The following is a 57,671-nucleotide window of genomic DNA, read 5'->3' on the forward strand; positions in this document are numbered from 1 at the left end:
TAACACGCCAGCCAGCAAACACAGACATAAAATCGTAGCATGGAAATACCCGCCTCCTAAAGAAAGTTGCCAATTTCTAAAATGAACAGCATTTATGCAACTTTCATGATATTCAGGGATTGTTAAATCGACATGCAGAGTATGGGTTTCCTAGGGAGGTAGTCCTATGCGTATCATTCTCTTGATGGCCGCCATAACGACGGTACTAGCAGCTTGTCAAAGCACTCAGGAATCCATGTATAGCGCCGAGCGCGTTTGTACAAGCGCCGGCCTGAGACCTGGAACGCGGGCGTTCGATAATTGCGCGAATGCAGCTTATGCAGAGAATCGCCGCCAGTCTGATCAGGCAGCGACTGCCGTCGCAGTGGGTACTGCCGTTGGCGTTGTAGGAGGCGCCGTCGTTGGGGCAAGCGCTGCACGTTCCAATGACAATTACTATTATTATGGTCGCCGTGGCGGCTACTATTACCATCCTCGTTGCAACCGTTGGGGATGCTGGTAAGCTATAGCCTTCTTGCTTCCAGGCCGCATAAAAGGGGCATAAGCCTCATTAAAGCCTGTCGCCCCAATCAGCGCGACGGGCTTTTTTATAGGCCTCACCATCTCGTCGACTGAACGTGCGCTCAACTGCGCTGCCATCACTCTGGCAGATCTTGAGCTGTACGCGTCCCCCGCTACCCCGTGGCAGAGCCAAAATACGTGAGCTTTCAGCTTCGCCTTCACAGCTGCCAGAATCCGCATCCCACTCTGCGATAACTGAGGTGCGCGCAGCGGCAATGAAAATATACTTTTCATCCTCCCACGGCACTTCCCCACCCTTTGCAAGGCGGTGAATCCTTGATCGCGACACACGCCGGGAGAAATGGCACCAGTCTGGCGCAGTGATGGGGCATGTAGCAGCGTGCATACATGGAGCGAGAATATGAGCTCCAGCCTTTATCAGTTGCTCTCGAACTGCAAGAATACGTGCATGACCAGCAGGCGTTCCCGGTTCGATAATAAAAAGCACACCAGAAGTCAGCGCCCATAGACGCTCAATCAATGCAGGGCGTTTGTCAGGCGATATCTCATCAAGCACATAGCCCATTGTAACCAGATCACGCTGGGACAGGGGGCTGTCTTTCTGTGGCAAGTCAATGAGGATATCACCTGATTTCCAGCTCACCTCTCGCGCCAGCGGCGCAGAGAGCCGCTCTCCCCATTGGCGAATAGCGGCGCTTCCCTCAATCATTAAGGCTTCATTGCATGATGGCCATTGATCGACCGCAGCCCAGAGTGCCGTACCTGGTCCTGCACCAACATCAAGCATCGTGGTGGGGGAAAAGCCTGGTATCTCATGCGCCGTCATTGATAGTGCTGAACGGATTGCTGCATAGGTTGCCGGGAGGCGCGTTGCGAGATAGGCAAGCGCCGCCTGATCATCAGCAAGATGATAGCGCCCATCGCGCACCTCAGCTCTATAACGCGCAGACAGAGCAGCTGCCGCACGGGCAATATCCTGCACAGGTTTACCGTTGAGTGCGGCATCAACTGCTTGTTTCAAAAGATTAGGGAGTTCCATACAAAGCCCATTGCTGCAAGATTGCGGCCGGAGAATGATCCCTAACTCATATTGTGCTGGAATTCACGATATATCAACTGCTCTCAAATAATGAGGAATGGGGTTAGCTTATAATAATTATGGCCATTGTCAGAAAATTATTCAGCTGCCTCTCGCATCGACGAGAGTAAAGTAGGTGCCATACGCATTAGCTGCGCTGCTATCGCGACAAGATCTTGTGCCAGCCGCACAAAATTTGCTGTAGGTTCGAGTGAAAATTCATTCATATAAAGTGCGCGACTGATTTCAATCTGAATCGCATGGCGTCCGTTTGCGGGCTGGCCATAATGTTCAGTGATGTAGCCGCCCGCATAAGGACGATTACGGGCAACACGGTAGTCTCGCGCCTGAAAAGCCTGCTCCAGAAAACCTGTAATAGCAGGAGAGCAACTCCTGCCAAAGCGATCTCCTAATACAATATCGGGAGGTAGCGATTGCCCGGGTTTGGCGCTGGGTGTGGGCATTGAGTGGCAATCAATCAGCAATACAGCGCCAAACTTTGCAGCAGCAAGATCCAGCCTGTTCTGTAATGCACAATGGTAAGGCTTATGAAGCGCTTCAATGCGCCCAAGGCCTTCCTCTAACGTAATACGGCCTGGATAGATATCCTGCCCCTCTCCCACTACACGCGGAATAGTGCCAAGCCCCCCCGCCACTCGCACTGATCGAGCATTGGCATAGGATGGTAGCTTGCTATTGAAAAGCCTCGGATCGAGCTCGTAAGGTTCGCGATTGAGATCCAGATATGCCCGCGGGAAATGCGCTACCATCAATGGCGCGCCAAGTTGCACAACGCCCGCATATAATTTGTCGACATGCGCATCTTCTGAACGTCTGAGTGCGAGAGAACCAAGCCGGGAGCTATTGAGAAAATCTTGAGAGTACAGATTCCCCGCATGAGGAGCGTTAAATATCACTGGAGCCTTGTGCTCAGCAGGCTCATGAATGCTAAAGGAAGGTGTAATGTTCTGTGCAGGGTGCTGTATATCCATTCAGATTTCTTGCCACTGCTTGCTAATAGCGCCTCGGTTAAGGAGAATCGCTTGCCACCCATCATGGTTCATAATCATAAGGCAGGCCCTCATGGGCCCAATTCTCCGATGCTCATTTGTCACATACTGACGTTTTCGGGCATTTATGTCCACGAGAAAGGCTATAAAGAAGCGTTTTGCCATGTTTGCGCCCTCGCCTTCACGTCATATTTACGATCACAGCCGCTTGATAGGTAAAGAGCGAGCGGGCTATTTGCCTGATCGGATAGTTTGCCACAACGATTGCATGACACGCCATGAACAAGATTCTCCTCGCTGAAGATGATAACGATATGCGCCGTTTCCTCGTTAAAGCTCTGCAAAATGCAGGCTACGATGTAGCGTCGTACGACAACGGACTTTCCGCATATAACCGCTTGCGGGAAGAGCCTTTTGAGCTCCTGCTCACTGATATAGTAATGCCCGAAATGGATGGCATCGAACTCGCGCGACGCGCCACCGAGCTCGATCCGGATATTAAGGTGATGTTTATTACCGGATTTGCAGCTGTAGCTTTGAATCCTGATTCCCAGGCCCCACGAGATGCAAAAGTGCTATCCAAGCCCTTCCATCTGCGTGAGCTCGTCGGTGAGGTTGAAAAATTGCTTGTTGCGTAATTATCATTATAAATCTGATAGTTATGAAAACGATTTATGCTTATCATGCGAGATGTCCACATGTTAGTGGGATTTTGCGTGCCTGGTCGCTTGCAAGAACGGCATAGCCGGGCTATAGCGCATGTCAATGGACGTGGCGTTGATTTCCGCCGCCACTACTGGTAACCGGCCTAACTATCCGGAAGCCCATACAGGTTGTTAATAAGTAAGGTTTTTCACTTGCTTAATGATGACAAACCAGTATGAAGCCATACAGCTTTCGTTCGTCGCATTAATTTGCACGGACATCGGGCGCGTAGCTCAGCGGGAGAGCACTACGTTGACATCGTAGGGGTCACAGGTTCGATCCCTGTCGCGCCCACCATTTTCGGAAGTAATTAAAGGCACTTAGGGAAACCTGAGTGCCTTTTTACGTAGTGCTCCTTGGTTCAATGAACCAGTTAGATGGCGCATAGCAAGCCGCATGATTTAAACGGCCCATCCTAGACGTCATGATCGGAAGCGTCCTTATTGATGATGGCTAAAGGACGCGTGGATTGCCACTAATATCCTAGTGATACCTGCCCCACTGTAACGAGCAAAGATTATTGTCGACATCTTGTCATCTGCACACAACTGCGCAGCGAAATAATGAGAATGAATCGTTATAAATCAAATATTTATTAGAATATATTACATTTTTTGTCAGGTTTATATAAAATACAATTTTATTACGTATATAAAACAAACAGCTAAGAACAAGTTATATTATTATATTTTTTTGGAACGATCTTCTGATGAGGTGATTATTAGAATAACGCGCCACATACAACGGATGCTGGCGCGGAATGGGTTGTTTTTACTCCACTCATCTCCGACTTTTCGAGACTCTCGAATCTGGAGGCACTCCATGCCGAAGCAGACAACAGAAAGTGAAGACCCTGGTAAGAATAGTTCAACAGGGCAGGAAACAGAGCGCAATAAAGATGCTTCAGAGACAAATGATGCATTTTCAATCTTACACTCTGAGCACAACAAAATAAAATCTCTTCTTGATAGCGCAAAAAATAAATCAAATAAGACCCCTAACGATCAAGTCAAAGAAGCTGTATTATGCTGGATTAAACATTCTAGATTAGAAGAAGATATTTTAATCTCGGCATTAACAGAAAACTCAGCTTTAGAAAATGATCTGCAAGATACTGAGATCAAAAGAGATCTAGCCAAAATTCTAGCTTCAAACTTAATGATTGAGCTAGAGCAGGGAAATCTTGATCCAGCAAAATTTCGAGTTTTTGACAGTCTCATTCGCCAGCTGTTTGAAGCTGAAGCGGAGCCTGTAACCGGACTTTTCGCACGAGTAAAGGCGCTTGCGGTTAAAGAATTGCCGGCGCAACTATCGGAGCGAAAACAAGAACTGGCTAATTTCGAGGAAATAGAGCCGGTTCTGAAATGTTTGTCACTCGACGAACTTTCTAATCCTTACAATCAAGAGGAAACAAAGATGTCTCAACAACCTTATCAACGTGAGCGCGATTCCCAAGGACGATTTGTAAGTGAAAATGATCGGCGTTCTGATTATCGCTCGCATCGCAGGGATGATGACGAACGTCGTTCATATCGGGACGATTACAATGATGATCGTCGGTCTGAACAACGTCATAGTCGCGGTCATGATGATGATAGACGCCACGATCGCGGCCAAGGTGGCTGGTTTGGCGACCCTGAAGGCCACTCCGAAGCATCACGTCGCGGATGGGACGAGCGGCGTAGCTCTAATCGCGATTATGACGATAACATGCGTGGTAGTCGCTCCTATAGCCGCTCACGTGACGATGATGATCGTCGTTATAGCAGCCGCGACGATGACTACAGGCGCAGTGATCGTGGTCAAAGCGGCTGGTATGGTGACCCTCAGGGCCACTCAGAAGCGGCACGACGCGGATGGGATGAACGGCGCGCTTCGGATCGTGATTATGATGATAACATGCGCGGGGAACGCTCCTATGGGCGCTCGCGCGATGATGACGAACGCCGTTATAGCAGCCGCGATGACGACGACAGGCGAAATGATCGTGGCCAAGGCGGATGGTTTGGTGATCCTCAAGGGCATGCAGCAGCAGCTCGCCGGGGATGGCAGCACCGCGATGACCACTAATCACATTTGATCAATATGCATGACGGCATCAGATTGATGTCGTCATGCATAATTATATTTTATCATTAGGGCTTAATTAGAAATATAAATACTCTCATAAAATGAGATTTTATAGAATATTTAAGGCTTCTTCAATATGGATTAGATTTCCTAAGTGAGGGGGAATGTATAATTTCAATATTATATATTAGGGCTTATAAGAATGCATAAAATTAATCTCAGCGTCATATATCGCAACATGGGAAATATGATTGCGCCTGCGCGCTTCGTTGCTTTTGCGACGATTCTCATCTCATTATGTTCAATAATGATTCCAATCTGGGGTTGGGGAATTGGTTTTATGGTCGGCTTTGACTGTGCAGCCGTTGTCTTTCTGATGACATGCTGGTCCTTGCTCGACAATAAGCCAGCCGAGATGCGATATGCCGCCAAGCTCAACGATGCCAATCGATTAGGTTTATTAGCGATAACGGGCATGGTCATGCTTGTGCTTCTTGCCACTGTCGCGAGTGAATTAAGGCAAAAAGAGGCACCTCATAATCCAACTATTATTCTTATTATTGTGACTCTTACCCTCTCCTGGATATTCAGTAATATCATTTATGCCTTGCATTACGCACACCTCTTTTACACTTCTGGTGAGCAAAAAGAAGATCGAGGGGGCTTGAGATTTCCAGGCACAGAAGAGCCTGATTATCGTGATTTCATTTATTTTGCATTCTGCTTGGGGATGACCTTTCAGACCTCTGACGTAGAGATCACTGATCGACATTTTCGCATTGTTGTTACTATGCAATGTTTGGCTGCGTTCGTTTTCAATTTAGGTATAATAGCCTTTACAATTAATGTCTTAGGAGAATAACTTTGAAAAGCCCTACCTCTGAAAAGTAGGTAATTTCTACTTCACAAAATGAGCAAGTAAATAATTAACACGTTCTAAAATATGCATTACATTAAATAAATAGAAATATTACACTATTAACACTCAAGCTATCTCACGGAAACCTGTTTCCAGGGTAGCATCCGATGAATAAGACTGAAATGGAATACGTTGAGCGTACACCATAAAATCCTGGGTCGACATTGGTTGAGCAAATAAGAAGCCTTGCACTTCATCGCAGCTCTCCTCACGCAGGATAGCAAGCTGTTCTGCTGTTTCAACACCCTCAGCTACCACTCCAAAACCCAATTGATGCCCTAGGTCGATTATCGTACGTAGTATCGCTCTATCACTTTGATTGCTCGCGAGATTGCGAATGAAACCACGATCTATCTTCAAGCGATCAGCTCGCAACTGCTTAAGAAAATGCAGTGAGGAGTAGCCGACACCAAAATCATCAATCGAAACCGTAACCCCAAGCTCCCGAATCCGCGCCAAATCGAGCCGAACACGTTCCATATCCTGCATAATCGAACTCTCTGTTAATTCGATATCCAGGTAAATCGGATCAAGACCTGTTTCCTGCAATACGCGCGAAATTAGGTCAGGAATTTTACGCATAGCAAACTGCTTGGAAGACAGGTTAACGCTAATTCGCACATTCAATCCGGCATTATGCCAATGACGAGCCGCTCGGCAGGCTTCTGAAAGAACCCATTCGTCAATAGCGACGATCAGTCCGCTCATTTCCGCATACGGCAAAAACTCGCCCGGTGAGACAATGGAACCATCAGTACGCCGCCACCGTACCAACGCCTCTACGCCTGACAATTGCCCAGAGATAAGATCGACCTGCGGCTGAAACTGCAGGAAGAACTGCTGGGTAGTAAGTGCATTACGCAAATCGATATCCAGGGATGCTATACGGCGTGCATCTGCAAGAATATCTTCATGGAAGAATGCCACAGCTCCTTCATTACTGTTACGGACATGATTAACCCCTAACCCCGCATGATGTGAGAGCACGTCATACTCCAGGCCATGCTGCGGATAGCAAGCAATGCCAATTGTTACCTCAAGGCTAATGTGATGTCCGGCGATCAGGCAAGGTGCGCATAGCTGCGCCTGTATTTGTCGTGCCAGCACTTCAATATCAGGTGAAACACCAATGCAGCATTGAAGAACGGCAAAACTATCGGCCCCAAACCGCCCCACTATATGATCACTGCCTAGTATATTTCGTAACCGATTAGCGCATACTTCGAGCAGTTTCTGGCTAACACCTGGATTGAATGCATTATTAACAACATCAAAGCTGTCTATCCGCACAATATGCAGCGCCATCGTATCATGCAGACCGCTGGCCAATCGCCGTTTTACATCCTCCGCAAAATAAGCTTGGCTAGGGAAATTGGTTAATTTGTCGACTTCATATAAGCTAGGTTCACGGTCCTGATGGATCTTCTTGCTGCTGCGGCGGCGACATAAGGCTAGCAACTTGCGCAAGCGGAATAGCCATTCATCATGTCCGCGCTCCCGCGCGAAAACTTCCATAGCACCTGCTTCAAGCGCTCTTAGCGACGAAGAATGATCGCGTTTTTCACTAATCACGATCACAGGCATATTGGCAGAAGGCGCAAGACGTTTCAAATCATGCAATGTTTCAATCGTTGTATCATCGATAACGCCGCTATTGATGATAACGATTATCGGTTCATCATTCAGGCGTGGAAGTTTGGAAGATTCTTCCTCATCAAACGCTTCATCCCCAAATGCAAATCGCGCCCACTGCATTAAACAGTCGCGCGATCCAAAACTCTCTACAACAACATCACCGCCCCGTACGGCTACAGGTATAGCTACTGGTGAATGGCCTGTCTCCTGTCGCTCAAGGACTGCAATCGTTGCCATGGTTGCTTCTCGACTAATTACGCAATAATCTAAGCACTAGGCAAGAATAACTCACTTTTGCCTTAAAATAAACATCAAATTAACAGGCGATTAACATTGTTACAGCACGGTAACATTCGATAATAAATCGTTACAAAGAAGTTAGAGAGTGATTATTATTCAAAAATTACGGAAGATAATTAAAATCGATAAGATTAGAGCAAGAAAAAGACTTTTAGATCACTCATATTAAAAATATATTTTTTTCCGCGACATCATCAGAATTGAATTTCTCATTTTACACGTGCCATCGCATAGGCTCTGTGGTGTTCTTTTACTGCACCAGATTCGAATTCTTGGAATAAATATCCCTGCTACATCAATCAGATAACAAGAACCTGAGGATATAGTGCTCGTATTGGCACAAATGATGGGAGCTTATGCAGACTATGATGCCACGCTCCATGATGACAAGCGCTTATGGAAATATGCAAGGTCGATATGGAATGCCGACCTTGCCATAAATTTGAAGGTGTCCAGGCATTAAATCAGGGCACCATCATTTGATTTTACCCCGATGCCACCCCTTATCAAATGCGGTTAGGCAAGGCGTCCATGGCAATGCTTGAATTTGCGCCCCGATCCACAAGGGCACAGATCATTGCGCCCCACCCTTCCCCATGTCGCGGGATCGGCGGGATCTATAGCTGCATCGCGTAATGCATATCCACCATCAGCATAATCAGCACCAGCTTCTGCCATCGCGAGTTGTGGCGCATCACGCTGCTCTTCCTGCGGGGGCTTGAGCATGATCTCAACCCTTGTCACCTGGCGCGTTACCTGCTCGCGTAATTGGTCAATCAACCCATTGAAAAGCTGGAAAGCCTCAGCCTTATACTCATTCAAGGGATCGCGTTGCGCGAGGCCACGCCAGCCCACCACTTGCCGGAGGTGATCAAGCGTAACAAGATGCTCACGCCATAGATGGTCAAGTGATTGTAGCAACACCTGCTTTTCAACATATGTCGATAGCTCAGGCGTGTTGCGCTCTACGCGTTCTGCATAAGCCGCATCCGCAGCTGTACGGATGCGCTCGCGGACTTCATCATCCGCAATGCCTTCTTCCTTAAGCCACTCAACGATTGGTAGATCGAGGTTAAGCAACTGGCGCGCATCTTCAGCCAGCCCTTCGCCATTCCATTGTTCTGGATAGGCATCAGCAGGAATATTGCGTGCTACGATATCGTCGATAACGCCGTGGCGCATGTCGTCGATTTCTTCCCTCACTGACTCGCGAGCCATGAAATCGCGCCGCTGTTCGAAGACCACCTTGCGTTGGTCATTCATTACGTTGTCGTACTTGAGAATGTTTTTGCGAATGTCGAAGTTGCGAGCCTCAACCTTGCCTTGCGCTTTCTCAATCGCTTTATTAATCCAGGAATGAACGATAGCCTCATCTTCTTTGAGGCCCAAGCGCGTCAGCATGCTATCCATTCGGCCCGAGCCAAAGATGCGCATGAGGTCGTCTTGTAGCGACAAATAGAACTTTGAGCGCCCTGGATCGCCTTGACGGCCAGAACGGCCACGTAGCTGGTTGTCGATGCGGCGGCTTTCGTGCCGCTCTGTACCAATGACGTACAGCCCACCCGCTTCTATAGCGCGCTGCTTGAATGCGGCCACTTCATTGCGGATTTCCTGCTCGCGCTGGGCGCGCTCTGCATCGATAACGCCATCTTCGGGCAATGGGGAGAGATCATGCGCGATGCGCATTTCAGCATTACCGCCCAGCTGAATATCGGTACCACGACCAGCCATATTCGTTGCAATAGTAATCGCACCCGGCACACCTGCCTGGGCAACAATAAATGCTTCTTGCTCATGGAAGCGCGCATTCAGAACGGCGAAATGCTTACTGGCCTTGCCCGCACGGGCAGCCTCGAATACGGGCCGCAATGCATCAGGAGCTGCGAAATCAACTTGTTTGAAGCCATTCTGTGCCAGATAGGCGCCAAGCTCTTCAGACTTTTCGATTGATGTCGTACCAACCAGAATCGGCTGCCCATTGGCTGAGGCCTCTTCAATTTCACGCGCAATCGCCTTGAGTTTCTCTTTTTCCGTCCTATAGACCTCGTCATCTTCATCCAGACGACGCACTGGCAGATTTGTCGGTACTTCTACAACATCAAGACGATAGATATCTGCAAACTCGTCTGCTTCCGTTGCAGCCGTTCCGGTCATTCCGGCGAGCTTGTCATAAAGGCGGAAATAGTTCTGAAACGTAATTGAAGCCAATGTCTGGTTTTCAGGCTGAACCTGAACATGCTCCTTGGCTTCCAACGCCTGATGTAGGCCTTCCGAATAACGGCGGCCCTGCATCATGCGGCCCGTGAATTCATCAATGATAACGACTTCGTTGTTACGAACGATGTAATCTTTATCGCGCTGAAACAGCGTATGCGCCCGCAATGCCTGATTGACATGATGCACCAGCGATGCATTGGCAGCATCGTAAAGTGCTGCCCCCTCTTTCAGCAGTCCCGCCTCCGTAAGGATTTCCTCAATTCGCTCATTGCCTTCTTCGGTCAGCGAAACGGCGCGTTGCTTCTCGTCGAGATCGTAATGCTCGCGCCCAAGCTTGGGAATAAGCACGTTGATGGTGTTGTAAAGATCAGAGCGATCATCCAACGGACCGGAGATAATCAGCGGCGTACGTGCTTCATCGATCAGAATCGAATCAACTTCATCGACGATGCCGAAATTATGGCCGCGCTGCACCATCTGCGAGAGATCGTACTTCATGTTATCGCGGAGATAATCAAAGCCATATTCGTTATTGGTGCCGTAGGTGACATCTGCAGCATAGGCTTCGCGACGCTGGTCATCGTCAAGACCGTTCGTGATCACACCTACTGTCAGGCCCAGGAAGCGATAGATTCGGCCCATAGTGCCCGCATCGCGGCTGGCGAGATAATCATTAACGGTAACGACGTGCACACCTTTGGATGAGAGTGCATTGAGGTACACCGGCAGCGTACCGACGAGGGTTTTGCCTTCACCCGTCCGCATTTCGGCGATGGAGCCTTCATTCAGCACCATGCCGCCGATCAGCTGCACATCAAAATGCCGCTGGCCAAGAACGCGTTTGGCCGCTTCCCTTACCGTAGCAAATGCTGGCACGAGAAGATCATCCAAAGAAGCGCCATTCGCAATTTGCTGGCGAAACTCCACTGTACGCATCCGCAAGGCTTCATCGGACAGAGCAGAAACTTCCGGTTCAAGCGCATTGATAGCCGCCACTCGCGCTCGATAAGATTTCAAGCGTCGCTCGTTGGCCGAACCAAAAAGTTTTTTCGCAATGCCGCCTAACATGGAAAGCCTTCCAGAAAAGAGAATAGTGCGTACCGAAGCACACAGCCCCACACAATTTAACCGGCAACGTTTAACCGGGATGAACGTGATGGTCTAGGGCACTTCAAGTATCCTTACAGCCTTAACCATCAAAACGAAAATCAGGGCGCACGGATGATACAAGTGCGAAATGGGCGTATACGACGCCGCTGTCAACCATTAGTGCCCTACATTCCTGGCAAAAGTCCCATCCCGCCCACCTTCGCAGTGGAACAAACCGTTAGCGTCGGTGGTGCATGCATCATGAGAGACTTAACCATATGCATGAGGATGTGAGTTCAGTTTTTGGGTGTGCATGAATTTATACATACGATTCTCCTTGCCATTAGGCGCGGGTTGCGCCACTCATTCAATACTTTCGCGTCTTTAGATGGGCTGCGAATCCTATCTGCTGCCTGGCAGCATCAGGCCTCGTCACTTTCTGGAATGCATTATGACTGCGCGCCGTTATCCTTTTTCTGCCCTTCTGGCCCTCTCAGCCGTCTCGCTCATTGCGCTATCGCACGGCGTTGGCGCTCAGCAACCTGCAACGCCCGCAACCCCAATTGCAGCCCCGGAGGCTGCAGCTGAAGATAAAGTGCTAGCGCGCGTTAATGGCGTAGCAATCACTGAGCGTGATCTGGCTCTTGCATCTGAAGAGCTGAATGATCGCTTGCCTGCCATGTCTGATGCGCAGCGGCGTGATTATCTCGTCGGCTACCTGATTGATATTCGCCTTGGCGCTGGTGCAGCCGAAGCAGCCAAGCTGAACGATTCGCCTGCCTTCGCCCAACGTCTCGCATATGCCCGTGACAAGGTGCTGGTAGATGAGTATCTCGCCAAGGTTGCACTGGATGCTGCCACTGAAGAGGCTGGCCGCAAGCTTTACGATGAAACTGTCAAGAACCTGCCGCCAGAAGAAGAGGTTCGCGCGCGCCATATTCTGGTGCCCGATGAGGCTGCAGCAAAGGCCATCGTCGCCCGTCTGAAGCGCGGGGAAGATTTTGCAGCTTTGGCAGGAGAGCTCTCCAAGGACCCAGGCTCTGCTAAAGAAGGTGGTGATCTCGGTTTCTTCACCCGTGACCGCATGGTGCCGGAATTTGCTGAGGTTGCCTTCAAGCTTGAACCAGGAAATGTATCTGATCCTGTGAAAAGCCAGTTTGGTTGGCATATCATCAAGGTGGAAGACAAGCGCAAGAAGCCTGTTCCAACCTATGATGAAGTCAAGGATCAGATTAAAACCTTCATCGTTCAGAAGGCCCAGCAAGATGCTGTTCTAGCGCTGCGCGAGAAAGCCAAGATCGAGCGCCTCGACAAGCCTGCTGCTGATAAAGCCGATGACGACAAGGCAGCTAACGACGAGACCAAGAAGTAACAGTTCATCAATCAATGCCATGCAACGGCGCGCAATATGCAGCACGCCGTTGCATATTGCTTTAATGCCAAGGCTTTCAGGCCTTTTTGCTCTATATCTTGATTTAACGCGTATTAAGAAAAAGAAGCAGCTGCTTTTTCCTAAAACGCTATATGTCAAAATGGCTGAACGAACATCATGTCCAAAACCATTTCGCCACTTGCTCCCAAGATCTACCCTGAACTGCCAGCCATTGCCGGCGCACGTTTTGCGACCGCAGCAGCGGGCATACGATACAAGGGGCGGACAGATGTGCTACTCGCTTTGTTTGATCCTGCTACAACGGTTGCTGGCGTGTTTACCCGCTCCCGTTGCCCTTCCGCACCCGTAGATTGGTGCCGAGCCAATCTCGCTCAAGGGACGGCGCGCGCACTTGTAGTCAATTCTGGCAACGCCAATGCCTTTACCGGTAAAAAGGGGCGCGCAGCTACAGAACTTACTGCCAAACTTGCAGCGGAAGTCGTGGGCTGCACAGAATCGGAAGTATTTCTTGCCTCCACCGGCGTTATCGGTGAACCACTTGATGCAACCAAATTTGGCAATGTGCTGGCAGATTGCGCCCGCAACGCATCAGACACGGCCTGGATTGATGCCGCTAATGCCATCATGACAACAGATACCTTTCCTAAGGTCGCCACCCGCACGGCAACCATCGGGGGTATTACAGTAACGATCAATGGCTTTGCCAAAGGCGCGGGCATGATCGCCCCTGATATGGCAACGATGCTTTCGTTTGTGGTAACAGATGCGCCTCTTTCAGCAGCAGCTCTTCAAGGATTGCTGTCACGGGGTGTGCAGGGATCATTCAATGCCGTTACGGTTGATAGCGACACTTCAACCTCCGACACCCTTCTCGCCTTCGCAACCGGCACGGCCTCAACGCGTGGTGCGCCGCTCATTGAAACGGCAGGTGATCGGCGTCTTGCTGGTTTTCGTGCCTGCCTGAACAGTCTTCTCATTGATCTCGCTCAACAGGTAGCGCGCGATGGTGAAGGCGCTCGCAAATTCATCACCGTAAAAGTTGAAGGCGCCGTGAGTGCAGCCTCCGCCAAACGGGTGGCTCTTTCCATAGCCAATTCACCGTTGGTGAAAACAGCTGTAGCAGGCGAAGACGCCAATTGGGGGCGTGTTGTCATGGCCGTGGGTAAAGCGGGAGAGCCCGCAGATCGCGATCGGCTCTCTATTTCGTTTGGTGGCATTCGCGTGGCATATAATGGGGAGCGCGACCCAAGCTACGATGAACAAGCTGTTTCCGCATATATGCGCAACGACGAAATAACCGTTACAGCTGATCTGGGTTTGGGACGTGGTAGCGCAACTGTGTGGACGTGCGATTTGACCAAGGAATATGTTGCTATCAACGGCGATTATCGCTCATGACTGACGCTTCTTTCAGTACTCAGCCCAAGAAACTATTATTCGTCGTAGCCTGCGCGCTAATTGATGGAGATGGGCGCATTCTGCTGGCTCAACGCCCAGAAGGCAAAACGCTGGCCGGACTATGGGAATTCCCTGGTGGTAAGCTGGAACCAGGTGAAAGTCCTGAAGCATCGCTTATTCGTGAACTGCATGAAGAGCTTGGCATCACGGTAAAGCCAGATTGCCTTGCGCCTTTAACCTTCGCAAGCCACGCATATGAAACGTTTCATCTCCTGATGCCGCTTTATGTTTGCCGGCGCTGGGAGGGCATCGTGACATCGTGTGAAGGGCAGATGCTGAAATGGGTTGCCCCCAATCGCCTCCGCGATTATCCAATGCCAGCTGCTGACGAACCGCTTATTCCATTCCTGATCGATCTGTAAGTTTAGATCGTCGCATTCTATTGCATGATGATTAAGCTGGATTGACTAATCTGACTTGTCACTTTGCGCCAGCGCGCATCTGCAGCAGTCCAGTTCAAGCGGCTTTTTTTACCAACGCGACCAGCAATCTGTGTTCCACCAACAGGTATGCCAAAAGTTGCTTTTGGCACCTCACCCGTCACAGGAAAACCGCGCGTAGTCAGACCGCGCCGCACCTTGATGCAATAATCAACCGAGCGATGTGAGAACCTGCTTTCACCGTGGCCTGCGCGATACTTCATCACAGTGGTACATATATCCTGATCGGCAAGCCGCCAAGCCTGAGCTAAATAGGTAACACCATAATGAATGTTTGTTTCCGGATCAGATAACTCTTTTAGGGTACCGGAAAATCCAAGCATCCGTGCTGTCGATGGCAACACCTGCATCAATCCGATCTCGCCGACGCTTCCGATAGCGCTACTTTTATAAGCGCTTTCCACCTCAGTAACAGCATCTGCCAGGGCAAATGGCACTCCTGCAATTTCCGCTTTCTTTCGTAAGAGGTGGCGATAAGTTTCTGCAGAGTTTACAGATGCTGGAGGAAGTAGCTGCAGCGAATTGGCAGGCGCAACTTCATTCACCTTTGAGCTAGCCTCGCTTGCAGGGGCGGGTAAAGCCTCCTGCGCTATCCCGAAAGATGGCATCATCATCGAAATGATAACAAGCAAGCGACGCATCAAACCAGCCCCCAGAGATCAGCAATTACTCCCACTTCATCTTAATAAGCTTACCGCTCAAGGAAGCGTCTGGCACCTTTGATATTACCCAAATCATGAGCAATCGTCTCTTCATGCATGTAAACATCCGAAAAGACGATTCAATCACCACAATTATGAAAGCTTACGTGCTTCTTCAGGAAGCATGATCGGTATACCGTCACGAATAGGATAAGCGAGCTTTGCCTGACGGCTTATTAATTCCTGTTTCTGCTGATCGTACTCAAGCGGCGCCTTGGTTAGAGGGCAAACAAGCAGCTCCAGCAACTTGGGATCAATCCGATTGGCAGGTTCTGCGTCTGTAGAGGAACCAATTCCCGCATTCTCATTAGTCATTATTATTACTTCTCCTGCAAAATCTGAACCAAGACATCAATCTCTGGAAGGCGTTGATGTGCTACTGTAGCGTGGGATCTGGCTCGACACCTTTGCGTGCCAGCTCGATCTCAGTGATTGTTACAAGCATTTCTGCTCGCGATTTTAAATCAATAGCCTCCAAAAGAGCCTGCTTTTCGCGTGCACCAAACGGCGACATCATGGAAAGAGCGTTGATAAGCGCCTCATTCGATGCTTGCTCGATTGCCTTCCAATCCACCCGTAGGTTTCTGGCAACTGCAAATCTGCGTAATACATCCAGAACTGATTGCCGATCCACCTCTTCCTCGCCAGAGCGAGCGGTGAAATCAACCAAAAAGGGCTCATACTCAACACGTGCCTGTCGATAAGGCGTTAAAACCGGCAATTCTTCAATAATCCGGAAACGCGAAATACCCGTAAGAGAAATTAGATATCGCCCATCTTCCAGTTCTACGAATTGCGTGATGCGCCCAACACTCCCAACCTTGTAAAGAGAAGCTGAAGCCTCAGATTCCGCTGTCTCTCCATCTATATCTGGCTGGATAATGCCTATGACACGCCATGATCCTAACGCATCGTCCACCAATGATAGATAACGCGGTTCAAAAATATTCAGCGGCAAATGGCCACGCGGCAAAAGCATTGATCCAGTGAGTGGGAACAACGGTACGATGCCGGGACAATCAGCAATCGATCGATGAACGCGCGTCATAGCCTTCCCTTTCTCTGAAGCCGCAATGCGGCGGTTTTTTTCCGCCTTGCATCAAAAAAGCGGCTTACTAGGCAAACAGCACTGATGACAGCCGCCGACGTCCAAGAATAGAAGCCGGATCATTTGGCCCCCATACCTCAAAAAACTGCACCAGTTGCTTACGTGCGCCATCATCGTTCCAGTTTCGGTCACGGCGCACAATCTCGATTAAATTCTTCACAGCATCTTCACGTCTGTTGCGGCTATTAAGTGCTAATGCCAGATCAAAACGCGACTGATGATCCTCGGAATCAGCGGCCACCCGTTGTTCTAACTCGCGAACATCCCCCAAAGTTTCAGCCTGCTCTGCAAGTTCTAATGCGGCGCGCGCGGCTGTAATGTGCGCATCGTTCATCTTATCGGATGGCGCAGCCTCAAGAAAACGGCGGGCGCCTTCAAGATCAGCAAGCGTAATATGCAAGCGTACCAAGGCCCCGATCGCACGGGTGTTGTTGGGTTCCTGCGCCAGCACCGCAGCATAAACCTCTGCAGCACCAGCAACATCCCCCGCATCTGCCTTGTTATCGGCCTCATCAAGTAGTGTATCGATACCACCGGTTAGAGGACCAACCAGCCGTTCGATAAAGCTCTTGATCTGGCTTTCAGGTAAAGCCCCCATAAAACCATCAACTGGCTGACCATTCTGAAACGCAATTACAGCTGGGATTGATTGAATGCCTAGTTGACCAGGAATATCGGGGTAATCATCGATATTGAGTTTGACGAGTTTTACCCGCCCCTCAGCAGCACTAACAGCGCGCTCAATAATTGGTGCAAGCTGCTTGCATGGCCCACACCATGGCGCCCAAAAATCAACCAATACTGGCTGTTTGGCTGATTCAGCAATGACATCCTGACGAAATGCCTGTGTGGTCGTATCCTTGACCAGAGCGCTAGCTCCGGATTGTGTATCAGCAACCATAGACAAACCCCTGTGACGATTCTCGACAGCGAAATCCCTGCCTTTTTACAATTATTCCGATAATGGCGAAGCTACCTTAAGCTTACCCGTTCGCTTTTTTGACGCTTCCCTCAACGCTTGTCACCTTATAAACGCAACCCCATTTATAAAAGATGGGTTGATGAGGGAGTAATCGCAATCTTTTCATATGGTTTAAGCTATCTGGTATATCCACATGGAATGCAGAGGGCCAAATACACAGATACGAAAAGGTAGCGGCTTGGCTCATTCTCATATAGGAACGGGTAGGCTTGAAGGTACTGGGCGCTAAGGAGAATGTCATGACACAGACCAGCGGTCGAATTTTCGATGATGTCGCACGCCTGATTACAGATGCGGCTGGCTTAGCCGAAGGCGCAAAGCGTGAGATCGAAATGGCAACTCGCGTCCAGGTAGAACGTTTAATGCGTTCACTTGATATTGTTTCGCGTGAAGAATTCGAAGCCGTGCGAGAAATCGCCATTGCTGCACGCGATGAAAATGAAAAGCTTATGGCCAGGATTGAAGCGCTTGAAACGCAGCTTATGCGTCATTCCGACGCAGAAGCTACACATGCCACCGCTTCTCCATAATTCAGAGTCAGAAGAAGCTCACGGACACGATTAAAATGGCGCATATGCAAAATTTGACATAATAATTTTGCCAAATACGCCGAACGTTACCATATAATTGAAGAAAGCCTCTGATTTGAATTGTGACTGTGCACCTTTGCCGACTTACGGTAAACTATCGCGTCGGAGACAGGTGTGGAAAGCGACACAATGAGCATTGTGAGTGTGGCGCGAATCCTGGACCATGATATGGCATTGCGTGCAATGCGCTTCGTTGGCGTTTCACTTATGTTTACAGGTGGCTCGTCGTGGATGTACTGCTGCGGCAGGTCCTGCAACCAGGATCGGATGCATATGAGCAGATTGAAGTACAGCCGTGAAGCGTCCTGGAATGGCAGGACAGCAGGCTTTGTTTTTCCACGTTACCGCAACACGAATAGCGCGCGCACAACTTTAGCGCGCTCGTCGTTGTATTCTGGCTCAGGTCGAGCCAAAAGAGCAGCGGAGGGATCGATATGACGCATCTCGACTTTGAAGTCGCCCCCGATCGGGACGAGCATCCGCTGGATGTCGTTGAACGTTATGCATCCATGAATGATTGGACGTTTGATCGTGTCGATGACAACGAAATGTCGGTCTCCATCACCAGTGGTTGGGCAGATTATCATATTGCCTTCACCTGGATTGAGGACATGGAGGCGTTACACCTCGCATGTGCGTTCGATTTAAAGGTGCAGGAACGTCAGCGCCCTGAAATGCTAAAGCTCATTTCAATGATCAATGAGCAGCTGTGGATTGGGCATTTCGATTTATGGACGCGCGAAAGCGTCGTGATGTTCCGCCATTCGTTATTGTTATCTGGCGGTGTGGAGCCATCCCGTACCCAATGTGAGGCCATGCTACAAGTCGCATCAGAAACTTGCGAGCGCTATTATCAGGCGTTCCAGTTTGTGCTCTGGGCTGGTAAAAATGCCCAAGAAGCACTTGAAAGCGTTCTGTTTGAGACAGAAGGCGAGGCCTGACACCAGGAGAAATAAAATGCCAATGGAAGCGCAGACCGTGCAACGGTTCTCTGATGTTCTGGAGAGCCCCCAGCCTAATCCCGCGCTTCCACACTCCCTTGTTCTGGTGGGGGCAGGCAAGATGGGGGTAGCTCTCCTTGAGGGGTGGCTAAAGTCAGGTCTTGATCCCGTTAATGTAGCGATCATTGATCCGCATCCATCAAGCGAGATTAAGCAACTGGCAGCAGAGCTTGGCATGGCGCTTAACCCTGCTGCCGGGGATATTCGTACGCCTGAAGTGTTGGTGCTGGCGATAAAACCGCAGTTCCTCGATGAAGCCGCACCTCAACTGGCGGCGCTCACTTCTCCCTCTACGCTTGTGATTTCAATCCTGGCAGGAAAAACGCTGGCAAACTTGGCACAACGCTGGCCGCAAGTGAAAGCAATCATCCGGGCGATGCCCAATCTGCCGGCCTCTATAGGCCGTGGCATTACAGGTGTTGTAGCCTCTTCTGCTACAAGCGAAGCGCAGCGTGCTACAGCAACAGCGCTAATTGCAAGCTCAGGCGCTGTAGAATGGTTGGATGATGAGCATCTGATTGATGCATTAACAGGCGTTTCGGGATCTGGCCCGGCTTATGTATTCTATCTGGTTGAAGCCCTCACTGAAGCAGGCGTTGCAGCAGGATTACCGATGGATGTCGCCCAGCGACTGGCACGCGCAACAGTGACCGGCGCCAGTGCGCTCCTTGATGAATCCCCTTTATCCGCAAGCGCTCTGCGTGAAGCTGTCACCTCAAAAGGCGGAACGACAGCCGCCGCGCTGGACGTACTACAAGGTGAAAACGGCATAGCTCCTATAATCACCCGTGCTGTAGCAGCCGCTCAAAAGCGCGCGGCAGAGCTTTCCGGCTGATAAATGCCAAAGAATGCTTGATAGCCGAAGCGGGATATATTGGGGGCCGCATAAAGCGTAGCCTCCCCTTAGACGGGCAAGCGAATTGTCGCCCGTAACCCTCCCAGGGGACTGTTGGAGAGCGAAACATCACCGCCATGAGAGCGAGCAATATCACGCGCGATAGCTAGCCCCAATCCTGTGCCACCATCATCGACATTACGTGCAATATCAAGACGAACAAACGCCTTGAAAGCCTCTTCGCGCTGATCGGCAGAAATACCAGGACCATCATCATCTACAGATATTGTCAACCAGCGTGGCATCCGGGTGGCAGCCACACTGACATGTGTGCCATATCGTACTGCATTGGCCACAAGATTACCAAGTAGACGCTGGAAAGCAAAAGGCCGCACAGTTACCAGCATATCCCCAGGCGCACTAATCTCAATCTCACGGCCTTGTCGGGCATAATCCGTACGTAGCGTTTCCATGATTATACGAATATCAGTTGGCTCAGCCTGCTCACCCGCATCCCCCCGAGCGAACGCAAGATATGCCTCAAGCATTCGCTCCATTTCCTCAACATCACTGCGAAGATCCTCAATCTCCGGATCATCGTGCATCAACGCCAGAGAGAGCTTGAAACGGGTCAGAATGGTACGCAGATCATGACTTACACCATTGAGCATGGTTGTGCGTTGTTCCATGGCGCGTTCAATACGGCGCTTCATTTCCACAAAGGCACGGCCAGCACGGCGAACCTCTCGGGCACCGCGTGGCCTGAAATCGATCTCTCGTCCTTTACCAAAATCCTCAGCCGCATCAGCTAAACGTAAGATCGGGCGGATTTGATTGAGCTGGAATAATATTGCAATTGTCACCAAGACCAGCGAAGTCCCTAACATCCAGATCAGGAAGATATGAGAGTTCGAGGCATAGGCAAGACTTCGCCTTGCAAAAACACGCATGATCGTGTCGTTAAGCTTGATACGGATCTCAATGACATTAGAGCGCCCAACCGTGTCAATCCAAAAGGGCCGCCCAACCTGCTTGCGAATTTCGTCAGTCAGTACCTCATCCAATATGGAGAAAAACGGCTTTGGCCCCTGCTGGGGTAGCTCTGTCCCGGGCAGGAAATCGATATCCAGCCCCAAACGCTCAAGTGCAATCCGGGCCAATTCCGGAGCTCCTTGAGGTTGCGGATAAAGTTGGTAAATATCGATCAATGCAGCAATATCAGCGCTGACTGCGGATGATAATCGACGTGTAACAAGCTGCCAGTGGCGCTCCATAAACACATACGCCACGACGGATTGTAAAATTACAATCGGGGCGATGATGATGATTAATGAGCGAACGAAGAGGCCCTTGGGCATTATCTCGCCTACACGACGTATGAGACGTCGCGGCGCTGTAAGGAAAGCCTTGGCTGCACGATAAACGGCGCTCACCGCTCGCACTGCCCCTCCGCCAGCCATGTTCTCGGAAGCGCTCATTCCCTCACCCGTCAATCAGCAGGCGATAGCCCACACCGCGCACTGTCTGCAAAAATACGGGATTAGCGGGATCGCGTTCAATTTTACGACGCAGGCGGTTGATCTGCACATCCACATTGCGCTCGCCTGCAAACGGACTCACGCCCTCATTAGAGGGAACAGGATTGTTGCCAGCAAGGTCCTCGCGCGCAACCTGCCCCCCTGCAGCCTCACCTAGAATAGTCAGTATTTCGCGCTCACGCTCCGTAATACGGACAACATCATCTCCTTGACGTAGTTCACCACGATCAAACCGAAAAATGAAATTACCGAAACGAATTGCCTCAGGTGTCACGCGCGCTGAAACCGCAGCCTCTCCTGTAGCATTGCGTTTGATAATATTGCCAAGCCGCAGCAACAATTCACGTGGTTCAAAGGGCTTCCCAAGATAATCATCCGCGCCAATTTCAAGGCCGGTTACACGATCAACACCCTCGGTACGCGCGGTCAACATCAAGATAGGTACAGCTGAATGCTTGCGCCATCTTTTAGCAAAATCAAAACCATTCTCACCCGGCATCATGACATCGAGCACTAATGCATCAAATATCAAATGCCCAAGCGTTGTTTCTGCCTCTGTCACATTCGATGCAGTTGTCACACGATAACCGTTATCGATCAAAAAACGCGATAACAACGCCCGCAATCGGCGATCATCATCAACGACAAGCACATGGAGAGCATCATCCGGCAACGAGCTTGTAACCACGCGCGCAGCCTCGGTTTTATCAGAGCTTGCAGCTTCAGCGCCCATTTTTCCTCTCATTCTCTCCCTGAGCCTCTGCTGCTGTCTTTCCAACAAGTCGAGCAACATTACTGCGGTCATCCGGGTTAATCATGGCAAATAGAAACGCCGTGACCTTATCCTTCACATCCGGAGCAGCGCCTTCGAGTGCACGCGCGATACGATCGAGCTGTGGCGAGATTAAATCCAACGACAACGCCCTACCCTTATCAGTTGGAAACAACAGCCGCTGACGTCTGTCTACCGTGCCGGTACGTTGCACGATATAACCCTTCTCAACAAGATCCTTCAAAATCGGATTGAGGCTTTGTTTGGTGATGCTCAGAATATCAAGAATCTCAGCAATGGTAAGCCCTGGATGCCGCTCGACAAAATGCAACACGCGATGGTGTGCCCTGCCGAAACCATACTCAGCCAATAACCGATCCGGGTCACTGACAAAATCACGGTAGGCAAAAAACAGCAGCTCAATAATATCACTGCCCAGCCCGCCAAATGGTTTGCTCTTGATCGTCTCTGAGGCAACATCACTGGTGTGTTGCGGCGCGATGAAGGTGCTCACAAGTCGCTCCCCGGATTGCGTCTGATCATAATTTATGCAGTCATAGTGCCGCCAGAGGGTATATAAAACACGAACGGCTATTTATGTCAGTCTTATTGACATATTTCAGGAAGATTGTTACTCGTCAAGCGGGTTTCGTGAAAGGAAATAACACGAAGCGACCCTCGCGCGGTGCGAATGCCACTGTTGCCGACCGTCGCGGTCATCATCCTGATTCCCGAACCGTTCGCACGAGGATTTCGGAGTAGTTCTATGTCGGTTACACAGCAGGATAAAAAAGAAGATGTTGTCTGGTTTGATGGTACTTTAATACCATTAAGTGAGGCAAATATTCCCGTTCTTACGCATGGTTTGCACTATGCATCGGCTGTTTTTGAAGGCGAACGGGCTTATGGTGGCGTCATTTTCAAATCGCGCGAGCATAGTGAGCGGCTGAAGAAGTCTGCGCAACAGCTTGATTTTGAAATCCCTTATACTGTTGATGAAATCAACGCCGCTAAGGAATTGGTGCTGAAGGAAAACGGTCTGGTTGATGCCTACCTCCGTCCAATTGCATGGCGCGGCTCTGAGGCATTAGGCGTTTCAGCGCAAAAGAACAAGATCCACCTCGCAATCGCTGCGTGGGTATGGCCAAGCTACTTCACCCATGAAGAACGCCTGAAGGGCATCCGCCTCGATATGGCCCGCTATCGTCGCCCTGATCCGCAGACGGCCCCTTCTACAGCCAAAGCCGCGGGCCTCTACATGATTTGCACGATCTCCAAGCATGAGGCTGAGCGTAAGGGCTATTCAGATGCGCTGATGCTCGACTGGCGTGGACGCGTTGTGGAATGCACCGGGGCGAACATCTTCTTTGTAAAGGACGGTGAGTTGCACACGCCGGAGCCCGAAGGCTTCCTCAATGGCATCACCCGTCAGACGGTGATCGAGTTGGCGAAGAAGCGTGGCATCAAGGTTGTAGAGCGGCCAATCATGCCTGAAGATCTGTCGAGCTTCTCTGAGAGCTTCGTGACTGGGACGGCGGCAGAAGTCACACCAGTATCCGAAATTGGCCAGCATCGCTACACGCCCGGCGAAATCACAAAGACATTGCTGACCGATTACGAAGCAGCCGTGCAGCCTGCGTAAGTGGTTGTTGTCGCTATAGATCTAGAGCAGCTTGCCTTCGAGTTAATCATCGACTTGAAGGCAAGTTGCAGTAAAATATAAAGGTTAGAGCGCAGTTCTGATCTTTTTAAGCTAAAGCACCATTTCAGGCGACTTGGGAAAAGCGCTCCGTAGCGAAGCTCATTTGAACCCGGATAGTGACTGCACCATCTTGCCCAGCCTTTCGCAAGCGGCCTGCAATTCCGCATCGGATGCAGCAATTGAAAGCCGGATGAATGATGGCGCTCCAAAGGCGATACCTGGAACGCTGGAGAGACCAAACTCGTTCAAAAGATACGCTGCCACAGCAGTGTCATCCGAGAGAACTGCGCCAGAGGCGGTATGGCAACCGATTAAGCGGCTCACACCAATGAATGCATAAAAAGCACCATCGGGTGGTGTGAAGTCTATATGAGGAATTTGCGCCAGCCCCTCCGCAATGAGCTTTGCACGGTGGCTGAATATCCGCGCCCCTTCTGCCACGAAAGCCTGATCACCTGTGAGAGCGGCAGTAGCGGCTGCCTGGGCTACGCCACATACGGATGTCACGCTTTGCGATTGCATCTTGCTAAGGCTGGTAATCAAGGCCTTCGGCCCAGCAGCATAACCCACGCGCCAACCGGTCATCGCATAGGCTTTTGAAACGCCGTTGACGATCAGCGTGCGCTCTCTCAATTCTGGACATACCGAACCGAAGGAAACAAAAGGCACATCTCGCAAAAGGACGTGCTCATAGATTTCGTCAGATAGTACCAGAATGCGTGGATGACGCGCGAGCACCTCCGCGAGGGCCTTGTATTCAGCGGCAGTGTAAATTGCACCTGTAGGGTTCGATGGCGAGTTTAGCAAAAGCCAACGGGTCTTTGGGGTAATGGATTTTTCCAGCTGTTCGGCAGACAGCTTGAATCCGACCTCAGGGCCACAAGAAACATAAACCGGCTTACCACCATGCAGCGAGACAATATCGCCATATGACACCCAACAAGGCGCCGGGATAACAACCTCATCGCCCTCCTCTAGCGTTGCCAGGAAGGCATCGAAGAGAATTTGTTTGGCCCCATTCGCAACAATAATTTCATGAAGCGCGAATGACAGGCCATTATCGCGGTGAAACTTGTCAACGATAGCCGCTCGAAGTGCCTCGTTTCCGGCGGATGCACCATAGCGAATGCCACCAGCGCGGATCGCCGCGCAAGCAGCCTCCGCGACGTGTGCTGGCGGTTCAAAATCAGGCTCTCCGAGCGAGAGATCAACAATGTCCCGCCCTTCTGCGCGTAATTTCTTCGCAGCCATCGCAATCGCCATGCTTGGCGATGACTGAATGGCGCGTGACCTTGCATTCTCATATGTCATCGGATTATCCCTGCCGAGTTCTTATCTAAGGTCAATCAACGAAGATCTGCCTGCAACAACGCATCTGGAATATTCTGGTAGCTGACAGGCCGCAAAAAGCGACGGATTGAGAGCGTTCCCACCGAGGTAGCACCGAAATTCGTTGATGCCGGATACGGCCCTCCATGGACCATCGCATCGACCACCTCAACACCGGTGGGAAAGCCATTCGCCAATACCCGCCCAGCCTTACGTTCAAGAATTGGCATGAATTGGCAACCAAGATCAGCATCCCCATCATCGAGATGCAATGTCACCGTCAACTGCCCTTTTAAATGCCGCGCAACTGCCAGGGCTTGGTCAGCGTTACGCGCCTTGACGATCAACCCAAGTGGGCCAAAAACCTCTTCACCCAATGCGTGGTTGGCCATCCATACATCCGCTGTCGTCTCAAATAGCAGCGGCGAAGCGGTGCGTTTTTCATCTGTATTATCAATCAGATGCTTAACACCTGGCACTGAAGCAATACGATCTCTGCCATCGCGATAAGCCTTGGCAATGCCGTCTGTCAGCATGACCTGCGGACCGGTTGCGGCCAGTCTATCACGTGCGGCAGATGTGAATGCCTCAGCGCCCGACCCATCGATCACAACTGCGATACCCGGATTAGTACAGAATTGCCCAGCACCAAGCACAAGTGATTCCGCCCAGCCAGTCCCGATCTCACTACCGCGCGCTTTTAGGGCTTCAGGCAAAATAAACATCGGATTGACTGAGCCGAGCTCACCGAAAAACGGAATAGGCTCCGACCTTGCTGCACAAAGATCGAATAATGCCCGCCCGCCTGCAAGTGAGCCAGTGAAACCAACTGCCTTAATATTAGGATTTTGCACCAATGACGTACCAACTTCACGCGTGCCGCCCTGAATTAAAGAGAATACGCCCGGATGCAGACCAAGTTTGCGGCGCGCAGCATCAATCGCTTCCGCAATGATTTCACCCGTGCCTGGATGGGCAGAATGACCCTTGACGACAACAGGACATCCAGCAGCCAAAGCCGCTGCAGTATCACCACCAGCGGTCGAAAAGGCGAGCGGGAAATTAGATGCGCCGAACACAGCAACGGGCCCAATCGGGCGCTGGATTAGCTTTATGTCTGGCCGAGGCTGCGGTGCGCGATCTGGTTGCGCCTTATCATGCCGACGGTCAAGATAAGCACCCGCAAGGATGTGCTGGGCAAAAAGCCGCAATTGACCACATGTGCGACCGCGCTCACCAACAAGACGGCCAGTCGGCAAGCCGGTTTCTTCTGATCCAATTGCGGTGATTGCATCGCCACGCGCATCAATCTCATCGGCGATGGCATTCAGAAACGCAGCACGTTCTTCCCGGCTCGAATAACCATAGGACCAAAAGGCCTCCTCCGCAGCATCACAGGCCGCTTTCACATGTGCAGGCGTTCCGACCGAGAAGCGATGTGCAGCGCCACTTGCTGGTTCGGATTGGAAAGTGGCATCTCCCGCCACCCATTCGCCAGCAATCAGATGTTTCCCATGGGGCACAAAACTCATGTCGAACAATCCTTCTCTGAAATTATAAAAGCCCGTGGCTGTCAATCCGGAATGACCAACAGCACAAGAGCATTGATAGGGCTGGCAATCAACACCCGCCCCACCTGCATTACTTCCTGGCAACGTAATCGTAATCCTGATCACGCTTGATGGCTTCTGGAGACCGCTTTTCAACCGGTCCATACCCGCCACCGCCGGGCAGCTGAAGGATCAATCTGCGACCCGCCGGCACATGTTGACGGCCTTTGGCAGCCAGGACGGTGCCATCATCGAGCAGAACTGCACCCGGTGCACCATTTTCACCGCCTTCACGCCCGCGAGGCGGATGCAAGACTCGATCAAACATGGCGTTGAAGTAGATCTCATGCCCTTCAGTAGGGGAAATCTCAAGCACCTGCCCCAGACCGCCACGGAACTGCCCCGCCCCGCCCGATCCGTCGCGCAATTCCTTGCGCCAGAAGATAACCGGACCAACATGTTCTGTCGCTTCAATCGACATGGAATGAACACCGCTCGGGAAAGCTGTGGCATTAAGACCATCGAGCGTCGGACGCGCACCTGTGCCGCCGCTGTTGAACAGCAGAACTTCAGCACGATGCCCACCATCAGCCGGCGCCTGATCGCCCGTTAGCGGACGCGCGCTGACATGCAGATTCCATAGGTTGCCTGAACCCTCAGCAGGAATTTTGCCTGGCAGCATTTTGTGCACGGCACCTAAAACCGCATCTGGGACAAGATGACCAAGAACGTGGCGCACGGATACTGGTGCGGGATGCTGCGCATTAAGAATGCAGTTCTTTGGCGCAACAACCTTGAATGGCAATAACGATGCGTGGTTGTTTGGAATTTCCGGCGCAAGAGAGCATTTCAGGCCATAGCAGGCATAAGCAGCCGAATAGATGATCGGGCAGTTGATGCCCTTCGGGCTTGGTGGCGAAGTGCCTTCAAAATCAGCAAGAATATGATCTGCTGCCACATCAATCCGCACTGCGATATCGATAGGCGATCCATACCCGTCAACACGCATGACGTTCGAGTAGCTGCCATGGGGCAATGCGGCCAGTCGCTCCAGCGTAGCATCATAACTACGCTTGAAGATGAATTCAGCAAGTCCCTCAAGATCATCGAGACGGAACTCATCCATCATATCCATCAAGCGGCGATGACCGATTTCGTTACACGCAGCGAGCGAGTACACGTCACCCACCACCTGATGGCTCTCGCGGACGTTGTTGTGCAGAATGTTGACGAGATCCTTATTAACGACACCTCGTTCCGCAAACTTCATGATCGGAACAAAGATACCCTCTTCATAGACCTCGTTGGCATCTGGGCCGAAACCGCGACCACCGACATCAACGACGTGGGCGGTGCAGGCGAAGAAGCCGATCAGACCGCCATCGCGGAATGTGGGCGAGACGACCGTAAAGTCGTGCAAATGCCCCGTGCCCTTCCACGGATCGTTGGTGATGTAAACGTCACCCTCAAAGATATTCTCACGGCCAATGTCATTGATGAAATGGCCGACGGCTTCAGCCATCGCATTGACGTGACCTGGCGTACCTGTGACAGCCTGAGCAATCATCTGCCCGGCGCGGTTGAATACACCGGCAGAAAGGTCACCGGATTCACGAACACTGGTGCTGAAGGCAGTACGGATCAGCGTGACTGCCTGCTCCTCGACAACAGAGATCAGGCGGTTCCACATGATCTGCATGTGAACATCGGAAAGTGGTTTATTGCTGGCCATGTTGGCTCTCTCCTTCAAGCCTGTTGCCTGGTGCGAATGAGCAGACAGCCATCCGCCTGCATGATCGCCTCGCGGCTTGCGGTCACGATTGTCGAGGTTTCACGCTCAGTAATAACGGCGGGTCCGGCAACCCAGTCACCGGCCTTCATATGGAGGCGATCAACAACCGAAGCAGTTTGGAAAACCCCTTCCTGCGCATCGAATATTTGCCGTTCGCCAGCGGTTGGTGCGGTTTTGCCCTTTTCAGTCTTGCTGAGAGCGGCGGGCGGCAATATCTTGGAAGTTGCACGCAGCGACCAGCTGACGATCTCAACATCAAGACCATCAATGATACGACCAAAGAAGCGCTCGTAACGCTCGTCAAAAAGCTTGCGATAAAGCTCGCCATCAGCATCGACATAATCACGCACTTCAATCGTGACAGGCACTTCCCAGCCTTGGCCAACATAACGCATATAGGCTGTGCACTCCACGTCGAGCTCAGCGTCCGGAGAGCCCAGACGAACGAAGGACGTTGCTTCCTTCACAAGATCGCTGATAACACCGTTAATGGCGGAAGCATTGAATTTGCTGAGGCGGCTGTATGCACTGCGCACACTCTCAAACCCGAATGGAGCGCGCAGAAAGCCAATCGCCGAACCAACACCAGCACCGGGCGGAATGATAAGTTCATCGATACCAAGCTTTTCGCAGAGCCTCGCAGCATGGATGGGAGCAGCCCCACCGAAAGCAATCATCGTGAAATCAGACAGCTCTTTACCGTTTTCCACGGCATGCATGCGCGCGGCATTGCTCATGTTCTCATCAACCATTTCGCTGATGCCATAAGCAGCAGTCGAGATGTCGATTTTAAGCTTCGAAGCCAGATCGTGTTCCATCGCAGATTCAGAAGCCGCACGGGATAGCTTCATAGCGCCGCCGGCAAATGCATCCGGGTCGAGCCTGCCGAGTAGAAGATCGGCATCGGTTACTGTCGGATTTTCACCTCCGCGATCATAACAAGCAGGGCCTGGTTCCGAACCTGCGCTATGGGGACCGACGCGGATCTGGCGCATGGAGTCAACGGTTGCGATAGAACCGCCACCTGCTCCAATTTCAACCATCTCGATAACCGGGATAGAGATGGGCATGCCGCTGCCCTTCTTGAAACGGTATGTGCGAGCAACCTCAAAACTCTTGGAGGTCTTTGGCACCTGGCCTTCGATAAGGCAAATCTTTGCCGTTGTGCCGCCCATGTCGTAAGAAACGACCTGATCCAAACCATAGCTGGTTGCAACATGTGCTGCGAAGATCGCGCCACCCGCTGGGCCAGACTCAAGTAGGCGTACCGGAAATTCGATAGCACTTTCGATGCTGATGATACCGCCACCGGAATGGATCATGAAAACTGGACAGCGCGTGCCTGCATCAGACAACCGGCCAACAAGGCGATTGAGGTAGGACGCCATCAGCGGCTTAACGAAAGCGTTCGCGCAAACCGTATTGAAGCGCTGGAACTCGCGCATTTGCGGCGAGACTTCAGCCGAAATCGATACCGAAAGGTTCGGGCTCTTCGCCAGCAACCGATCGCGCACGATCTTCTCATGGCTGGCGTTCAGGTAGGAATGAATAAGCCCCACCGCCACGCTTTCATAGCCCTCAGCGATAATGTGGTCGCAAAGAGCATCAAGTTCGGCAAGGTCGAGAGCCTTTAGAACTGAACCATCTGCACCGATACGCTCGTCGAGGACAAAGCGTTCATCACGGCCAACGAGGGGCGCTGGCAACACGATATCAAGGTCGTATTGCTCAAAACGGCTTTCGGTACGCATTTCGATAACGTCACGAAACCCCTTCGTCGTAATGAAGGCAGTTTTCGCACCACGGCGTTCGATCAGCGCATTGGTAGCTAATGTCGTTCCGTGAATGATCGTATCAATCTGCGAAAGCTCTACGCCTGCCAGTTCAGCAACCTGCCGGACGCCAGCAACAATCGCGTTTTCCGGAAAGGAATAATCGGTCAGAACCTTGATCGAATGCAGCGTAGGGTCTACCTCCATCGCTACATCAGTGAATGTCCCGCCGATGTCGACACCCACCCGTACTTGCTTGCCATCTTTAGTCATTTTAGTGCCATGCTCCCAAATATACGCTGTGGTGCCGTATGTTTGTCCTGCCGACAGACGCATGGTCCGGGCAAGCGTCTCCTGCCCCCACCCACGCAAAACGGGTGGGAGAATTCATTAGCTTTTCAAGACTTGGTTTATGTGCCTTCGCGCAAAAGAATGCCTGCACGAAGGCCTGAGTAGGTTACTGCTTACCGGTGAAGTCCACACCAGTCATGGTTGTTGGCAGCTTTGCACGCTCACTGCCGATCCACTTCTTGTAAAGCGCATCGAGAGAACCATCAGCCGTGTGGCGTGTGACGAAATCATTGAGGAAGTCGAGCATTTCCTGGTCGCCCTTACGAACAGCCATAGCTTGGATATTGTCCGCAACCTTGTACTTGCGCTCAAATTCAGCTGTCTTACCGGTCTTCTCGATCACGAGGCCATAGGTCACACTGCCAAGGATGGCATCGACCTGCCCTGACAGAAGCGCCTGCACAGTCGTTGCATCATCGTCAAAACGCTTGATCTGCGTATTGGGCGGTGCATGCTTCACAAGAACTGGCTCGAACGCACTGCCACGGTTTACGCCAATCACATACTTTCCAAGATCCTGGTCGCCAGCGATCTGTGCGCCTTTTTTACCCCAAACCGTAATGTCGTTGGAGGAATAAGGAAGGACATACTGGATAACCTTGGCGCGTTCTTCAGTGACAGTCATAGAAGGAACAAGAAAGTCCACCATGCCGCCGACCAACAATGGGATGCGGTTCTGGCCGGTAATGCGCTCGAACTTCGCCTCAACTCCGAGTTCCTCGGCAATCATCTTGGCGACTTCGATATCGAAGCCTTCATTCTTGCCGCTTTCATTGATGTAGCCCCAAGGCACCTGGTCCATCTGCACGCCGATGACAGCCGTGCCTTTGGCCTTGATCTCAGCTGGAGAGGCAGCCTGCCCTACGCTGGCAAAACACGTTGCCGCCATCAAGGTTAGAGTCAGACCGGAGATGATTTTCGAACGGGCGCTTTTGAATGCTGAATCGAACATTTCAATACCTCTGGTTCTCATGCGATTTTTGCTTAGCGATTAGCGTTAAGACGCTTCTCGATCCGTGCACTGAAGTAGGTCAGGGGAAGGCAGATCATGAAGTATACGAGCCCGACCGCCCCGTAGACTTGCATTGGTTGAAAGGTAATGTTTGCCATCAATTGTCCTGAGCGCGTCAACTCAGTCAGCCCCAGAAGTGCAGCAAGCGCAGTGCCCTTGATCAGATTGACGAGGAAGCTGATCGTTGCAGGAAGAGCGATCCTGAATGCCTGCGGCAGCACAACATCTTTCATGCGTGAGATGTAACCAATGCCTAATGCACGCGCCGCTTCACTCTGGCCAAGCGGCACCGCCTCGATACAACCGCGCCAGATCTCACCGAGAAACGCGCTGGCATGGAGCGAAAGACCAATCGTTAGGGCAATCCAGACATCCACTCTGAAACCAAGAAGTGGCAAGCCGAAGTAGACAAAGAACAGCTGTATCAGCAGCGGCGTTCCCTGAAAAATCTGGATATAGGTCATCATCAACCAGCGCAGCGGGGCGATATTGCTTGTTCGCCCAAGCGCCACAGCCAAACCGCCCGCACCACCACAAACGAAGGCAAGAACCGAAAGAACGATCGTCCACCTTGCACCTTCGAGGATGAACAGAAACTCTGCGAAACCAAAATCACGGATCATCGCATCGCCTCACTTTGTCGGGTATGAGAAGTATGTTCTGCCAATACCCCGCAGAACAATTGAAAAGAACTGAGATAGAGCAAGATAGATTGCCCCAATAACAAAGTAGACTTCGAAGCTTCGGAAAGTCTGGGTATCAATCATCTGACCAACATAGGTCAGCTCTTCCGCGGATACAGAGGCAACAAGGCTGGAATTCAGCATCATAAGAATGAACTGGCTGCACAACGCCGGATAAACCGCACGAATGGCCGGCCGAAATACAATGAAGCGATAAACATCAGCCGTATGCAGCCCCAATGCGCGCCCTGCCTCAATCTGCCCAGGGCGGATCGACTCCACACCACCGCGTACAATCTCTGCCGCATAAGCCGCACAGTTCATCGTCATGGCGAGGATTGCCGCTTCCTCAGCTGTTAAGCGAATACCAATTGATGGCATGCCGAAGTAAATGAAGAAAACCTGAACGAGAAACGGTGTGTTGCGGATCAGCTCAATGTAACCAATAGCAAAAGCACGTATTGGCTTGGTTGTGCTTGTGCGCATCAACATAATCACGACACCCAAGCTCAGTCCAAGCACCATTGAGATGGACGAGATCTTGAGCGTTTGGATCGCTCCTTCCAGCAAAAGTGGCCAGGCCGCAAGAACCGGACCAAAGTCGAATGTATAATTCATGAGCGATCTCCCAGCGTTTTCCTGAAGCTCCCCTCTTTTGTTCAGTGATTTAGAATCTGGCCAAGGAAGGCTCTGGTTCGCTCATGGGTAGGGTTATGAAAAAACTCTGCTGGCGGCCCGCTTTCTATAATCTCGCCACGGTCCATAAAAATAACCCTGTGCGCCACCGCACGGGCAAAGCCCATTTCATGCGTCACGCAGATCATCGTGATACCGTCGTCCGCGAGAGAGATCATGGTATCAAGCACTTCCTTGACCATCTCGGGATCGAGCGCAGAAGTAGGCTCATCAAACAACATGATCTTGGGCCCCATACACAACGCGCGCGCAATCGCCACACGCTGCTGCTGACCACCAGAAAGTTGAGCCGGATATTTCAGTGCCTGCTCTGCTATATGCACGCGCTCAAGATAGCGCATCGCATTATCTCTGGCTTCAGCCACACTGAGCTTACGCACTCTACGTGGGGCCAACATACAGTTTTCCAGAACCGTCAGATGCGGAAACAGATTAAACTGCTGGAAAACCATGCCGACATCTCGACGGATATGATCGACATTACCGCCTTTATGACCAAGCCGGGTGCCGTTTACCTCGATTGTACCATCCTGGATTTCCTCCAGGTAATTTATACAGCGGATTAAAGTAGACTTACCCGAGCCGGATGGGCCGCAAAGCACGATATGTTCGCCGCGGTCAACACTCAGATCAATACCCTTCAGGACGTGAAGGTGACCGTACCATTTGTTGACTGTGTTCATTACAATGGCTTTGTCAGGCATCTTTGTCTCGCTCTCGAGTAATCGATACATTTCTGCTAGCCGGCCCGCAGGCCCTGCTTCAGGATTCAATTTCAAAGATTGCATCAACCTCAACAGCGAAACCGCGAGGCAGAGACCCCGCCCCTAGCGCTGTCCGGGCATGGCGCCCCTTGTCTCCGAAGACCTGGACGATAAGATCAGATGCACCATCGATAACAGCTGGATGATCCATGAAGGTTGGAGCGGCATTGACGAAACCACGCACCTGCAAGCAGGCTGCAACACGATCCAGGTCTCCATCAAGTGCAGCATGAACACGTGCGATAATGTTGAGCGCACAAACACGAGCAGCCTGGTAAGCCTCTTCAAGCTGCATTGTTTGCCCAACAACACCAATAAACTTATCCACGCCATCAACGCGTGGCACTTGCCCTGAAATATAAAGGGTGCTTCCTGCTCTGCGAAACGGAACATAGTTTCCGCCAGGCATTGTCAACCTCGGCACAACCAGGCCCAAATCAACCAATCGCGATGCGACATTCGCCATAGTTGGCCACTTCCCTTGATTTGAAGCATGCGATGAAGAGCATGCAATTTCCTCAGGCAGTTGTACGAGGAAACGATAACGGCATAGGCCGGTCAGTTATGGTGATAAGTTTGATAAAATATTACCACATGTCAAGCGCCATCTAGGTGATATTATCATATTTTTAATCAGAGAATCATATTTTATAAATTATCATTTGTTATCATATATTTACATGATAATATCATTTAAATTTATAGATATTTTTACGCCTAGCACCTCGGTAAAAATATCACGTGAGAATTTAGCTATTAATTGCAATTCCTTAGGATAGTCTAGGAAATTGCTCAAATTTGCATCATCATAAAATCATAGTCCAGAGCAAGAATATCTCATGTCATAATATCACTTTATCACGTGATATTATCTTGTAATAACACTCATGAAGCCGTATGAATGTTTCAAAAGGTTTCTTTGATTATCGGTTTTTGATGGGTGCACCTTGAAAACATTGACATCCCAAACCATTGATACGCTGAAGATGCGCATAAACCAGGGAAACCTGAAAACAGGCGACAAACTCCCTGCGCTGAATGAGCTTGCCGCTGAACTTGGCGTAAGTCGAACGGTGGTGCGCGAGGCAGTAGCAGCGCTCAGGTCTGACGGTCTGCTTGAAGCCCGCCATGGCGTGGGGGTTTTCGTCAGTGAACCCAAGGAATTAACGACAACGGACGGGTCAGATTCCCTATTGGAACCGTTAGCAAAGCTGACAACATCCTTCATGGATCTTCTCGAACTGCGCATGGCCTTTGAAGTTCATGCAGCAGGTCTGGCCGCCACGCGCCGCTCCTGGTCTCAGGAAGCCAAGATATGGGATGCCCTGAAGCAGTTTGAACTGTCATTAGATAACGAAGAGCTTCTCGATCAGCTGGATTTTGTATTCCATCGCTCTATCGCCGAAGCTACTAATAATGCTGCATTTATTGAATTTTTCAGCGTAATGAGCTTAAAGATTCTGCCGCAGCCTGCATTCTCCAGCGAATTGAACCCCGCATTAATCACCAGTGAGTACATACAAAACACGGTTATTGAGCATCGCGCAATCTGCGAAGCCATCAGTGCTGGCGATGCAGACCAGGCACGGGAAGCAATGAGAGCTCATCTTGCACGCAGCCATCGCCGATACCGCGGTTTCAGTGGCAACTTCGCTTCGCCATTGAGCAACATTTCCCCTGATGCACCTTAAAGCACTGCGCCAGATGTAAACCGACGCAGTGCAGAGATGAACGAAACGACCTTAGCGTTTGTAAGGCGCGATTAGCGCAGCCATCATCTCCACCTCTTCAACCGACAGATCGGTCAACGGCGGACGAACGGGACCAGCATTAAACCCTTGCAGCCGTACACCAGCTTTAACCGCTGATACAGCATAGCCCTTGGAGCGATTGCGGATAGCCATGAAGGGATAGAAGAAATCCAGCAGGATCTTCTCACATTTTCCACGTTCGCCAGCCCGCAGAGCGTTGTAGAACTCGATTGCAAGCCCTGGCACAAAGTTGAAGACGGCCGATGAATAGGTGGTAAAGCCAGCCCCCAAATATGCCTCTGCGAATAGCTCCGCCGTTGGCATACCGCCAAGATAAGTCAGGCGATCGCCCATTTTTGCAGTGATCTGACGAACCAGCCCGATATCACCCGTACCATCTTTAAAACCCACAAGATTAGGGCACTCGTCACACAGTCTCGCAAGCGTATCCGCCTGCAGAACGGAGTTGTCACGATTATAAACCATCACACCCAGCCCAGTTGCCTGGCATATGGCCTTGATATGGCGATACAACCCCTCTTGTGGCGCATCAATCAGGTAATGGGGCAGAAGCAACAATCCATCAGCGCCAACTTTTTCGGCTGCCTTTGCGATGGAGATCGCAATTTCTGTGCCATAACCACAACCGGCAACGATAGGCGTGTCACCCGCTGAAGCCTTAGCGACCCTAACGATCTCCGGGATCTCATCTGGAGTAAGTGAGAACAACTCACCAGTACCGCCTGCTGCGAACAATGTCGCAGCTCCAAAACCCGAGAGCCAGGCGACGTGATCTCCATAGCTGTCCGCATTAAACTTCCCCTCCCCATCGAAGTGGGTCACAGGGAAAGAAAGGAGACCTGCCCCTAGGGCATGCTTGAGGTTTTCAGGATTCATTGAGACACAACCTTTGCTCGTGCGAGTTGATGCAGCAAGTTATGCCATTATAAAATAATATGTCAATCAACTTATTATAATAAGAATCCGGAATCGTTACTCAAATAAGCCCTGTACCTCTTCTGGCTCCCCGCCAGATGTGCGCGCATAGCTTCCCTGGCAGCAATTTGATCTCGATTGGATATGGCATTGACGATAAGTCCATGCTCCTCCTGCAGCCGCTCGAAGGTGGCCGGTGGGGTGGTCTGCTCGCTGTCCAGAGCTGCCCGGGGTATCATCTGCCCCCCTAAAAGCTTAAGAATATCAACAAACTGCCGATTATTGCTAGCCTCTGCAATCGCCAAATGGAGAGCTAGATCTGCCTCTACCGTTGAGCGCCCTGCCCGCATACAGGCAGCAACCTCATGATAGCGACGTATGATTTCCTCTTCCTGCAAAGGCGAGCAGCGAGCTGCCGCAAGGTATGCAGCCTCAACTTCAATTGCTGTGCGCAATTCCAGGCCTTCGACCACAGATGAAATGCGTTTAGGATCTATTCCACGTAATGCATGCCCGGTGGCCCCTGAAGGGTCCAGCACAAATACACCAGCACCTTGCCGCGGCTCAACCAGCCCCTCCTCGCGCAGCTTGGAGAGCGCTTCACGAATAACGGTCCTGCTGACATTAAAGGTGCTAATCAGTTGCGCCTCGCTTGGCAGCTTTTGGCCAGGCGGATTTTTCCCCGCCAGAATTCCTTCTCTGAGAGAATCCGCCACTTGTCGTGTCAATGTTCCATCGCGATGACGAGAGATGGCACCGTTAGAGCCTTTTTCCATACTGAAAAACCATTTTATATGTACAAATGAGCACCAACGAAACGCATTCCAAAGTCACTAGAAGCACCGTTAGCTGGAAAGATAACACAACATATCATGATATGAATCAAAATGAGAATAATAAGATGAATAAACCAACAACTATTGAAACACTCACTTTGATGAGGAATGCATAAAATTAGAATGCCGCGATATTCACACTATGTCGCAATCTCACAGACGTATCCGCAAAAGAGATCAACCTGCAAAGCAATTTATGCTGCTTGCAGTATTTTTAAAGCCTCGGCGCCATTCATATGCTGCTCGCGGGGGATCCCCCACCACTCCGCCTGCAATGTAATAGCCTTATTTAAAAGCTGCATGTAATTGCGACGTGCTATCTCTATCGCACCGAAGCGGGCGAGGTGTGGCGTAACAAATTGGGTATCAAGCAAGTTAAACTTGCCCATTCGTAGCCGCGACACCAAATGCACCAAAGCAACTTTAGAGGCATCCCTCTCACGATGAAACATGCTTTCGCCGAAGAACGCACTGCCTAATTCAAGCCCATAAAGCCCACCAACGAGGACACCCTCTCGCCACGCCTCTATAGTATGGCACACTCCCTGCTCAAACAGCTCGCCATAAAGTGCGCGGATACGCTGATTGATCCACGTTTCTTCCCGGCCCCTATTTGGCGCAGCACAACCATCGATGACAGCCTCAAAATCAGTATCGACACGGATTTCAAAGTGATCTGCAGCCACAGTACGCGCCAAACGGGATGACACATGAAAAGTATCAAGAGGGATAATCCCCCGCTCACGCGGCTCGATCCAAAATAAACCGGGATCGTCAGCGCTCTCCGCCATGGGAAATAACCCAGCCGCGTAGGCACGGAGAAGAATGTCTGTGGTAATGAGCGTATCTGGCACCGGAATCATGCTCTTGAAGTATTTTCGCACCGCATTACAATTCGGGACGAAAAGCACATAAAAACAATGGCATATACAGGAATGTAAATGTAACATCTACATTCCTGTATAATGAAAAAGCATTGTTATTGCTTGCGCACAAGCACTCAACTAATTTTTTCTAACACAATGAGTTTCGTAGCACCAAACTACCGCAAACCGCGCCAATCATACAGGCACATTAAGCAGCGCGTGGTGGTGTCGATTTAACTGACACTGTTGCCACTTGTGGCTGTAAAGCATCCACCGGTACATGCGCCATTGTAACATCGGCAACAGCGGGATGAGGCAGAGCAGCATCTGTTTGTGCACGACGGCGGTTAATGCCTTCAGCACGCTCCCGCCAGACGACAAACACACCAGCACCAATCACCACAGCAGCTCCGGCAAACACAGCTGGCAGAGGCCAATCGCCAAAAATGAACCAGCCGAGCATGCATGCCCACAGCATCGTGGTATAATCGAATGGTGCAAGCAGCGAAGCATCACCATATCTAAAACTCATCGTCATCAGGATCTGCCCAATACCACCGACGATGCCGATCATCACCAACACAATGGCTTCTTCAATGGTAGGCACAACCCAGCCGAACGCAATGGTCAACAATCCCAAAGCAGATGTCATGACTGCCAGATAGAATATGATTGCGCCCGTGGTTTCAGTGCTTACCAGACGACGAACCTGCACGAGAGCGCCTGCCGTCAGGAATGCACCGGAGAGAGCGATCATCACACCGATTGATGCCGCCCCTCCGGCAAGCATTTCGCTAACAGACAGATGAGGCGCAAGCATAATCAGTACACCGGAAAAACCGATAGCCGTACCAATCCAACGGTATGACTGCACCCTCTCCTTAAGCAAAATAGCAGCCAGCACAACGAGAATGAGTGGTGCTGTATAGCCCAATGCGACAGCGTCCGTCAGCGGCAGATAGGCAAGCGCCAGAAAATTCAGAAACATACTGCAGCTGGACATCACGCCACGCCGGAAATGGCCAATGACATTGCGCGTACGGATCATCGCCATCATATCTCCCTGCCAGGCCAGCCAGATAATCAGCGGCAGGAGCATGAAGAATGAGCGGAAGAACACGATCTCTCCGACCGGCACACGATCGCTGACATATTTGATGCCAGCACTCATGATGGTGAACATGAGTGCGGATAAGATCTTGAGGACAATGGCAAGTGGGGGATTCACAGCGAAACACCGAAGAGCAACCGCAACAGGACGAATTCCTGTCATCAATGCATGCTAACTTTATATGCTGCTTAGTCCTTTTTTTGAACGGACATTCCTACATTGCAGTCATGCGTTTGCGGCGAAGCTAGCGACATGATCGAGCAATTGGCACTGCGAAAATACCATGAATTCTTATCGAAATGGCAGCGATAAAATGGCACTGAAATAAATATTTATCATGTATATACAATAGCTTATTACCAAAAAACTGAAATGATCGCATCATATCAACCTATCACTATGGCCACTTACCAAGCGCTAATTAGCCCTCAATCAAGCAACATTTGATTAAGGATGATGACAATAGATTCCAAACGAATAAAATTCCCACATCATAACATTTAAATATCGTTCAAAAAATTTATGCTCACCGAAAATTGATGCAATTGAAAGAATTTACTCCTTATCCGCAGCCTAAAAACAACTCGTCATCAAACTGTAATAGGAATAAGGTTCCGATAGATCAACAGAATGACTAGCTATAGGCAGATCAGGTGTTGAAAGAACCAACAGCGACACATGTCAGAACATTGTTCTTATCTGATGTCCATCTGGGCACGAAGGGCTGTCAGGCGGATTTGTTAATTAGTTTTCTGCGTCATTATGATGCCGATACAATCTATCTGGTTGGCGACATCGTAGATGGTTGGCGGCTTAAGGTTGGCTGGTATTGGCCGCAAAGTCATAATGATGTGGTGCAGAAACTACTTCGCAAGGCCCGTAAAGGCGCTAAAATTATTTATGTTCCCGGTAATCATGATGAATTCCTGCGGGATTACGTAGGCAGCAATTTCGGCGGTATAGAGGTTGTTGAACACGCTATTCATATGGGCGCTGATGGTAATCGTTACCTCGTCATCCACGGTGACCAGTTTGACATGGTTGTACGACACGCACGATGGATCGCATTTCTCGGTGATTGGGCTTACGGCACCGCTCTTGCCATCAATACACACGTAAATTTCATTCGCAGACGGCTGGGGCTAACCTATTGGTCGCTCTCTGCATGGGCAAAGCTCAAGGTAAAAAACGCAGTGAACTTTATCGGACGCTTTGAAGAGATGCTTTCTTCGGAATCTCAACGATATGACGTTCAAGGTGTCATCTGCGGTCACATCCACCACGCGGCAATGCATGATAAATTTGGTGTTCGCTACATCAATACGGGTGATTGGGTTGAATCATGCTCGGCAGTAGCAGAGCACTTCGATGGCACCTTTGAGATTCTACGCTGGACAGATCAGCACATTGCAACTCACGACATCAAGGAGGATTCTTCTTCGCCATTAACCACATCAAATGCTCATACTCCGCCTGCTGAAACAGCATCGCTGGACACTTCCCTGGATCCACTGGCAGGCGAACATTTCGCTAATACGCTTGCCATCGCATTGGGCGCGTCACCTTCCTTATCTGATGATACAGACAATCGCCCAGCGCCTGATGGCTCAAATGCGAAACGAGCAGCTTGATGCGAATATTGATAGCAACGGATGCGTGGCACCCTCAGGTCAACGGTGTTGTACGCTCGCTGGAGCATCTCGCACAGGAGGCACCCAAGCTTGGGGCATCCATTGATTTCATTACCCCTGATGCTTTCCGCACAATCGCCATGCCCACCTATCAAGAAATTCGGCTGGCACTTGCGATGCCGTGGACAGTAAGGCGAATGATCGATCGTATGAAGCCAGACTTCATCCACATTGCAACTGAAGGCCCAATCGGACTTTCAACCCGCCATATCTGCCTGGCAGATGGGCACTCATTCACAACGAGTTATCATACCCGCTTCCCTGAATATATTGCGGCACGCACACTTATTCCGGAGCGGTGGTCTTATGCTGCTATCCGGCGATTTCATAATGCCGGTGCGGCCACAATGGTCAGCTCACCAACCCTGGAACAAGACCTGGCTGAGCGTGGCTTTCGTAATCTCGTACGCTGGTCACGGGGGGTGGATGCTGAGCTTTTCCGGCCTCGTATGCGGCGTCTTCACGCATTCCCGGGCCCTGTTTTTCTATACGTTGGAAGAGTGTCCATTGAAAAAAATATCGAGGCATTTCTGAGCCTCGATCTGCCCGGCACAAAAGTGGTTGTTGGTGACGGTCCGGCACGGACGGCGCTTGGCGCGCAATATCCTGACGTGCATTTCCTTGGCGTGAAAACGGGTGAAGATCTGGCTGCCATTTATGCTTCAGCAGATGTTTTTGTCTTTCCCAGTCTGACTGATACCTTCGGCATCGTGCTTCTTGAGGCTCTTGCCAGCGGTCTGCCGATCGCAGCATTTCCTGTCATGGGCCCTATTGATGTCGTCGGTCATAGTGGCACCGGCGCGCTCAATGCCGATTTACGTCAAGCCGCCCTTGCCGCACTTTCGATCTCTAAAGATGCTTGCCGAGCGCACGCCCTCACCTTCAGTTGGCACGCAAGCGCAAGCCAGTTCATCGAGAATATTAATCGTGTGCAGATGTCTTCTGATACAACGCGCCCCCTCGTTATTCGACCCAATTGATGCTACCTACCAGAACATCCCCTGCAAAGAAGCGTTGAAGTGCCGTCAAGCTCTCGACAACGCAAGGCATTGCTTGCTATTCAAGGGGAAACAGCGTCCTTGAACATTCGAGTTCCAGCGCTCCCTCTTTTTGCAATCAGCGTGACGGTTTGAAGAACGCCTCATGACAACGGACCCGAACGTTGCGATCCCGCAAGTTGCGCTTGAGGAAGCGGATAGCGGTACCGTCGCCATTATCACTGGTGATTGGGTTGCAGCACAAGCAGACATCGTTGAACAGCAAGCCGCCATGCTTGAAAAAGCCTTGAGTAAGGCTGCAGGCGCCAAACAGGTCCATTCTATTGATATTGGACAAATCGGGCGCCTCGACACAGTCGGCGCATGGGTGCTCGATCGCGCGCGCCTTGATGTCAGCGATGAAGCGGCAGAAGTGCCATTCGTCAATGCGCGTCCTGAACATCAATTGTTGCTGGAAAAGGTTTCGTATCACAACCTTGATGTGCCACCAGCTCCCCATACGTCACAGGTGGTTGATTTACTCGCGAACATTGGCGAAAGCGTTGTTGATTTTGGCAAGGAGATGGTGCGCGGGATCAGCTTTTTCGGCGAAATCGTTGCTGGCCTTGCCCGTCTAATCATCCATCCAAGGCGATTTCGCTTTCCTGCCTTTGTCAATCAGATGGAGCAAACGGGACTGCGCAGCGTACCGATTATCACGCTGATATCATTTCTGGTCGGCTGTATCGTGGCACAGCAAGGCATCTTCCAGATGCAGCGCTTTGGGGCTGCCATATTTGTTGTCGACCTTACCGGCATTCTGGTGCTGCGAGAACTGGGTGTTCTGCTCACTTCGATCATGATTGCTGGCCGTTCAGGCAGCGCATTCACGGCCGAACTTGGCTCCATGAAAATGCGTGAAGAAATCGATGCTGTACGCGTCATGGGACTGGACCCCGTTGAAGTGCTCATCGTACCGCGTATTTTAGCCCTGCTTGTGGCCCTGCCAATGTTGAGCTTCCTCGCATCGATGGCAGCAATTTTCGGCGGCGGCCTCGTAGCGTGGATTTACGGTGACATCACGCCGGATATCTTCATGGCGCGTCTGAAAGCGGCGATTACGATTTCCACCTTCATGGTAGGCCTTATCAAAGCACCTTTCATGGCCTTGGTGATTGGCGTAATCGCTTCAGGAGAAGGCATGGCGGTGGGCGGATCAGCCGAATCGCTGGGTAAGCAGGTCACTTCATCGGTAGTGAAGTCGATCTTTATGGTTATTGTCATGGATGGAATGTTCGCAGTGTTCTTCGCAGCGATCAATTTCTGAGGCGGATATGCAACAGCCGGTCGAAAACGAGCGTTCATCCCCACCTCAAAAACCACGTGAGGTGATCATCAGCGTGCGGGGTCTTGAGGTCGGTTTTGGCCCCAAGACCATCATGAAGGGCCTCAACCTTGATATCTACAAGGGTGAAATCCTTGGCTTCGTTGGTGGCTCGGGCACGGGTAAATCTGTGCTCACGCGCACTATCCTGGGGCTGATCAAAAAACGGGCTGGCACCATCGAGGTGTTCGGGCGTGATCTCGATAAAATATCGGAGACCGAACATCGGCTGCTTGAGCGACGCTGGGGTGTTCTTTTTCAACACGGTGCTCTGTTTTCTGCACTGACAGTCAAGCAGAATGTGCAAATGCCCATGCGGGAGTATCTGCACATGTCAGACCGCTTGCTTGATGAAATCGCTATGATGAAGATCGAGATGGCGGGCCTTAACCCTGATGCGGCGGATAAATATCCCTCTGACTTATCGGGGGGCATGATCAAGCGTGCCGCACTCGCGCGGGCATTGGCTCTTGATCCGGAAATTGTGTTCCTCGATGAACCAACTTCGGGTCTTGATCCTATCGGTGCTGCTGAATTCGATGACCTGATAGCCACCTTGCAGAAGACTTTGGGCCTGACGGTTTTCATGGTAACGCATGATATGGACAGTCTTTATTCAGTCTGCGATCGCATCGCGGCCTTGGGAGAAGGCAAAATTCTTGCTGAAGGCCCTATTGGTACGATGCTGGCGTCAGATCACCCCTGGATCAAGGCCTATTTCCACGGTAAACGCGCACGGGCGGCAAGCGGCGAAGCAGTGCGTGCAGGTGAGAGCGAATGAGCATACAGCGAGAAAAGGTTGGCAGGTAGACGACGATGGAAACACGCGCCAATTATGCCTTGATCGGTCTATTTACGCTCGCCGTCATATTTGCCGGTTTTGTGTTTGTATACTGGTTCTCGGGCGCAAACACTGCCAATACACGTGAGTCATACCGCATTGTTTTTTCTGGGTCGGTAGCAGGGCTTTCGCGTGGGTCTCTGGTGACATTCAACGGCTTGCGTGTAGGTGAGATCACAAACGTTGAACTGCTACCTGACGATCCCCGTTATGTCGTTGCCATTGCCTCGATTGACCGCTCAACGCCGATCAAGAAGGACACGCGCGCCCAGCTTGAATTCCAGGTCGTCACCGGCATCGCTTCGGTTCAGCTCTCTGGCGGCGCACCGGATGCCCCCCAGCTCGAAGCAGCGCCGGGGCAGCCCCTGCCTACACTTTATGGTGAGCGCTCTGATTTTCAGGATCTGTTAGACACCATCCAGACACTCGCGAGCCGCGCGACAAAGATGATTGATCAAATACAACAGGTCGTTGAAAAATCGCAGGAGCCGATTACCAACACGGTGCGCAATATCGAGCTGTTCTCTAAAGCGCTTGGTGATAATGCTGATAAAGTGGGTTCAGTATTGGCCAATTCCGGGGAGCTTGCATCAAAGCTGAGCGTACTCGCAACCAATCTTGACTCGCTCGTAACGGCAGTTGAGCCTCAGCGCGTGGATAAAATCGTCGGCAATATCGAGCGCTTCAGTACCGCCATGGGCGATTCAAGCAATGATATTGAAGTAACCATTGCGAATGCTGCTGATATCTCAAAGAAGCTAAATGCCGCCGCCGACAACATTACCGGCGTATTGAAGGGGGCTGAGAACTTCCTGTCATCGACAGACGGGAATAGCGCCTTCGAACAAGTTGCAGAGGCCGCACGCTCAATCCGCACGCTCGCTGACAATCTGGATAAGCGCACGGCGCAAATCACAGCCGGCATTAACAGCTTCGCTGGCCCCGGTCTGCGTGAATATCAGGCACTGGCTGTGCAGGGCCAGCAGGCTTTAGCGCAACTTACACGCCTCATTCAGGATATTCAGCGCAATCCGCAGCAATTCCTGTTCGGCAATCGGCCTCCATTGCCGCAATACCAAGGGCAGCGCTGATATGCTTCACTCATTGTTCGCCACAATAATGCCCAACAAGACACTTGTATTGACCGGAGAAACCTCTTTGCAAAACGGGCGTGCCACACAAGCGACGACGTCACAGTGGATAGGTGGAGCGAATTTCGCAGCGCTTACGCTTGCACTCAGCTTGATTGCTGGCTGCACCTCCGCACCTGTGACGACGTTCGATCTTGCTTCAACCTCAATGAGCGCCCCTCGCATGGAGCGTAACGGCGAAGCGCTTACGGTGTTTGAACCGGGTGCTCTTCAGACATTTGATGGCAATACAATTGTCGTACGAGGCCGCGCCGGTGAACTCACCATGCTGACCGATGCGCAATGGGGAGATCGCCTGCCCCGCCTCGTTCAAACGCAAATCATACGCGCATTTGAGGATGCTGGCCGACTGGGACGGGTTGGGCGTCCCAATGACGGGCTTATCACATCGCGCCAACTTTATACCGAATTGCGCCAGTTCAATATCGACAGCACGACAGGCGAAGCCGTAGTGGAAATATCGGCGCGCGTTGTCGAAACCTTGTCCGGTAAGGTTGTTCGCGCTCGTATATTCACAGGGCGGGTGCCAGTGCCTACCGCATTGTCAGGCCCAACGGCTGCCATTGCTCTTGATGCAGCGCTGGCACAAGTGCTCGTTGAAATCGTAGAGTGGGCTTAACCTCGCCATTTATCTCCCTATATGAATAAGATCGTAAAGAGCGGTTTGCCTCGTGCAATCGTTGGGGCGAACCTGGGTTATTTGCGCGGAGGTTACGATGTCGCAGTCACTTCAGGGCTTTTGTGGTGTTCTATCGCCTGAGCAATACGCCATTCTGCGCGAGCATGGCACCGAACGGCCCTATACAAGCCCATTGAATGATGAAAAGCGGACTGGCACTTTTGCCTGCGCAGATTGCGGGCAAGTGCTGTTTGAATCAAACGCGAAATACGAAAGCGGGTCCGGCTGGCCAAGTTTCTGGCAGCCAGTACCGGGCGCGGTCGCTATAACGGAAGATCTGTCTCATGGCATGGTGCGGACGGAAGTCCATTGTAGTAACTGCAACGGCCATCTGGGGCACGTATTTCCCGATGGGCCCAAGCCCACAGGCTTACGCTATTGCATCAATGGACTGGCGCTTACTTTCACACCAGAAATTGGCTAATCGCTAATTGATGCCCCCGCACACAAACCGTCACGCGGGCATTTTAGGTGGTATAAGCCAAACAATAACTGCAAGCGTTGCTGCTGTCAGGCCAGCTTTCAACATACTTCCTGTCAGGAAGGGCAATACACCAACCAGCAATGCTTTCTCAAAACCAATTAAGGTTGAGAGCCATAGCGCACCAATTGTAAGGCAAACGACTTCTGCAATCATTGCAGCGGCAAAGGCAAGCCATGGGTGTTGGCCATTCCATCCACGCTCTGCAAGATAGCCCATTAACGCAGCAGCAACAGGAAATGCCAATAGATAGCCACCTGTAGGCCCCGCTATATATGCCAATCCGAATGCGCCATTGGCAAACACAGGCAGCCCGATTGCGCCCAGAAGCAGCCACACCACAATTGTCGAAGCACCAAGACGCCAACCATAAAGCGCACTGATAAGCGTGATGGCAAAGGTCTGCATGGTTACAGGCACAGGAAATGTTGGCACTACAATATATGAAGAGACCGCCAAAAGCGCAGAACCAAAGACAACCGCAGCAATTCTAAATACAAGGCTACGCTCGTGCAGGCGCAAAGGGCTGAATGAGGCAGCACCAGCGCGCAATGAAACAGCTTCAGACATAGAACATCCCATCATCTAACGAAACACAATGTGAGATGATTTTCACATAACATTTGTTCCGTTGGAAGTGTAATACTTCCATTGGGCGTCTTATAGCAGATTTTCACAGCAAGACCAGCATTATTACTGGCGGTCACTATCTTTATAAATATAAGAAAATTTCACCCTGATGTGCCAAATAGATCAATATACATACAAAGCTGTATTATTAAATAATATTCTGGATAATTATTTTACTGAGATACCCGCTACGACCTCTGACGGATTTTAAGCTTAAGGCCTGGTTGCAGTATAATGGAAATCGTAAGAACAAAACAGAGGATAATTCCGCTTACGTGGGCTTTCACGATGGATAGAACAATATTACTCCATTTAACAAAACGGCACCGGTATATAACCGGTGCCGTAAAGAGTAATAATTCGTGGGAGACATCCACTATTTATTAAACGCCCGCTCTATCCTTACTGGGAGACATGAGGCTTTGATCCTGGAGCTTGATTTCAGGATTTTCATTTGTAGCCGCAGTATCCAATATATACTTCCCGGTAAATTTAAAAGTTGATGTGATATCATTGATATCAGAATTTCTTAGAAAACTCGCAGCCATAGCATTATAGTTAATAGCTTTACCTTTAATATCGGTAACTTTCAGCGCTTCCTTAGGTAGGCTATTTACAATGTCTTGCTTTGTAATACTCTGTCTCTTAACTGGGGTTCCTGGGGGCAGACCTTGTTTAGCATTAACGGAAGAAGCTGCGCCATGAATAGCAGTCGTAAAATACGAGCGCACTTTTTCAGCGACTGTTGTTTGAGGCGCTACTGGCTGTACCTCAACCTGTTCAGCTAGCGGATCATTACCGTTCGGTTCAATTGAAGATACGCTTGACTGATCAGAGGCCCCGTCGACATTTTGACTGTCAATATCGATATCATCTTCATCAAAATCAGGTTGCCCAAATTGGTGGCTCCCTACCATGCCCGCTAATGCATTCATGAAACCTACGACACCGTCTTCAAATAATTTATTATCTAGACCATACCGCAACAATTCTTCCGCAGCATTAGAATTAGCTACCTTTAAAACATCATCTTCTGTTATATCGCTTATTAAGATATTCTGCTCTTCAGAAAGCTCTAATCTTGCTCTTACTTGAGAAGCTAATAATGTAAGAGCGCGACCTTCAAAATTACCCCAAGTGTCATTTACATTATAACGAGGAGTTAAAAGAATTGGTGGTGACTGGAGAAGTTCTTTATTATTTTTTTTCTTCTTAGGAGTCAAGAAACCATTGCTATCGCCATCCCCTGCACTGTCTAAAGTATCTGACTTGTGAGATGGCAGCTGCGCAGAGCTAAATTGGATAGAGTCTTTCTGCGTTGTTGAAAGCTGCGGCGTTGCATAACGAACAGCGCCTTGGACAGGCTTTAATACAAAACCCTCTTCGTTGGAATCGCTATTCAAATTAGCCTCTGAATCCGAAGGCTGGACCAAATTTTCTACTTGGACCTGAGGCTGATCCGAGCTAACCTCTGGAGCCTGAAGCTGGCCCGCAGCCTCTGATACACCATTCACTATCTGGTGTACAGTGCGCAGGTCGAGAGCGCCACGCGAAGTGGGGTTTACAAGCTGCTTAAGGCTTTCCCTTACAGCATTGTACTTCTCATCATCTGTGAGCTTGGCTTCTACATACTTGATAAACTCAGCCTTGATGAGTTTATTCGAAGCACCATCCTTGATCCAGGATACGAGCCTGCTGAAGAACAAAGTTACGCTGTTCCAGCTTGACTTAATGCCAAGATCTAAACTCTTCGCGCTTTCTAAAGCGGCATCCGCGCCATCTTCACTCTGCTCACCTTCTGGACCAGCATTCACATCCGCATTTTTCTGGGCAGCATTAAGAATTACCAGGGCGAAACGATTGCTCTCATATTTGCCAGCCAACGTCTCAAAAATGTTGATGTCAGGTGTATCAGAATTGGATGAAGTATTAGTTGAATAATTTGGTGCAGTATTTTGAATTGATGAATAATCCATACCAGGAAGCGACATTATCTTATCTCCAAAGATGTCAAAACCTCTTCCAAGCCTCAGCCTGAAAGAGAATAAAATTGTTTAGCGCATAAGACATTGTAATTTTGGCAATTCAACACTCACAATATTTCAGCGAGCAATGGATGATATAATTTTATATCTTCCGTTGTACACAAAGCACCAAAATCACAGTTCTCAAAAAAGGATCGCTTAACCACAAAACTTAAAAAGCAACTACCTTGCGAGTCGCTCTCGTTTTTGGTGACATCGATTCTCCACAGATTTACTCCGCATATATCCATATGCTCTCTTTTGCAACATTATTATAACCTAAACCATAAGCCTCCAACTCATTGGTTAACGTCCTCCGTGGATTTTATTGACGATGTCTGATAACTCATACTCATATGGCATTATAAAATTGTTTGAAAGAAAGCTATCTCGCTAAACACCTTTAGGCAGTATTTGCCTCTCAATTACACTTAACAGTGGAATATTATGTTCAAAACCGCTCTGATTTATCCCGCCGCTGCCCTTGCAGAAATTGCTGGTTGTTTCTCGTTCTGGGCATGGCTGCGACTGGGCAAATCAATTTGGTGGCTACTGCCCGGTGTGTTTGCGCTGGTTATTTTTGCATGGCTTCTAGCGCTTACCGATAGTGAAGCAGCAGGGCGTGCTTATGCAGCCTATGGCGGCATTTATATTGCTGCTTCTCTTGGCTGGTTGTGGGCTGCAGAAGGCATGCGCCCAGACCGATGGGATATTACTGGCGCAATCGTGTGCATTACAGGCGCAGTCATTATCCTTGTGGGGCCACGATAATATGCATTTCTGATAATGGCGCCATTCACTGCATTCAAGCTCAATATGAAAGCTCAGCAATCAGACGACGCAAAAGCCCCTCTCCGCCAGCCAGTTCATCCAGTGATATATATTCATCCGCCTTATGCGCGCGATCGATAGAACCCGGACCGCACACAACCGTGGGAATACCAGCATTATGGAAATGCCCAGCCTCTGTGCCATATGGCACCGTGATTGTCTGATTGCGCCCGGCAAGCTTAAGTGCCAACGTTTGGGCGAAGGCCCCCACTGAAGGCGCAAGCGCCGGCACTAGCCCGTCCATTTCAGTATCGACACGATAGCCCGGAAATGTTTGCTGGAAGCGCGGTAAAATGGTCGTATCAATGAACTGAGCAAGGCGTGCCGGGACCTCGTTAATATCCAGATCCGGCAAGGCGCGCACCTCCCATTGCAGCAATGCATCACTGGCCAGGATATTGCGCGCAGTGCCGCCGCTCATCTGCCCAATATGAATTGTGCTGCATGGGGGATCAAAGCGCCCGGATGAATCGCCGCGCGATGCATATTCTAATGATAATCGATCAAGTTCCGCGCCGATAAGCATAGCCCCATGCACGGCGCTGGCACCAAGATCCGGCTTTGAAGAATGCGCCTGCGCACCAGTAATCCGGGTTGTAAACATGGCGATACTTTTATGCGCATCAGCCACTTCGAGATCAGTCGGCTCTCCAACAATCACCGCAATTGGCTGCGGCAGATCGCGCCCAAATCTCGCAATTCCATCCACCACACCAAGGCAAGTAACCTCCTCATCATATGAGAGGAAAATATGAACAGGAGTAGCCAGCCGAGCTGCGAGAAAATCTGGTACAAGTGCGAGCACAAGCGCGCAAAACCCTTTCATATCAACGGCACCACGCCCATAAGCACGGTCATTCTCAACATGAAGGGAAAATGGATCGCTCGCCCAGATTTGCCCGTCAACGGGCACAACATCTGTGTGGCCAGACAGCACAACCCCACCGCGATCCTGCGGCCCGATGGTCGCAAACAGCGCAGCCTTGTCCCCTGCAGCGTTTGGAATACGCTGCGACACAACTCCCCATCCCTGCAGATATGCCTCAACAAAACTGATAAGCTCAAGATTTGAGCAAGAACTAATTGTGTTGAAAGCGACAAGCCGGGCCAGCATCTCAAGTGGGGTCAGGCGTTGGCCAGTCATGGGTGCTCCCGTAAATGAAGTTCTGCAGCATATTTAGGGCGACCAGCATACTGCTTGATCCAGAGATCGCCAAAAAGTCTGTGTTTGTTCTTAAAGCATTTTAGCGATTAGAGTTTGATTTTCCCGCTTCATGCAGCAAGAGCTGCTTAAAATGCAAATGTATCCCCCAATACTCCCTCTTCATACGCTCGCCCCACTTTCATAAAAGCGCACGACATGATAGGGCGCAGGGAGAGTAGAATCTACCAGCTGAAACGATTAGTCACTCTTTCAAGTGAGAATGGGGAAGAGAGTAGCAATGTGCAAATGGACTATGTGAAAATGAGTGCAATTTAAGCCCCACGCATTTGTCCATGACACATGCCGCAACACTTCCCAGAGCAACACGCCATCACAATTGATAATTGGCGACACCTATTGAGGCATCCATGAGCGCCATTCTCCCCGGTATCCAGTCTGCTGAAGCGATTAACGCATTGGCGGCAACAGGCGTTATCAGTAGCAGCACCCCGTTTGTTGACGGCCAGGTACAGCCCGCCAGCCTTGATTTGCGCCTGGGACGGCGCGCATGGCGCGTAAGAGCAAGCTTCCTGCCCGGACAGGAAAGCGTGGTTGCTGATCGTTTAAGTGCTCTTGCCCTGCATGAGATTGACCTTACACGCGGAGCCGTACTCGAAACAGGTTGCGTCTACATCGCCGAGATACTCGAGAGCGTCACATTACCGGATGAGCTTTCAGCTTCCGCCAACCCTAAAAGCTCCACTGGCCGTCTGGACGTTTTCACCCGGGTGATCACGGATCATGCGCGCGAGTTCGATGCCATCGAGGCAGGTTATGCAGGCGCGCTTTACGCTGAAATTTCACCACGCACTTTCCCGGTTCTGGTTCGGACAGGATCGCGCCTTTCACAGATCCGCTTCCGCGCAGGCCCTAGCCGCTTGACGGATACAGAACTTGTAGCCCTGCAGCAAAGTGAAAACATTGTCGCGAGCGACGGCGTTTCAATCCAGGGCGGCGTCGCAGTAAGCGTTGATCTGGCCGGCTTTGCAGCTTCCAACGGGCAGAAGCTGCTCGGCTATCGGGCCAAACGCCATACGGGCCTGGTTGATGTTGATCGCGTCAATGCATATGCCGTGCGGGATTTCTGGGAGCCGTTGTTTGCTGACGGCCATGGCCAACTTATCCTTGATCCCGGCCAGTTCTATATCCTCGCCTCTAAAGAGGCAGTGCATGTTCCCCCTGATTACGCAGCGGAGATGGTACCGTTTGATCCATTGGTTGGGGAGTTTCGTGTGCACTATGCAGGCTTCTTTGACCCCGGCTTTGGACATGCAGGCGCTGGCGGTGCCGGTGCAAGGGCTGTTCTTGAAGTGCGCTCTCGTGATGTTCCATTCCTTATTGAAGACGGGCAGATCGTTGGTAGGCTTGTTTATGAACGCATGGCGCAGCGTCCCACTACTCTTTACGGTGCGGGTGCAGGCTCCAATTATCAAGCGCAAGGGCTTAAACTATCCAAACACTTCCAGTCGCCAGGGTGAGGATATATATTCACGTTTATTTTCGTATAATTAAATAATTACGCGAAATTTTATGATAATTATTGACCTTTCCGATAAAATGTCGTGAATTGTGGTATCTGCTATGCCGCAACGGCTGTTATCGGAAAGGGTAAACGCATGAAATGGTTTGGAGGGTTGACCATCGCAGCTCTTGTGGCGCTATCAGGCCCCGCGCTGGCACAAGATGCAAAGCCCATAGAAAACAAGCCGCCGGTAGAATTGCTCAATGCGTCTTATGATATTGCGCGTGAGCTTTTTGCTGCGATTAATCCGGTTTTCATTCAGGAATGGAAAGCCAAGACTGGGCAGGATGTCACCATAAAGCAATCCCATGCAGGATCATCAGCGCAAGCGCGTGCTATTCTGGAGGGTCTGCAGGCTGATGTTGTAACTTTCAATCAGGTCACGGACGTACAAATTCTGCATGACCGCGGCGATCTTGTTGCTGCTGACTGGCAACAGCGCTTACCTAACAACGCTTCCCCATTTTATTCTTTCCCTGCATTTCTGGTACGCACTGGCAACCCGAAAGGTATAAAGGACTGGTCTGATCTTGCGCGTGAGGGCGTACAGCCGATTTTCCCAAACCCTAAAACATCGGGCAATGCGCGCTATACATATCTTGCTGCCTACGCCGCGTTGTTAGAAAAACACAATGGGGATGTCGAGAAAGTGAATGCAGACGTCAAGCGTATATTTGCAAACGTCCCTGTCTTCGACACAGGCGGACGCGGCGCAACCACTACTTTTGTGGAACGCGGACTTGGCGATGTGCTGATCACGTTTGAATCGGAAGTGAATGGTGTGCGTCGTGAATATGGCGACAAAGGCTTTGAAGTTGTGGTCCCTCCAGTAAGCATTCTGGCTGAGTTTCCGGTTAGCGTTGTCGATAAAGTTGCAACAGCAAAGGGCACAACTGATACAGCGACGGGATATCTTGAGTTCCTGTATAGTGAAAAAGGGCAAGATATTCTGGCTGATTTTTTCTACCGTGTGCACAATCCGACAGTAGTTGAGCACCACAAGGATCAATTTCCGGATGTGCGCTTGCTAAAAGTTGAGGATGTCTTTGGCAGTTGGAAGAAGGTTTCGGAAGAACACTTTGCAAGCGGCAAGATCCTCGACACGCTATTTGCACGAAACTAACCCTACTCATCACCTGAAATTCAGATGCATCAAGGCCGCCATTATCAAATGTGCGGCCTTTTTTCTGTAATTATAATTAAATCAAAACATTAGATAATAACTATAACTATTTATAAAATATGCAATTTTAAATTCTATGCATAAATCACGACAACTTCCGTAACATGTGAAGCCATCAGACGCTTGATTTTTGGAACAAATCTAATCTATAATGATTTTAATGAATGAGGACAGGATGGTCTTTCATTCCCATTTAATTCTGCAAGGGCAGCACCCTTAATTTTAAGGAGATTTGTTATGAACACGACATCTTGCACCGATTGCGTATTTTTTGACAACAGCACCATGTCACACGCAGTCAAGGCTGACGCAGGTCTTTGCCGCTTCAACCCACCAGCTCCGAAGACAACCGACGAAAGCCAGTCGATGTGGCCAATGGTAACGTCTGAAGATTGGTGCGGCCACTACACGGCTCAGCGTACAAGCGTTCGCGCGGCAGAGTAATTTTTGAAAAGGCGATCATGCTATAACAGGCGTGAGTAATAAAAAAGCGCGAGATAGCAGATGCTGTCTCGCGCTTTTCTTTTATGATTTCACTTGAGGAACCTGCGAAGGTAAAACCTTAAAGGCAACTCCAATTCGCTGGATAGTGCTGCGTCATTAATTATTACTGCTGCAGAACATCATCCATCACGCCCCTAATTTTAGAGAAAAACGCTCTCAAGCTGAATTAGCATTTTTCTCTATCTATTTGTTTTGTCTTAAATATTAAGCTCAGAATCTCATAATGAGGTTTGCATTGACACCATTTTGCGTGACGCCAGAGCCAAACTGGCCTTGATAGGACACACCAAGCGTGGTGTCTTTGCTAAGTTGGAAATCAAGCCCTGTTTCAACCAACGCCATGTCTTTGCCGATGGACGTGCCTGCAACTGTAAACGGCCCAGAGCCAGCAGCGAAACTCGCTGTCGCCAGAGGAATGCTATCCCCAAAGGCATGACGCCAGGCAAGATCGGCACGCGCAGTCGTTACAATGCCGCCAAAATCGAAATTCGTAGAGGCGCGAATACCAAGTGCCGATAAGGTGGTGTTCATCGTATCAGAATGGATATTGAGCGCCGCTCCGTTCAGGCCATTTTCCCTAAAGCCATCGGTTCTTAGATGAACATACGCCAGATTGGCATAGGGTTCGATGCTTGAGCGTTCATTGACGTCGAGCCTGTAACCGAACTCGCCAAAAATCTGGAACGTGCCAGCATTATAGTCAGCCGAAAGGCTATCGTTAAAACCTGGGAAGGCAACATTGCGGCTCATATCCAGATCATGCCATGTAAATGCAAGACCTGAACGAAATGCGATAGCCCCTTCCGGAACCGCCCATTCATTCCCTGTATATCCGCCTAAGGTATAATTATCGCTTCTTCCAGAAGAAGAACGACCGTCAACCTTAAAAGTAGAATGGCTGTAACCCGCAAGTATGCCTAGACGCCAGGTATCATAAACCAATGCATCTATACCCGACATGAAACCGCCAATAGTCGATTTGGCACTTGCAGCATTGCCATCTCCAGACTGCCTGGTCCACCCACCGAAGGCATTGCCCCATGCAGCATAGCTTTGCACATTATAGAATGAAACATCAACGGATGCAGGCTTAACTATGTCACTGGCATTTGCAGGCCTGCTTTTTGCATTCTCAGCCTGACCATAGGCCATCACCGCAATCGGTGAAGATGGTGTGCCGCCATAGGCCTGCACCAGGCGGTTATAGACCGCAGAGCGAGAGTAGCTGCTGCTATTGGAAAGCGCCCCCTTTACTGAAGCATAGGCTTCGCCGGAAAGCTGATGAAGCGCTGCGTTAATTGTGCTTCCATCTGATGCAGAAAAATCAAGAGAACTGATAAGAGAATGTAGCCCTGCCCCTGCACTTCCCGCCATCCGGTCAAATACCATCCCTACTCGAAGACTGTTTTTATCAGAGCTATAACGAGAATAAGCATCGGCTGCACGTGAGAAGGTTACTGTATAAGTGTTATTACCATCTGCTCTCGCTGCAGCTTGAAGAGTTGGAGAATCAAGAACAGTCTTCATATCTGCAAATGAACCGGTAATACTATCAGCAGCCAACCATCGATCAGAAGTTACGCTGAAGCCATTCCCATACCAACCACGCTGAGGCGCAAAAGCGATCGTGCCATCAAGTGCCGCATGACCGTTTATTATAAGATTGCTGATTGACCCAGTATTATTGAGAGCAAGCAGCAAGCGGCCAGTAGAGGTCTGTACATAGTCTCCGTTGATATTAATGCTGCCACCAACAGGCAATGGCGCCACCGTACCACTATTGATGAAATAACCCTCATTATTGACAAGATAGCTTCCTTGGCCAATGAGTGTTGCGCCTTCGGCAATATTTACATGGTATACTTCGTGATTGCCGGTAAACGCCGATGTACCACCTGCAAAGTTCAACAGCAGATTGTTAAACCCGATAATATTGTCATTATATTGTATGGAAAAGCTCGCGTCAGGCTGCCCTGTTGAACGACCTTCGGCATCAGCAGTCGTTCCAAAAGTAATATTTGTTAGACGCGGGTCGCCATTTTCATCCTTTTCCGCGTAAAATGATCGTATATCACCCGAGATCTGCGCACCATTCATCACGTTAATTTGGCCAACATACGCATTATCGGAAATATAGATGGATGCATAACTACCAGCCAAACGACCAGTCAGATCGAATGTGCTGACAAGGGGACCGTTAAGCTCATTATATATCGCCTCATAATATTCCTGAGAGCGATATGATGGCCCAAACACAAAATATGACCCCCGGGATTCATTATCATCACCTAGTATATTGTGGCCAAAGTCAAAACTTGCCGCAATGCCATTCTCGCCGAGAGCTTGAACATCACCGCGCTGTGTGAAGGTATGGTTTGTTCCATAAGCAAACATGACGCCGCGTGCATAAGGTCCATCCGCATAGACACGGGTTCCAGGTAGAATTGTGATCGCATTATCGCCACCATCCACACGGATACCGCCACCGCCATCCCCAGCTGAAAGCAAATCAGCACGCTGGAATATCGTATTATTGCTGCCATAGACATGTAATCCGAGACCAAGCGTCGCGGTATTATAGGTGTTAGGCAAATAATCCGTCCCCTCTGCATTGCGAGAGAAGAAAGGATTATCGTTTATCAGTGTTTGATTATTGCCGTAAATCGAATAGCCAAAAAAGTTCCGACGATCTATATCATACCCAAGATCTTGTAATATCGCGATTTCTGCTTCCATAAATGTGGTGTAGTTGCGATAATGCTGATGGCTCATCAAACTATTTTTGAGCTCTAGATGAGCAAGGAAGGGCGCATCAGGAATACCGCCAGGAGAAGTTAGACTGAGTGGAACACCGGGCATGGCGCCAGCAAGTACTTCACTTACATGCTCTCCCCCAAAATATCCTTGATTTTTGCGAAGATCAAAAATTTCATCATCGCTTATCGGCTCACCATCATCATTTTCTGAGATATTATTACAGAATGAACAGTAGACAATTTGATCGGGACGAACATTGTTCCTGTTATCGTCAAAAAGATGGGTTGTCCATGCATTT

50 protein-coding genes, 1 tRNA gene and 1 pseudogene (1 of these 52 running past the window's edge) are annotated in these 57,671 nt (G+C 50.3%); 24 read left to right on the forward strand and 28 right to left on the reverse strand.

The features are described 5' to 3' along the window. Positions 1–166 precede the first annotated feature (166 nt). Complete coding sequence (locus tag VRZ32_RS02820) at positions 167–502, forward strand: hypothetical protein (RefSeq protein ID WP_414523973.1); 336 nt, start codon at positions 167–169, stop codon at positions 500–502. Between the two features lie 48 nt (positions 503–550). On the opposite strand, the gene VRZ32_RS02825 is transcribed toward VRZ32_RS02820, so the two are convergent. Next, on the reverse strand, positions 551–1,561 hold the full coding sequence (locus tag VRZ32_RS02825) for a small ribosomal subunit Rsm22 family protein (RefSeq protein ID WP_414523975.1): 1,011 nt from the start codon (positions 1,559–1,561) through the stop codon (positions 551–553). Positions 1,562–1,698: 137 nt separating this feature from the next. Then, positions 1,699–2,592 carry an N-formylglutamate amidohydrolase gene (locus VRZ32_RS02830; protein ID WP_414523977.1) on the reverse strand — a complete coding sequence of 298 codons (894 nt, stop codon included), beginning with the start codon at positions 2,590–2,592 and terminating at the stop codon, positions 1,699–1,701. Positions 2,593–2,888: 296 nt separating this feature from the next. On the opposite strand from VRZ32_RS02830, the gene cpdR reads away from it, so the two are divergent. The 4 genes from cpdR (at position 2,889) to VRZ32_RS02850 (ending at position 6,247) form a co-directional block, all read left to right on the forward strand. Then, positions 2,889–3,248: a cell cycle two-component system response regulator CpdR gene (cpdR, locus tag VRZ32_RS02835; protein ID WP_166955752.1), complete on the forward strand. Its 360-nt coding sequence runs from the start codon at positions 2,889–2,891 to the stop codon at positions 3,246–3,248. 289 nt (positions 3,249–3,537) lie between these two features. After that, a tRNA-Val gene (locus VRZ32_RS02840) sits at positions 3,538–3,612 on the forward strand. A gap of 525 nt (positions 3,613–4,137) precedes the next feature. Next, on the forward strand, positions 4,138–5,385 hold the full coding sequence (locus VRZ32_RS02845; RefSeq protein ID WP_414523979.1) for a hypothetical protein: 1,248 nt from the start codon (positions 4,138–4,140) through the stop codon (positions 5,383–5,385). A 202-nt stretch (positions 5,386–5,587) separates the two neighbouring features. Then, positions 5,588–6,247, forward strand: coding sequence for a DUF1345 domain-containing protein (locus VRZ32_RS02850; protein WP_414523981.1), 660 nt, complete (start codon positions 5,588–5,590; stop codon positions 6,245–6,247). 123 nt (positions 6,248–6,370) lie between these two features. Here VRZ32_RS02850 and VRZ32_RS02855 read toward each other — a convergent pair whose 3' ends face one another. Continuing rightward, positions 6,371–8,176 carry a putative bifunctional diguanylate cyclase/phosphodiesterase gene (locus tag VRZ32_RS02855; protein WP_414523983.1) on the reverse strand — a complete coding sequence of 602 codons (1,806 nt, stop codon included), beginning with the start codon at positions 8,174–8,176 and terminating at the stop codon, positions 6,371–6,373. 579 nt (positions 8,177–8,755) lie between these two features. Further along, positions 8,756–11,524, reverse strand: coding sequence for a preprotein translocase subunit SecA (gene secA / locus VRZ32_RS02860; RefSeq protein WP_414523985.1), 2,769 nt, complete (start codon positions 11,522–11,524; stop codon positions 8,756–8,758). Positions 11,525–11,996: 472 nt separating this feature from the next. Here secA and VRZ32_RS02865 point away from each other — a divergent pair, with 472 nt between their 5' ends. The 3 genes from VRZ32_RS02865 (at position 11,997) to VRZ32_RS02875 (ending at position 14,758) form a co-directional block, all read left to right on the forward strand. Further along, a complete protein-coding gene (locus VRZ32_RS02865) occupies positions 11,997–12,917 on the forward strand; it encodes a peptidylprolyl isomerase (RefSeq protein ID WP_414523987.1) in 921 nt (306 codons plus the stop codon). 177 nt (positions 12,918–13,094) lie between these two features. After that, on the forward strand, positions 13,095–14,336 hold the full coding sequence (argJ, locus tag VRZ32_RS02870; RefSeq protein ID WP_414523989.1) for a bifunctional glutamate N-acetyltransferase/amino-acid acetyltransferase ArgJ: 1,242 nt from the start codon (positions 13,095–13,097) through the stop codon (positions 14,334–14,336). Continuing rightward, complete coding sequence (locus tag VRZ32_RS02875) at positions 14,333–14,758, forward strand: (deoxy)nucleoside triphosphate pyrophosphohydrolase (protein WP_414523991.1); 426 nt, start codon at positions 14,333–14,335, stop codon at positions 14,756–14,758. The genes argJ and VRZ32_RS02875 overlap by 4 nt, the downstream gene beginning before the upstream one ends. Before the next feature lie 17 nt (positions 14,759–14,775). Here VRZ32_RS02875 and VRZ32_RS02880 read toward each other — a convergent pair whose 3' ends face one another. The 4 genes from VRZ32_RS02880 to trxA all read right to left on the reverse strand — a co-directional run bounded on the left by VRZ32_RS02880 (position 14,776) and on the right by trxA (position 17,546). Beyond that, positions 14,776–15,477 (reverse strand): lytic transglycosylase domain-containing protein, encoded by a 702-nt coding sequence (locus VRZ32_RS02880; RefSeq protein WP_414523993.1) that lies wholly within the window; start codon positions 15,475–15,477, stop codon positions 14,776–14,778. A gap of 153 nt (positions 15,478–15,630) precedes the next feature. Continuing rightward, entirely contained in the window at positions 15,631–15,852 is a 222-nt protein-coding gene (locus VRZ32_RS02885) for a Trm112 family protein (protein ID WP_414523995.1), read from the reverse strand. Between the two features lie 61 nt (positions 15,853–15,913). Next, a complete protein-coding gene (locus VRZ32_RS02890) occupies positions 15,914–16,585 on the reverse strand; it encodes an LON peptidase substrate-binding domain-containing protein (RefSeq protein ID WP_414523997.1) in 672 nt (223 codons plus the stop codon). Positions 16,586–16,652: 67 nt separating this feature from the next. Further along, positions 16,653–17,546: a thioredoxin gene (gene trxA / locus VRZ32_RS02895; protein WP_414523999.1), complete on the reverse strand. Its 894-nt coding sequence runs from the start codon at positions 17,544–17,546 to the stop codon at positions 16,653–16,655. Between the two features lie 320 nt (positions 17,547–17,866). Here trxA and VRZ32_RS02900 point away from each other — a divergent pair, with 320 nt between their 5' ends. The 3 genes from VRZ32_RS02900 to proC all read left to right on the forward strand — a co-directional run bounded on the left by VRZ32_RS02900 (position 17,867) and on the right by proC (position 20,053). Then, on the forward strand, positions 17,867–18,157 hold the full coding sequence (locus tag VRZ32_RS02900; protein WP_414524001.1) for an accessory factor UbiK family protein: 291 nt from the start codon (positions 17,867–17,869) through the stop codon (positions 18,155–18,157). 494 nt (positions 18,158–18,651) lie between these two features. After that, positions 18,652–19,158 carry a YbjN domain-containing protein gene (locus VRZ32_RS02905; protein ID WP_414524003.1) on the forward strand — a complete coding sequence of 169 codons (507 nt, stop codon included), beginning with the start codon at positions 18,652–18,654 and terminating at the stop codon, positions 19,156–19,158. A 22-nt stretch (positions 19,159–19,180) separates the two neighbouring features. Then, positions 19,181–20,053, forward strand: coding sequence for a pyrroline-5-carboxylate reductase (proC, locus tag VRZ32_RS02910; RefSeq protein ID WP_414525016.1), 873 nt, complete (start codon positions 19,181–19,183; stop codon positions 20,051–20,053). A gap of 68 nt (positions 20,054–20,121) precedes the next feature. On the opposite strand, the gene VRZ32_RS02915 is transcribed toward proC, so the two are convergent. From VRZ32_RS02915 to VRZ32_RS02925, 3 genes are read right to left on the reverse strand one after another with little or no spacing between them, the layout of a single operon-like run. Then, a complete protein-coding gene (locus VRZ32_RS02915; RefSeq protein WP_414524005.1) occupies positions 20,122–21,531 on the reverse strand; it encodes an ATP-binding protein in 1,410 nt (469 codons plus the stop codon). Positions 21,532–21,535: 4 nt separating this feature from the next. Beyond that, positions 21,536–22,324: a response regulator gene (locus VRZ32_RS02920; protein WP_414524007.1), complete on the reverse strand. Its 789-nt coding sequence runs from the start codon at positions 22,322–22,324 to the stop codon at positions 21,536–21,538. After that, complete coding sequence (locus VRZ32_RS02925; RefSeq protein WP_414524009.1) at positions 22,314–22,877, reverse strand: MarR family winged helix-turn-helix transcriptional regulator; 564 nt, start codon at positions 22,875–22,877, stop codon at positions 22,314–22,316. Before VRZ32_RS02925 ends, VRZ32_RS02920 begins: the two co-directional genes overlap by 11 nt. Before the next feature lie 252 nt (positions 22,878–23,129). Between VRZ32_RS02925 and VRZ32_RS02930 the strand changes: the two genes are divergently transcribed. Then, positions 23,130–24,005, forward strand: a complete 876-nt coding sequence (locus VRZ32_RS02930; protein ID WP_414524011.1) for a branched-chain amino acid aminotransferase — start codon at positions 23,130–23,132, stop codon at positions 24,003–24,005. Between the two features lie 159 nt (positions 24,006–24,164). On the opposite strand, the gene VRZ32_RS02935 is transcribed toward VRZ32_RS02930, so the two are convergent. From VRZ32_RS02935 to VRZ32_RS02975, 9 genes are all read right to left on the reverse strand, one after another. Further along, the gene (locus tag VRZ32_RS02935) at positions 24,165–25,376 is read right to left on the reverse strand and encodes a pyridoxal phosphate-dependent aminotransferase (protein WP_414524013.1); all 1,212 of its coding nucleotides are present in this window, start codon (positions 25,374–25,376) and stop codon (positions 24,165–24,167) included. A gap of 35 nt (positions 25,377–25,411) precedes the next feature. Further along, complete coding sequence (locus VRZ32_RS02940) at positions 25,412–26,926, reverse strand: aldehyde dehydrogenase (NADP(+)) (protein WP_414524015.1); 1,515 nt, start codon at positions 26,924–26,926, stop codon at positions 25,412–25,414. Positions 26,927–27,035: 109 nt separating this feature from the next. Beyond that, on the reverse strand, positions 27,036–28,676 hold the full coding sequence (locus VRZ32_RS02945; RefSeq protein ID WP_414524017.1) for a hydantoinase B/oxoprolinase family protein: 1,641 nt from the start codon (positions 28,674–28,676) through the stop codon (positions 27,036–27,038). Positions 28,677–28,690: 14 nt separating this feature from the next. Then, complete coding sequence (locus tag VRZ32_RS02950; RefSeq protein ID WP_414524019.1) at positions 28,691–30,781, reverse strand: hydantoinase/oxoprolinase family protein; 2,091 nt, start codon at positions 30,779–30,781, stop codon at positions 28,691–28,693. A 184-nt stretch (positions 30,782–30,965) separates the two neighbouring features. Then, a complete protein-coding gene (locus tag VRZ32_RS02955; protein ID WP_414524021.1) occupies positions 30,966–31,811 on the reverse strand; it encodes a transporter substrate-binding domain-containing protein in 846 nt (281 codons plus the stop codon). Positions 31,812–31,843: 32 nt separating this feature from the next. Beyond that, positions 31,844–32,494: an amino acid ABC transporter permease gene (locus tag VRZ32_RS02960; RefSeq protein WP_414524022.1), complete on the reverse strand. Its 651-nt coding sequence runs from the start codon at positions 32,492–32,494 to the stop codon at positions 31,844–31,846. 9 nt (positions 32,495–32,503) lie between these two features. Beyond that, positions 32,504–33,172: an amino acid ABC transporter permease gene (locus VRZ32_RS02965; protein ID WP_414524024.1), complete on the reverse strand. Its 669-nt coding sequence runs from the start codon at positions 33,170–33,172 to the stop codon at positions 32,504–32,506. Positions 33,173–33,213: 41 nt separating this feature from the next. After that, positions 33,214–33,954 (reverse strand): amino acid ABC transporter ATP-binding protein, encoded by a 741-nt coding sequence (locus tag VRZ32_RS02970; RefSeq protein ID WP_414524026.1) that lies wholly within the window; start codon positions 33,952–33,954, stop codon positions 33,214–33,216. Between the two features lie 58 nt (positions 33,955–34,012). Beyond that, positions 34,013–34,480, reverse strand: a complete 468-nt coding sequence (locus VRZ32_RS02975; RefSeq protein WP_414524028.1) for a RidA family protein — start codon at positions 34,478–34,480, stop codon at positions 34,013–34,015. A gap of 481 nt (positions 34,481–34,961) precedes the next feature. Between VRZ32_RS02975 and VRZ32_RS02980 the strand changes: the two genes are divergently transcribed. After that, complete coding sequence (locus VRZ32_RS02980; protein WP_414524030.1) at positions 34,962–35,705, forward strand: FadR/GntR family transcriptional regulator; 744 nt, start codon at positions 34,962–34,964, stop codon at positions 35,703–35,705. A gap of 51 nt (positions 35,706–35,756) precedes the next feature. On the opposite strand, the gene kdgD is transcribed toward VRZ32_RS02980, so the two are convergent. The 4 genes from kdgD to VRZ32_RS03000 all read right to left on the reverse strand — a co-directional run bounded on the left by kdgD (position 35,757) and on the right by VRZ32_RS03000 (position 39,676). Then, the gene (gene kdgD, locus VRZ32_RS02985) at positions 35,757–36,662 is read right to left on the reverse strand and encodes a 5-dehydro-4-deoxyglucarate dehydratase (RefSeq protein WP_414524032.1); all 906 of its coding nucleotides are present in this window, start codon (positions 36,660–36,662) and stop codon (positions 35,757–35,759) included. 74 nt (positions 36,663–36,736) lie between these two features. After that, positions 36,737–37,477 (reverse strand): FadR/GntR family transcriptional regulator, encoded by a 741-nt coding sequence (locus tag VRZ32_RS02990; protein ID WP_414524034.1) that lies wholly within the window; start codon positions 37,475–37,477, stop codon positions 36,737–36,739. A gap of 254 nt (positions 37,478–37,731) precedes the next feature. Then, positions 37,732–38,400 (reverse strand): leucyl/phenylalanyl-tRNA--protein transferase, encoded by a 669-nt coding sequence (aat, locus tag VRZ32_RS02995; protein ID WP_414524036.1) that lies wholly within the window; start codon positions 38,398–38,400, stop codon positions 37,732–37,734. Between the two features lie 211 nt (positions 38,401–38,611). Next, positions 38,612–39,676 (reverse strand): DMT family transporter, encoded by a 1,065-nt coding sequence (locus tag VRZ32_RS03000; protein WP_414524038.1) that lies wholly within the window; start codon positions 39,674–39,676, stop codon positions 38,612–38,614. Between the two features lie 491 nt (positions 39,677–40,167). On the opposite strand from VRZ32_RS03000, the pseudogene VRZ32_RS03005 reads away from it, so the two are divergent. The 7 genes and pseudogenes from VRZ32_RS03005 to msrB all read left to right on the forward strand — a co-directional run. After that, a pseudogene (locus VRZ32_RS03005) lies at positions 40,168–40,989 on the forward strand (UDP-2,3-diacylglucosamine diphosphatase); the annotation flags it as partial. Positions 40,990–41,144: 155 nt separating this feature from the next. Next, on the forward strand, positions 41,145–42,185 hold the full coding sequence (locus tag VRZ32_RS03010) for a glycosyltransferase family 4 protein (protein WP_414524040.1): 1,041 nt from the start codon (positions 41,145–41,147) through the stop codon (positions 42,183–42,185). A gap of 163 nt (positions 42,186–42,348) precedes the next feature. Beyond that, entirely contained in the window at positions 42,349–43,509 is a 1,161-nt protein-coding gene (locus VRZ32_RS03015; protein WP_414524042.1) for an MlaE family ABC transporter permease, read from the forward strand. A gap of 7 nt (positions 43,510–43,516) precedes the next feature. Beyond that, the gene (locus VRZ32_RS03020) at positions 43,517–44,347 is read left to right on the forward strand and encodes an ABC transporter ATP-binding protein (RefSeq protein WP_414524045.1); all 831 of its coding nucleotides are present in this window, start codon (positions 43,517–43,519) and stop codon (positions 44,345–44,347) included. A gap of 35 nt (positions 44,348–44,382) precedes the next feature. After that, positions 44,383–45,498 (forward strand): MlaD family protein, encoded by a 1,116-nt coding sequence (locus VRZ32_RS03025; protein WP_414524048.1) that lies wholly within the window; start codon positions 44,383–44,385, stop codon positions 45,496–45,498. Positions 45,499–45,565: 67 nt separating this feature from the next. Next, positions 45,566–46,177: an ABC-type transport auxiliary lipoprotein family protein gene (locus tag VRZ32_RS03030; RefSeq protein ID WP_414524050.1), complete on the forward strand. Its 612-nt coding sequence runs from the start codon at positions 45,566–45,568 to the stop codon at positions 46,175–46,177. A 97-nt stretch (positions 46,178–46,274) separates the two neighbouring features. After that, positions 46,275–46,661, forward strand: coding sequence for a peptide-methionine (R)-S-oxide reductase MsrB (gene msrB / locus VRZ32_RS03035; protein WP_414524052.1), 387 nt, complete (start codon positions 46,275–46,277; stop codon positions 46,659–46,661). 30 nt (positions 46,662–46,691) lie between these two features. Here the strand turns inward: msrB and VRZ32_RS03040 are convergent, their stop codons facing one another. Then, positions 46,692–47,288, reverse strand: coding sequence for a biotin transporter BioY (locus VRZ32_RS03040; RefSeq protein WP_414524054.1), 597 nt, complete (start codon positions 47,286–47,288; stop codon positions 46,692–46,694). 443 nt (positions 47,289–47,731) lie between these two features. Then, on the reverse strand, positions 47,732–49,339 hold the full coding sequence (locus VRZ32_RS03045; RefSeq protein ID WP_414524056.1) for a hypothetical protein: 1,608 nt from the start codon (positions 49,337–49,339) through the stop codon (positions 47,732–47,734). Positions 49,340–49,819: 480 nt separating this feature from the next. Between VRZ32_RS03045 and VRZ32_RS03050 the strand changes: the two genes are divergently transcribed. Then, the gene (locus tag VRZ32_RS03050; protein WP_414524058.1) at positions 49,820–50,143 is read left to right on the forward strand and encodes a YnfA family protein; all 324 of its coding nucleotides are present in this window, start codon (positions 49,820–49,822) and stop codon (positions 50,141–50,143) included. Positions 50,144–50,183: 40 nt separating this feature from the next. Here the strand turns inward: VRZ32_RS03050 and argE are convergent, their stop codons facing one another. Beyond that, a complete protein-coding gene (gene argE, locus VRZ32_RS03055) occupies positions 50,184–51,347 on the reverse strand; it encodes an acetylornithine deacetylase (protein WP_414524060.1) in 1,164 nt (387 codons plus the stop codon). A gap of 428 nt (positions 51,348–51,775) precedes the next feature. Here argE and VRZ32_RS03060 point away from each other — a divergent pair, with 428 nt between their 5' ends. The 3 genes from VRZ32_RS03060 (at position 51,776) to VRZ32_RS03070 (ending at position 54,556) form a co-directional block, all read left to right on the forward strand. After that, positions 51,776–52,885 (forward strand): 2'-deoxycytidine 5'-triphosphate deaminase, encoded by a 1,110-nt coding sequence (locus tag VRZ32_RS03060; protein ID WP_414524062.1) that lies wholly within the window; start codon positions 51,776–51,778, stop codon positions 52,883–52,885. 162 nt (positions 52,886–53,047) lie between these two features. Further along, positions 53,048–54,052 carry a thiosulfate ABC transporter substrate-binding protein CysP gene (gene cysP / locus VRZ32_RS03065; protein ID WP_414525017.1) on the forward strand — a complete coding sequence of 335 codons (1,005 nt, stop codon included), beginning with the start codon at positions 53,048–53,050 and terminating at the stop codon, positions 54,050–54,052. Positions 54,053–54,349: 297 nt separating this feature from the next. Then, a complete protein-coding gene (locus tag VRZ32_RS03070) occupies positions 54,350–54,556 on the forward strand; it encodes a hypothetical protein (RefSeq protein WP_414524066.1) in 207 nt (68 codons plus the stop codon). Positions 54,557–54,826: 270 nt separating this feature from the next. On the opposite strand, the gene VRZ32_RS03075 is transcribed toward VRZ32_RS03070, so the two are convergent. Beyond that, a protein-coding gene (locus VRZ32_RS03075) for an autotransporter outer membrane beta-barrel domain-containing protein (protein WP_414524068.1) crosses the window boundary here: on the reverse strand, positions 54,827–57,671 show its 3' portion. It continues 596 nt past the right edge of the window; only the last 2,845 of its 3,441 coding nucleotides appear in the window; its start codon lies off the right edge, out of view; its stop codon occupies positions 54,827–54,829.

Origin of the sequence: Pseudochelatococcus sp. G4_1912 (assembly GCF_047501465.1) — a bacterium.
Lineage (GTDB): Bacteria > Pseudomonadota > Alphaproteobacteria > Rhizobiales > Beijerinckiaceae > Pseudochelatococcus.

What these genes read in the sequence shown, in the direction of transcription:
- VRZ32_RS02820 (WP_414523973.1), top strand. Translation starts at nt 167, where the DNA reads ATGCGTATCATTCTCTTGATGGCCGCCATAACGACGGTACTAGCAGCT.
- VRZ32_RS02825 (WP_414523975.1), bottom strand. Translation starts at nt 1,561, where the DNA reads ATGGAACTCCCTAATCTTTTGAAACAAGCAGTTGATGCCGCACTCAAC.
- VRZ32_RS02830 (WP_414523977.1), bottom strand. Translation starts at nt 2,592, where the DNA reads ATGGATATACAGCACCCTGCACAGAACATTACACCTTCCTTTAGCATT.
- cpdR (WP_166955752.1), top strand. Translation starts at nt 2,889, where the DNA reads ATGAACAAGATTCTCCTCGCTGAAGATGATAACGATATGCGCCGTTTC.
- VRZ32_RS02845 (WP_414523979.1), top strand. Translation starts at nt 4,138, where the DNA reads ATGCCGAAGCAGACAACAGAAAGTGAAGACCCTGGTAAGAATAGTTCA.
- VRZ32_RS02850 (WP_414523981.1), top strand. Translation starts at nt 5,588, where the DNA reads ATGCATAAAATTAATCTCAGCGTCATATATCGCAACATGGGAAATATG.
- VRZ32_RS02855 (WP_414523983.1), bottom strand. Translation starts at nt 8,176, where the DNA reads ATGGCAACGATTGCAGTCCTTGAGCGACAGGAGACAGGCCATTCACCA.
- secA (WP_414523985.1), bottom strand. Translation starts at nt 11,524, where the DNA reads ATGTTAGGCGGCATTGCGAAAAAACTTTTTGGTTCGGCCAACGAGCGA.
- VRZ32_RS02865 (WP_414523987.1), top strand. Translation starts at nt 11,997, where the DNA reads ATGACTGCGCGCCGTTATCCTTTTTCTGCCCTTCTGGCCCTCTCAGCC.
- argJ (WP_414523989.1), top strand. Translation starts at nt 13,095, where the DNA reads ATGTCCAAAACCATTTCGCCACTTGCTCCCAAGATCTACCCTGAACTG.
- VRZ32_RS02875 (WP_414523991.1), top strand. Translation starts at nt 14,333, where the DNA reads ATGACTGACGCTTCTTTCAGTACTCAGCCCAAGAAACTATTATTCGTC.
- VRZ32_RS02880 (WP_414523993.1), bottom strand. Translation starts at nt 15,477, where the DNA reads ATGCGTCGCTTGCTTGTTATCATTTCGATGATGATGCCATCTTTCGGG.
- VRZ32_RS02885 (WP_414523995.1), bottom strand. Translation starts at nt 15,852, where the DNA reads ATGACTAATGAGAATGCGGGAATTGGTTCCTCTACAGACGCAGAACCT.
- VRZ32_RS02890 (WP_414523997.1), bottom strand. Translation starts at nt 16,585, where the DNA reads ATGACGCGCGTTCATCGATCGATTGCTGATTGTCCCGGCATCGTACCG.
- trxA (WP_414523999.1), bottom strand. Translation starts at nt 17,546, where the DNA reads ATGGTTGCTGATACACAATCCGGAGCTAGCGCTCTGGTCAAGGATACG.
- VRZ32_RS02900 (WP_414524001.1), top strand. Translation starts at nt 17,867, where the DNA reads ATGACACAGACCAGCGGTCGAATTTTCGATGATGTCGCACGCCTGATT.
- VRZ32_RS02905 (WP_414524003.1), top strand. Translation starts at nt 18,652, where the DNA reads ATGACGCATCTCGACTTTGAAGTCGCCCCCGATCGGGACGAGCATCCG.
- proC (WP_414525016.1), top strand. Translation starts at nt 19,181, where the DNA reads ATGGAAGCGCAGACCGTGCAACGGTTCTCTGATGTTCTGGAGAGCCCC.
- VRZ32_RS02915 (WP_414524005.1), bottom strand. Translation starts at nt 21,531, where the DNA reads ATGAGCGCTTCCGAGAACATGGCTGGCGGAGGGGCAGTGCGAGCGGTG.
- VRZ32_RS02920 (WP_414524007.1), bottom strand. Translation starts at nt 22,324, where the DNA reads ATGGGCGCTGAAGCTGCAAGCTCTGATAAAACCGAGGCTGCGCGCGTG.
- VRZ32_RS02930 (WP_414524011.1), top strand. Translation starts at nt 23,130, where the DNA reads ATGTCGGTTACACAGCAGGATAAAAAAGAAGATGTTGTCTGGTTTGAT.
- VRZ32_RS02935 (WP_414524013.1), bottom strand. Translation starts at nt 25,376, where the DNA reads ATGACATATGAGAATGCAAGGTCACGCGCCATTCAGTCATCGCCAAGC.
- VRZ32_RS02940 (WP_414524015.1), bottom strand. Translation starts at nt 26,926, where the DNA reads ATGAGTTTTGTGCCCCATGGGAAACATCTGATTGCTGGCGAATGGGTG.
- VRZ32_RS02945 (WP_414524017.1), bottom strand. Translation starts at nt 28,676, where the DNA reads ATGGCCAGCAATAAACCACTTTCCGATGTTCACATGCAGATCATGTGG.
- VRZ32_RS02950 (WP_414524019.1), bottom strand. Translation starts at nt 30,781, where the DNA reads ATGACTAAAGATGGCAAGCAAGTACGGGTGGGTGTCGACATCGGCGGG.
- VRZ32_RS02955 (WP_414524021.1), bottom strand. Translation starts at nt 31,811, where the DNA reads ATGTTCGATTCAGCATTCAAAAGCGCCCGTTCGAAAATCATCTCCGGT.
- VRZ32_RS02960 (WP_414524022.1), bottom strand. Translation starts at nt 32,494, where the DNA reads ATGATCCGTGATTTTGGTTTCGCAGAGTTTCTGTTCATCCTCGAAGGT.
- VRZ32_RS02965 (WP_414524024.1), bottom strand. Translation starts at nt 33,172, where the DNA reads ATGAATTATACATTCGACTTTGGTCCGGTTCTTGCGGCCTGGCCACTT.
- VRZ32_RS02970 (WP_414524026.1), bottom strand. Translation starts at nt 33,954, where the DNA reads ATGCCTGACAAAGCCATTGTAATGAACACAGTCAACAAATGGTACGGT.
- VRZ32_RS02975 (WP_414524028.1), bottom strand. Translation starts at nt 34,480, where the DNA reads ATGGCGAATGTCGCATCGCGATTGGTTGATTTGGGCCTGGTTGTGCCG.
- kdgD (WP_414524032.1), bottom strand. Translation starts at nt 36,662, where the DNA reads ATGAATCCTGAAAACCTCAAGCATGCCCTAGGGGCAGGTCTCCTTTCT.
- VRZ32_RS02990 (WP_414524034.1), bottom strand. Translation starts at nt 37,477, where the DNA reads ATGGAAAAAGGCTCTAACGGTGCCATCTCTCGTCATCGCGATGGAACA.
- aat (WP_414524036.1), bottom strand. Translation starts at nt 38,400, where the DNA reads ATGATTCCGGTGCCAGATACGCTCATTACCACAGACATTCTTCTCCGT.
- VRZ32_RS03000 (WP_414524038.1), bottom strand. Translation starts at nt 39,676, where the DNA reads ATGACAGGAATTCGTCCTGTTGCGGTTGCTCTTCGGTGTTTCGCTGTG.
- VRZ32_RS03010 (WP_414524040.1), top strand. Translation starts at nt 41,145, where the DNA reads ATGCGAATATTGATAGCAACGGATGCGTGGCACCCTCAGGTCAACGGT.
- VRZ32_RS03015 (WP_414524042.1), top strand. Translation starts at nt 42,349, where the DNA reads ATGACAACGGACCCGAACGTTGCGATCCCGCAAGTTGCGCTTGAGGAA.
- VRZ32_RS03020 (WP_414524045.1), top strand. Translation starts at nt 43,517, where the DNA reads ATGCAACAGCCGGTCGAAAACGAGCGTTCATCCCCACCTCAAAAACCA.
- VRZ32_RS03025 (WP_414524048.1), top strand. Translation starts at nt 44,383, where the DNA reads ATGGAAACACGCGCCAATTATGCCTTGATCGGTCTATTTACGCTCGCC.
- msrB (WP_414524052.1), top strand. Translation starts at nt 46,275, where the DNA reads ATGTCGCAGTCACTTCAGGGCTTTTGTGGTGTTCTATCGCCTGAGCAA.
- VRZ32_RS03040 (WP_414524054.1), bottom strand. Translation starts at nt 47,288, where the DNA reads ATGTCTGAAGCTGTTTCATTGCGCGCTGGTGCTGCCTCATTCAGCCCT.
- VRZ32_RS03045 (WP_414524056.1), bottom strand. Translation starts at nt 49,339, where the DNA reads ATGTCGCTTCCTGGTATGGATTATTCATCAATTCAAAATACTGCACCA.
- VRZ32_RS03050 (WP_414524058.1), top strand. Translation starts at nt 49,820, where the DNA reads ATGTTCAAAACCGCTCTGATTTATCCCGCCGCTGCCCTTGCAGAAATT.
- argE (WP_414524060.1), bottom strand. Translation starts at nt 51,347, where the DNA reads ATGACTGGCCAACGCCTGACCCCACTTGAGATGCTGGCCCGGCTTGTC.
- VRZ32_RS03060 (WP_414524062.1), top strand. Translation starts at nt 51,776, where the DNA reads ATGAGCGCCATTCTCCCCGGTATCCAGTCTGCTGAAGCGATTAACGCA.
- VRZ32_RS03070 (WP_414524066.1), top strand. Translation starts at nt 54,350, where the DNA reads ATGAACACGACATCTTGCACCGATTGCGTATTTTTTGACAACAGCACC.